Source organism: Streptomyces sp. Ag109_G2-15, from assembly GCF_900215565.1.
Lineage (GTDB): Bacteria > Actinomycetota > Actinomycetes > Streptomycetales > Streptomycetaceae > Streptomyces > Streptomyces diastatochromogenes.
Genome location: NZ_OCNI01000001.1, coordinates 4520596 through 4578266, shown reverse-complemented (window position 1 = coordinate 4578266; position 57671 = coordinate 4520596). Strand labels below are relative to the sequence as shown.

Annotated in this window: 44 protein-coding genes and 2 tRNA genes (1 of these 46 running past the window's edge); 15 read left to right on the top strand and 31 right to left on the bottom strand. The window is 70.3% G+C overall.

Annotated features, from left to right (window positions below; genetic code table 11):
* Positions 1 to 274 precede the first annotated feature (274 nt).
* Positions 275 to 1555, top strand: a complete 1281-nt coding sequence (locus CRP49_RS20535) for a diacylglycerol kinase family protein (RefSeq protein ID WP_097257459.1) — start codon at positions 275 to 277, stop codon at positions 1553 to 1555.
* Between the two features lie 2 nt (positions 1556 to 1557).
* Here the strand turns inward: CRP49_RS20535 and CRP49_RS20530 are convergent, their stop codons facing one another.
* The 3 genes from CRP49_RS20530 to CRP49_RS20520 all read right to left on the bottom strand — a co-directional run bounded on the left by CRP49_RS20530 (position 1558) and on the right by CRP49_RS20520 (position 7133).
* On the bottom strand, positions 1558 to 3297 hold the full coding sequence (locus CRP49_RS20530) for a SulP family inorganic anion transporter (RefSeq protein WP_097254688.1): 1740 nt from the start codon (positions 3295 to 3297) through the stop codon (positions 1558 to 1560).
* 64 nt (positions 3298 to 3361) lie between these two features.
* On the bottom strand, positions 3362 to 6079 hold the full coding sequence (locus CRP49_RS20525; protein WP_097254687.1) for an HAD-IC family P-type ATPase: 2718 nt from the start codon (positions 6077 to 6079) through the stop codon (positions 3362 to 3364).
* A 28-nt stretch (positions 6080 to 6107) separates the two neighbouring features.
* Entirely contained in the window at positions 6108 to 7133 is a 1026-nt protein-coding gene (locus CRP49_RS20520) for a polyphosphate kinase 2 family protein (RefSeq protein ID WP_097254686.1), read from the bottom strand.
* 216 nt (positions 7134 to 7349) lie between these two features.
* Between CRP49_RS20520 and CRP49_RS20515 the strand changes: the two genes are divergently transcribed.
* The 3 genes from CRP49_RS20515 to CRP49_RS20505 are packed head-to-tail and all read left to right on the top strand — an operon-like array spanning position 7350 to position 12418.
* Positions 7350 to 8489 (top strand): tetratricopeptide repeat protein, encoded by a 1140-nt coding sequence (locus tag CRP49_RS20515; protein WP_097254685.1) that lies wholly within the window; start codon positions 7350 to 7352, stop codon positions 8487 to 8489.
* Entirely contained in the window at positions 8479 to 11913 is a 3435-nt protein-coding gene (locus CRP49_RS20510; protein WP_143670016.1) for a CHAT domain-containing protein, read from the top strand. Before CRP49_RS20515 ends, CRP49_RS20510 begins: the two co-directional genes overlap by 11 nt.
* Before the next feature lies 1 nt (position 11914).
* Entirely contained in the window at positions 11915 to 12418 is a 504-nt protein-coding gene (locus tag CRP49_RS20505) for a hypothetical protein (RefSeq protein WP_097254683.1), read from the top strand.
* 16 nt (positions 12419 to 12434) lie between these two features.
* Here CRP49_RS20505 and CRP49_RS47965 read toward each other — a convergent pair whose 3' ends face one another.
* Positions 12435 to 15059: an amino acid permease gene (locus CRP49_RS47965; RefSeq protein ID WP_257033450.1), complete on the bottom strand. Its 2625-nt coding sequence runs from the start codon at positions 15057 to 15059 to the stop codon at positions 12435 to 12437.
* Between the two features lie 168 nt (positions 15060 to 15227).
* Between CRP49_RS47965 and CRP49_RS20495 the strand changes: the two genes are divergently transcribed.
* Positions 15228 to 15923, top strand: a complete 696-nt coding sequence (locus tag CRP49_RS20495; protein WP_097254681.1) for a DUF899 family protein — start codon at positions 15228 to 15230, stop codon at positions 15921 to 15923.
* 20 nt (positions 15924 to 15943) lie between these two features.
* On the opposite strand, the gene CRP49_RS20490 is transcribed toward CRP49_RS20495, so the two are convergent.
* Positions 15944 to 16666 carry a GAP family protein gene (locus CRP49_RS20490; protein WP_257033680.1) on the bottom strand — a complete coding sequence of 241 codons (723 nt, stop codon included), beginning with the start codon at positions 16664 to 16666 and terminating at the stop codon, positions 15944 to 15946.
* A 298-nt stretch (positions 16667 to 16964) separates the two neighbouring features.
* On the opposite strand from CRP49_RS20490, the gene CRP49_RS20485 reads away from it, so the two are divergent.
* From CRP49_RS20485 to CRP49_RS20465, 5 genes are all read left to right on the top strand, one after another.
* Entirely contained in the window at positions 16965 to 17192 is a 228-nt protein-coding gene (locus CRP49_RS20485; RefSeq protein WP_097254680.1) for a ferredoxin, read from the top strand.
* The gene (locus CRP49_RS20480; RefSeq protein ID WP_097254679.1) at positions 17189 to 18580 is read left to right on the top strand and encodes an NAD(P)/FAD-dependent oxidoreductase; all 1392 of its coding nucleotides are present in this window, start codon (positions 17189 to 17191) and stop codon (positions 18578 to 18580) included. Before CRP49_RS20485 ends, CRP49_RS20480 begins: the two co-directional genes overlap by 4 nt.
* A gap of 13 nt (positions 18581 to 18593) precedes the next feature.
* Positions 18594 to 19814 carry a cytochrome P450 gene (locus tag CRP49_RS20475; protein ID WP_097254678.1) on the top strand — a complete coding sequence of 407 codons (1221 nt, stop codon included), beginning with the start codon at positions 18594 to 18596 and terminating at the stop codon, positions 19812 to 19814.
* Between the two features lie 123 nt (positions 19815 to 19937).
* Complete coding sequence (locus CRP49_RS20470) at positions 19938 to 20936, top strand: DUF1259 domain-containing protein (RefSeq protein ID WP_097254677.1); 999 nt, start codon at positions 19938 to 19940, stop codon at positions 20934 to 20936.
* On the top strand, positions 20936 to 22141 hold the full coding sequence (locus CRP49_RS20465; RefSeq protein ID WP_097254676.1) for a cytochrome P450: 1206 nt from the start codon (positions 20936 to 20938) through the stop codon (positions 22139 to 22141). Before CRP49_RS20470 ends, CRP49_RS20465 begins: the two co-directional genes overlap by 1 nt.
* Before the next feature lie 166 nt (positions 22142 to 22307).
* Here the strand turns inward: CRP49_RS20465 and CRP49_RS20460 are convergent, their stop codons facing one another.
* Complete coding sequence (locus CRP49_RS20460; RefSeq protein ID WP_097257457.1) at positions 22308 to 22775, bottom strand: MarR family winged helix-turn-helix transcriptional regulator; 468 nt, start codon at positions 22773 to 22775, stop codon at positions 22308 to 22310.
* A 115-nt stretch (positions 22776 to 22890) separates the two neighbouring features.
* On the opposite strand from CRP49_RS20460, the gene CRP49_RS20455 reads away from it, so the two are divergent.
* Positions 22891 to 23274 carry a hypothetical protein gene (locus CRP49_RS20455; protein ID WP_097254675.1) on the top strand — a complete coding sequence of 128 codons (384 nt, stop codon included), beginning with the start codon at positions 22891 to 22893 and terminating at the stop codon, positions 23272 to 23274.
* 27 nt (positions 23275 to 23301) lie between these two features.
* On the opposite strand, the gene CRP49_RS46890 is transcribed toward CRP49_RS20455, so the two are convergent.
* The 13 genes from CRP49_RS46890 to CRP49_RS20395 form a co-directional block, all read right to left on the bottom strand.
* The gene (locus CRP49_RS46890; RefSeq protein WP_179851690.1) at positions 23302 to 23457 is read right to left on the bottom strand and encodes a hypothetical protein; all 156 of its coding nucleotides are present in this window, start codon (positions 23455 to 23457) and stop codon (positions 23302 to 23304) included.
* Positions 23458 to 23645: 188 nt separating this feature from the next.
* Positions 23646 to 24005, bottom strand: coding sequence for a hypothetical protein (locus CRP49_RS20450; RefSeq protein ID WP_257033449.1), 360 nt, complete (start codon positions 24003 to 24005; stop codon positions 23646 to 23648).
* Between the two features lie 369 nt (positions 24006 to 24374).
* Positions 24375 to 26336 carry a TIGR03960 family B12-binding radical SAM protein gene (locus CRP49_RS20445; RefSeq protein WP_097254673.1) on the bottom strand — a complete coding sequence of 654 codons (1962 nt, stop codon included), beginning with the start codon at positions 26334 to 26336 and terminating at the stop codon, positions 24375 to 24377.
* 73 nt (positions 26337 to 26409) lie between these two features.
* Positions 26410 to 27909, bottom strand: coding sequence for a CYTH and CHAD domain-containing protein (locus CRP49_RS20440; protein ID WP_097254672.1), 1500 nt, complete (start codon positions 27907 to 27909; stop codon positions 26410 to 26412).
* Positions 27910 to 28045: 136 nt separating this feature from the next.
* A complete protein-coding gene (rodA, locus tag CRP49_RS20435) occupies positions 28046 to 29242 on the bottom strand; it encodes a rod shape-determining protein RodA (protein ID WP_097254671.1) in 1197 nt (398 codons plus the stop codon).
* Positions 29239 to 31488: a penicillin-binding protein 2 gene (gene mrdA, locus CRP49_RS20430; protein ID WP_097254670.1), complete on the bottom strand. Its 2250-nt coding sequence runs from the start codon at positions 31486 to 31488 to the stop codon at positions 29239 to 29241. The genes rodA and mrdA overlap by 4 nt, the downstream gene beginning before the upstream one ends.
* An 80-nt stretch (positions 31489 to 31568) precedes the next feature.
* Positions 31569 to 32246, bottom strand: a complete 678-nt coding sequence (mreD, locus tag CRP49_RS20425) for a rod shape-determining protein MreD (protein WP_097254669.1) — start codon at positions 32244 to 32246, stop codon at positions 31569 to 31571.
* Positions 32247 to 32262: 16 nt separating this feature from the next.
* Positions 32263 to 33201 (bottom strand): rod shape-determining protein MreC, encoded by a 939-nt coding sequence (gene mreC, locus CRP49_RS20420; protein WP_097254668.1) that lies wholly within the window; start codon positions 33199 to 33201, stop codon positions 32263 to 32265.
* Between the two features lie 163 nt (positions 33202 to 33364).
* Positions 33365 to 34384, bottom strand: coding sequence for a rod shape-determining protein (locus tag CRP49_RS20415; RefSeq protein ID WP_031158632.1), 1020 nt, complete (start codon positions 34382 to 34384; stop codon positions 33365 to 33367).
* 311 nt (positions 34385 to 34695) lie between these two features.
* The gene (ndk, locus tag CRP49_RS20410) at positions 34696 to 35109 is read right to left on the bottom strand and encodes a nucleoside-diphosphate kinase (RefSeq protein WP_097254667.1); all 414 of its coding nucleotides are present in this window, start codon (positions 35107 to 35109) and stop codon (positions 34696 to 34698) included.
* Positions 35110 to 35172: 63 nt separating this feature from the next.
* On the bottom strand, positions 35173 to 35541 hold the full coding sequence (locus CRP49_RS20405; RefSeq protein WP_094221196.1) for a DUF4233 domain-containing protein: 369 nt from the start codon (positions 35539 to 35541) through the stop codon (positions 35173 to 35175).
* Between the two features lie 9 nt (positions 35542 to 35550).
* Positions 35551 to 37065 carry a folylpolyglutamate synthase/dihydrofolate synthase family protein gene (locus CRP49_RS20400; protein ID WP_097254666.1) on the bottom strand — a complete coding sequence of 505 codons (1515 nt, stop codon included), beginning with the start codon at positions 37063 to 37065 and terminating at the stop codon, positions 35551 to 35553.
* 267 nt (positions 37066 to 37332) lie between these two features.
* Complete coding sequence (locus CRP49_RS20395; protein ID WP_097254665.1) at positions 37333 to 39957, bottom strand: valine--tRNA ligase; 2625 nt, start codon at positions 39955 to 39957, stop codon at positions 37333 to 37335.
* 137 nt (positions 39958 to 40094) lie between these two features.
* Between CRP49_RS20395 and CRP49_RS20390 the strand changes: the two genes are divergently transcribed.
* Positions 40095 to 41054: a hypothetical protein gene (locus CRP49_RS20390; RefSeq protein ID WP_097254664.1), complete on the top strand. Its 960-nt coding sequence runs from the start codon at positions 40095 to 40097 to the stop codon at positions 41052 to 41054.
* 76 nt (positions 41055 to 41130) lie between these two features.
* Here CRP49_RS20390 and clpX read toward each other — a convergent pair whose 3' ends face one another.
* The 5 genes from clpX to CRP49_RS20365 all read right to left on the bottom strand — a co-directional run bounded on the left by clpX (position 41131) and on the right by CRP49_RS20365 (position 45904).
* Positions 41131 to 42417 (bottom strand): ATP-dependent Clp protease ATP-binding subunit ClpX, encoded by a 1287-nt coding sequence (clpX, locus tag CRP49_RS20385; protein WP_094221200.1) that lies wholly within the window; start codon positions 42415 to 42417, stop codon positions 41131 to 41133.
* Between the two features lie 183 nt (positions 42418 to 42600).
* Positions 42601 to 43266, bottom strand: a complete 666-nt coding sequence (locus tag CRP49_RS20380; RefSeq protein WP_094221201.1) for an ATP-dependent Clp protease proteolytic subunit — start codon at positions 43264 to 43266, stop codon at positions 42601 to 42603.
* A 67-nt stretch (positions 43267 to 43333) separates the two neighbouring features.
* Positions 43334 to 43939, bottom strand: a complete 606-nt coding sequence (locus tag CRP49_RS20375; RefSeq protein ID WP_094221271.1) for an ATP-dependent Clp protease proteolytic subunit — start codon at positions 43937 to 43939, stop codon at positions 43334 to 43336.
* 318 nt (positions 43940 to 44257) lie between these two features.
* Positions 44258 to 45649, bottom strand: a complete 1392-nt coding sequence (tig, locus tag CRP49_RS20370; protein ID WP_097254663.1) for a trigger factor — start codon at positions 45647 to 45649, stop codon at positions 44258 to 44260.
* Between the two features lie 178 nt (positions 45650 to 45827).
* Positions 45828 to 45904, bottom strand: a tRNA-Pro gene (locus tag CRP49_RS20365).
* Between the two features lie 164 nt (positions 45905 to 46068).
* Between CRP49_RS20365 and CRP49_RS20360 the strand changes: the two genes are divergently transcribed.
* Positions 46069 to 46139 (top strand) — tRNA-Gly (locus CRP49_RS20360).
* Positions 46140 to 46212: 73 nt separating this feature from the next.
* Here the strand turns inward: CRP49_RS20360 and CRP49_RS20355 are convergent.
* Both CRP49_RS20355 and CRP49_RS20350 read right to left on the bottom strand, forming a co-directional pair.
* On the bottom strand, positions 46213 to 48345 hold the full coding sequence (locus tag CRP49_RS20355; RefSeq protein ID WP_097254662.1) for a PQQ-binding-like beta-propeller repeat protein: 2133 nt from the start codon (positions 48343 to 48345) through the stop codon (positions 46213 to 46215).
* Between the two features lie 58 nt (positions 48346 to 48403).
* Complete coding sequence (locus CRP49_RS20350) at positions 48404 to 48598, bottom strand: hypothetical protein (RefSeq protein WP_094221203.1); 195 nt, start codon at positions 48596 to 48598, stop codon at positions 48404 to 48406.
* Between the two features lie 532 nt (positions 48599 to 49130).
* Here CRP49_RS20350 and CRP49_RS20345 point away from each other — a divergent pair.
* Positions 49131 to 50219: an acyltransferase family protein gene (locus CRP49_RS20345; protein ID WP_257033448.1), complete on the top strand. Its 1089-nt coding sequence runs from the start codon at positions 49131 to 49133 to the stop codon at positions 50217 to 50219.
* Positions 50220 to 50270: 51 nt separating this feature from the next.
* Here the strand turns inward: CRP49_RS20345 and CRP49_RS20340 are convergent, their stop codons facing one another.
* The 4 genes from CRP49_RS20340 to CRP49_RS20320 all read right to left on the bottom strand — a co-directional run bounded on the left by CRP49_RS20340 (position 50271) and on the right by CRP49_RS20320 (position 55541).
* Positions 50271 to 50729 carry an HD domain-containing protein gene (locus CRP49_RS20340; RefSeq protein ID WP_097254660.1) on the bottom strand — a complete coding sequence of 153 codons (459 nt, stop codon included), beginning with the start codon at positions 50727 to 50729 and terminating at the stop codon, positions 50271 to 50273.
* Positions 50726 to 53191 carry an ABC transporter permease gene (locus CRP49_RS20335; RefSeq protein WP_097254659.1) on the bottom strand — a complete coding sequence of 822 codons (2466 nt, stop codon included), beginning with the start codon at positions 53189 to 53191 and terminating at the stop codon, positions 50726 to 50728. Before CRP49_RS20335 ends, CRP49_RS20340 begins: the two co-directional genes overlap by 4 nt.
* Before the next feature lie 279 nt (positions 53192 to 53470).
* Complete coding sequence (locus CRP49_RS20325) at positions 53471 to 54220, bottom strand: ABC transporter ATP-binding protein (protein WP_097254657.1); 750 nt, start codon at positions 54218 to 54220, stop codon at positions 53471 to 53473.
* 145 nt (positions 54221 to 54365) lie between these two features.
* Positions 54366 to 55541, bottom strand: coding sequence for a PP2C family protein-serine/threonine phosphatase (locus CRP49_RS20320; RefSeq protein WP_097254656.1), 1176 nt, complete (start codon positions 55539 to 55541; stop codon positions 54366 to 54368).
* A 175-nt stretch (positions 55542 to 55716) separates the two neighbouring features.
* On the opposite strand from CRP49_RS20320, the gene CRP49_RS20310 reads away from it, so the two are divergent.
* The gene (locus CRP49_RS20310; protein WP_097254655.1) at positions 55717 to 56958 is read left to right on the top strand and encodes a GNAT family N-acetyltransferase; all 1242 of its coding nucleotides are present in this window, start codon (positions 55717 to 55719) and stop codon (positions 56956 to 56958) included.
* A gap of 10 nt (positions 56959 to 56968) precedes the next feature.
* Here the strand turns inward: CRP49_RS20310 and CRP49_RS20305 are convergent, their stop codons facing one another.
* A protein-coding gene (locus CRP49_RS20305) for an Fpg/Nei family DNA glycosylase (RefSeq protein WP_097254654.1) crosses the window boundary here: on the bottom strand, positions 56969 to 57671 show its 3' portion. The gene runs 107 nt beyond the window's last position; 703 of the gene's 810 nt are visible here — the last part of the coding sequence; its start codon lies off the right edge, out of view; it ends in the stop codon at positions 56969 to 56971.

Genomic DNA, 57671 nt, shown 5'->3' with positions numbered 1-57671 from the left:
ATAAATCGGCCTAGCCGACCGCGTGCCCCGGTGGCGTTGGAGAGGTGGTAGCCGACCGTGCGGGGGCTGATGAAACAGGCGGGCGCCGATGTCCCCGACAGACCCACCGGCTCACCGAAGCTGACACTGATCAACCTCGGCGATTCCGTTCACCCGCGTCGGGTGAAGCCGTCCGGCGCCTGCCGTGCCCATGCTGTAGGTGACGACGGCTCTGCGACTCCTCCCGAGGTGTGCCACGCGCACAGCGAGATCGGCTTCCAGCCGGGCTCCCGTCCTGTGGGCCCGTTCGGCGCTGCTCGCCCTGCTGGGCAGCGTGGCGGTTCCGCTTGTCGTCGCCGGGCTGCAGAGCGTGCTGTGGGTGCTGGTCGGGGTGGCGGGGCTGGTGCTCACCGCGGTCGGGGTGTGGTGGGCCCTCGCGCACACCGGAGCCGTCCGGGCCGTGGGGACGCTGGTGTCGGTGGCCGCGCCGCTGGCGGTCCTCGCGCTGTATGCCGGGCACGACCTGTTGTGGCCTGCTTGCCTCTCGCTGGGCCTGTGGGTGCTCGCGGTCGTGGCCGCTCGGATCGCCCTGACCCCGGCGGGCGCGGATTCCGGGCGCCGCCGTGCCCGGGGCCCCGTCCAGCCGCCGCGCCGGCCGTGGATCCTGATGAACCCGAACTCCGGCGGCGGCAAGGTGGCCCGCTTCCACCTGGCGGAGCGGGCACGGGCGGCGGGCGCCGGGGTCGTCCTGCTGGACCCGGCACGGCACCAGGACGTGGCGGAGCTGGCCCGGCGCGCGGTGGCGGACGGCGCCGACCTGCTGGGGGTGGCCGGCGGGGACGGCACGCAGGCCCTGGTCGCCGAGGTCGCGGCCCGGCACGGCCTGCCCTTCGTGGTGATTCCGGCCGGCACGCGCAATCACTTCGCCCTGGACCTCGGCCTGGACCGGGACGATCCGGCGGCCGCCCTGGAGGCGCTGACCGACGGTGACGAGTTCCGGGTCGACCTCGGGTTCGCCGCCGACCGGGTGTTCGTCAACAACGTCTCCTTCGGCACGTACGCGGCCGTGGTGGCCGATCCCGCCTACCGGGACCAGAAGGTCCGCACCACCCTGCGGGAGCTGCCCGATCTCCTCACCGGCGACAAGGCCCCCAGCCTGCGGATGCGGGCCGGCCGGACGCGGGCCGAGGGCCTGCAGGCGCTGCTCGTCAGCAACAACCCCTACCGGCGTGCCCTCGACGTCGACCGTCCGGGGCGCAGGGTCTGCCTGGACTCCGGGCGGCTCGGCGTGCTGTGCGTGCGCGTCGGCGGCACCGCGCAGGCGGCCCAGCTGGTACGTGGTCCGGGCGCGCCGGGGCTGCGACGGCTGACGGCGCGGGAGGTGGTCGTGGAGACGGACGCGGCGACCGTCCCGGCCGGGATCGACGGGGAGCACGTCATGCTGCCCGTCCCCGTCGTGTGCCGCATCGTCCCCGGCACCCTGCGGGTCCGCGTGCCGCGCCACCGTCCCGGTTCGCCCGTCGCCAGACCGGCGGCCGACTGGCCGAGGGTGGCACGGCTCGCGCTGGGGAGGTGACGTCACCCGGCGCCGGTGGTCCACTGCACGCCGGTGCGCAGGCGGTAGGCGGCGACGGCGGCCTCGACCGTGGGGAAGAAGTGGTCCGGGTCGAGGGTGCGGGTGAGCCCGTACCGTTCGATCTTCCGCCGCACGGGGTCCTTCAGCTCGGCGAACACCAGATGGACGTGGGCGGCGTTGAGGGTCTCGTCGAGGTCCTCCAGGACGTCGGCGGCGGTGGTGTCCACGTCGGTCATCGGCTCGGCCGCGACCACGATCCAGCTCGGCGGCGGGTCTCCTTTGGCGAGCCGGCGGATCTGGTCGCGGAAGGTCCTGGCGTTGGCGAAGAAGAGCGGGGCGTCGAATCGGTAGATCACCAGGCCGGGCAGCCGCTGCGCGCCGGGGTAGGAGCGGATGTCGTGGTAGCCCTCCAGTCCCGGCACCCGGCCCAGCACGGTGTCGTACGGCCACCAGGCGCGGCGGAAGACGTTGAGGACGGACAGCGCGACCGCGATCGCGATGCCGGGCAGCACGCCGAGGAACGCGACGCCGAGGAAGGCCGCGATCGACAGCAGGAACTCGACGCGGCGCTGCCGCCACAGCCGTACGGTCCCCAGGACGTCGGCGAGGGACAGGGACGCGACGATGACCACGGCGGCCAGGGCGGGCTGGGGCAGGTTCCGGAACAGCCCCGGGACCAGCACGAGCATGAGGACGATCAGGGCCGCGCCGACGACCCCGGTCAGCTGGGTCCTCGCGCCGGCCCGCTCCGCCACCGCCGTGCGCGAGCCGCTCGTGCTCACCGGGAAGCCCTGGAAGAAGCCCGCCGCCAGGTTGGCCGCCCCGATCCCGGCCATCTCCTGGTTGCCCCGGACCTCCTGCCCGGTGCGGGCCGCGAAGGCCGACGCGTTGGAGATGGTGTCGGCCAGGGAGACCACGGCGATGCCCAGGGCGCCCGCGGACAGCGGCCCGAGGTCGTCGAGCCGGACGTCGGGGACGGTGAACGGCGGGAAGCCCTTCGGCAGCACCCCGACCAGGCCGACCCCGTGCTCGTCCAGCTCGAACACGGCGGCGGCGCCGATCGCCAGCACCACCATCACCAGCACCGCGGGCACCTTCGGCAGCCGGCGCTGCAGCACCAGCAGCAGCACGACCCCGCCGATCCCCACCGCGGCCGCCGCCGGCACGACCGCCCCGGCGGCCAGCTTCTCGACCAGGCCGACGCACTCCCCGATCAGGGTGTCCGCCTCGACCTTGAATCCGAGCAGTTTGGGCAGCTGGCCGATCAGGATGGTCAGGGCCAGCCCGTTCATGTAGCCGATCATCGTGGGCCTGGAGATCAGGTCGGCGACGAAGCCGAGCCGCGCCACCCGGGCCAGGATCATCACCAGCGCGACCATCAGGGCAAGCATCGAGGCCAGGGCGACGGCCCGGTCGGGGTTCCCGCCCGCCCCGGCCAGCGGGAGCACGGTGGCGGCGATCATCGGCCCGAGCGAGGAGTCCGGGCCCAGCACCAGGATCCGGGACGGTCCGCACACCGCGTAGCCCAGCAGGCACAGGGTCGACGTGTACAGGCCGGTGATCGGCGGCAGGCCCGCGAGTTCGGCGTACGCCATGCCCTGCGGCACCAGCAGCGTGGTCAGGACGACTCCGGCGACCAGGTCCCTGGCCAGCCACTCGCGGCGGTACGAGGACACGGCGCGGACGCCGGGAACGGCCCGCAGCCGGGACAGTACCCGCGGGGTGGCGTGCCGGGTCGCCATCTACGGCCTTTCACGTCCTGTCGCCATCTACGGCCTTCCACGTCCCGTCGCCGTCCACGGCCTTTCAGTTCCTCGCGGCCCGCCTGGCGACGAGTTTGCCCAGCTCCCACAGGCCGAGCAGAACCAGCGCCGGCACCAGCGCCCAGCCGAACTGCCGCACATCGATCCGTGTCGTGCCCAGCAGCCGCCGGAACCCGTCCAACTGCGTGACCAGCACCGCGAGGACGAACTCCACGAGCATCGCCCAGTTCATCTGCTTGCTGTCGAAGCTGTCGGTGGTCAGGACGGTCGCCGTCTCGCTGCGGCATTCGAGCGCGGCCACGATCAGGCAGAGCGCGAAGGACGTGAACGCGATGGACCGGCCGACGGCGGTGCTGCCGTAGTGCGACTCGCCGAGCTTGATCAGGGTGAGCAGGCCGATGGTGATCACCAGCCCGGAGAGCCCGACCGTGATCATCACGCCCCTGGTCAGCACCGGTTCACCGCGCGGACGCGGCCGGCGCTCCATGAGTCCGGGGCTCTGCCGGTCGAAGCCGAGCGCGAAGCCGAAGGCCGCGTTGACGAAGAAGTGGATCCACAGCACCTGGGCCGGGGTGAAGGGTTCGCCCGCCGCGATGTTGAACAGGGTCGCGCCGAGGAAGGTCAGGACGAACACCACGAGGAGGACGAGGACGAAGCGGATGTACTTGGTGAGGTTGTCGTAGATCTTGCGGCCCTGCTCGACGGCGAAGACGATCGTCGCGAAGTTGTCGTCGGCCAGCACCATGCGCCCGGCGTTCTTGGCGACCTCCGTGCCGGAGCCCATGGCGATGCCGATGTCGGCCGCCTTGATGGCCGGGGCGTCGTTGACGCCGTCCCCGGTCATGGCCACCACGTGGCCCTTCTTCTTGAGCGTGTCGGCGAGCAGCACCTTGTGTTCGGGGGAGACGCGGCCGACCACCCCGATGTCGTCGATCCGGGCGAGCCGCTCGCTCTCCGGCAGCGCGGCGAAGTCGGCGCCGAGGAGCGCCTCGCCTTCGATGCCCAGCTGCCGGGCGATGGCGGCACCTGTGACGACGTCGTCCCCGGTCACCATCCGCACCCGGATGTGCGCGGCCTGCGCGTCGGCCACGGCGGCCCGCGACTCGGCGCGCGGCGGATCGACCATGCCGACCAGGCTCGTCATCTGCAGGTCGGTGACGTGGGCGAGCAGGTCCCCGTCCGGATCGAAGGCGGCGGGGTCGAGGTCGCGGCGCGCGGCGGCCATCACCCGCAGCCCCTCGCCGCCCATACGCTCGACATGGGTCTGGGCCCGCTCGCGCAGCTCCGCGTCCCAGGGGACGGTCGTACCGTCGCGCAGCGCGGTGGCCGCCCGGGCCATGACCGCGGGTGCCGCCCCCTTCACGAAGCACCGCACGACCGGGTGGCCGGCCGCGTCCGTGGCCGAGTGGAAGGTGGCCATCAGCTTGTACGAGGGGTCGAACGGCAGCGTGGCCAGCCGGGGCAGCCGCTCCCTGGTGGCGTCGATGTCCAGCCCGGCCTTGTGGCCGAGCACCAGCAGGGCGCCCTCGGTGGGGTCGCCGACCACGTTGCCGTCCACGAGCCCGGCGTCGCTGGCGACCAGGTAGGGCAGGATCGCGTCCTCGATGCCGGGCGTGCTGCCGACGGCGTGCTGGACCTGGCCCTCCAGGTGGTAACCGGTGCCGGAGACGGTGTAGCGGTCGCCGGGATCGATCACCTCCACGACGGTCATCTGGTTCATGGTGAGCGTGCCGGTCTTGTCGGAGTTGATCGCTGAGGTGAACCCCAGCGACTCCACCGACGGCAGGTCCTTCACGATCGCCTCGCGCCGGGCCAGGTCGACCCCGCCGATCGACAGGATGGTCTGGGTGACCGTGGGCAGGGCCTCCGGAATGGCGGCGATGGCGAGCGAGACGGCGCTCACGAACAGCGCGTCCCACGCCTCGCCGCGGCCGCGCCCCAGGACGAACATCACGATCATGGTCAGTCCGGCCGCCCCCGTGATCCACAGGGTGAGCCGGTTCAGCTCCTGGTCCAGCGGGGAGGCCTCGCGGGGCGTCGCCGACAGCATCCCGGAGATGCGGCCGAGTTCGGTGCCGGCGCCCGTGGCCGTGACGATCACCGTCGCGCTGCCGTGCGTGACCGGCGTGTTCATGAACGCCATGTTCGTCCGGTCCCCGGGGCCCAGGTCGCCGTCGGCCAGGGTCACCGTGTCCTTGACCGCGGGCACGCTCTCGCCGGTCAGCGCCGACTCGTCGATCTGCAGGGCGCTGGCCGCGATGATCCGGCCGTCGGCCGGGACCTCGTCCCCGGCGGCGAGGAGCACGACGTCACCGACGACGACCTCCTCGGCCGGAATCTCGGTCTCCGCCCCGCCCCTGCGCACCCGGGCGGTCGCCTTCAGCATCGACTTGAGCGCGTTCATCGCGCTCTCGGCCTTGCCCTCCTGCCGCATCCCGACAACCGCGTTGAGGACCGTCAGCACGACCAGGAGGATGCCCGTGCTCCACTCCGCGATCAGGAACGACACCACGGCGGCGGCGACCAGGACCAGCTGCATGTAGCTGCGGTACTGGGCCAGGTAGCGGCGCCAGCCCGGCAGGGGCTTCTCCTCCGGCAGCGCGTTCGGACCGTTCGCCCGCAGCAGCTCCGCCGCCCTTGCCGGGGACAGCCCCACGGCCGGATCCACCTCGAACGCGGCGGCGACCTCCGCCGCGGGACGCGCGTACCAGGCCCGGTCGTCCGTCGCCCCCTCGTGCGGGGCATCCGTCTGCGCGGTCATGGCGCGCGCCTCCTCTCAGCCCTTCCCGTCAGCCGTTCCCGCCGGAGTGCTTGCGCTTCTTGCCGGACTTCTCGTTGCCGGACTTCCCTTCGGCACCGTTGCCGGACTTCTCTTCGGCGATCGAGGCGGCGTACGGGTCGGCCTCCGCGCCCTTGGGTGCCTCACGCTCCAGCTCCCGCCTGACCTCGGCCAGCCCGCGCCGGGTCGCGTCGCTGACCTGCGGGTACTGGGGATCGATGTCGATCAGGGTGTGCGCCAGCACCGCGGCCGCGCAGACACGCGCGAACCACTTGTGGTCGGCCGGTACGACGTACCAGGGCGCCCATTCCGTGCTGGTGGCGGAGAGCATCTGCGAGAACGCGCGCTGGTAGTCGTCCCAGCGGGCCCGCTCCCGGACGTCGGCGGGCGAGAACTTCCAGTTGCGCTCGGGAACGTCGATGCGCTTGAGGAAGCGGATGCGCTGCTCCTCCTTCGACAGGTTCAGGAACAGCTTCACGATCCTGAACCCGTTGTCGTTCAGGTAGCGCTCCCAGTCGTTGATCTCCCGGTAGCGCCGGTCCCACACGTCCGGGCCGCGCGTCGAGTCCGGCAGCCGCTGCCGGTCGAGGTTCTCCGGGTGCACCCGTACGACCAGGACCTCTTCGTAGTGGGACCGGTTGAAGATGCCGATCTCGCCGCGCCCCGGCAGCCGGCAGGCGTAGCGCCACAGATAGTCGTGCCCGAGTTCCTCGGCCGAGGGCACCTTGAAGCTGTGCACCCGCACACCCTGCGGATTGATCCCGCTCATCACGTGGCGGATCGTCCCGTCCTTGCCGCCGGCGTCCAGCGCCTGCAGGCACACGAGCACTCCGTAGGTGTCCTGCGCCGCCAGCCGCCGCTGGTAGTCGGCGAGCAGCTCGACACCGGTGCGGAGCAGCTCGACACCCTCCTTCTTCTTGTGGATGCCCGCCTTGTAGCCGGGATCGAAGTCCTCCACCAGACGCACCTTCGCGCCGGGCTCGACCCGCAGCGGCCTGATGAACTTCGCTATGCGTTCGGCTGTGTCGTCGGCCATCGTCCGCCCGCCTTCCAGCCTGGCCCTCCCGACAGAGTCGACCCGATCGGTGCGGCGGGCCTCACCCTCCGCGGGTGGTTGCTCTGCTGCACGACGTACAGCTCTGCCATACGACGTACAGAACGTCCGTACAACCGTCCTCTAGCCCCTCAATACCCCTTCTGTCATAGTTGGGGCCCTCGACGCAGCCTGCCCGGGGGGAGCAAGGTGACGACGATGGACGGGGGGCCGGCCGGTGCGGACACCCGCCCGGTCGTGGACGGCGACGCCGAGGAACTGGCCGAGCTGGACGCGCTGGCGTCGATGACGGCGGCCGAGCAGAAGGCACGCGTGGCGCAGTGGCTGACCGCGGCGGCCGACGGTGACTCCCACGAAGCCCGGATGCTCGCGCTCGCCTTCTGGCAGCTGGGCGCCTACGAGCCGGCCATGTCCGTCCTGCGCGAGCTGCTCGCCGAGGATCCCGGACACGTCGCGGACCGGCTGAACCTGGCCTCCCTCCTCCTGCTGGTCGACCTGCCCGCGCTCGCGCTGGAGGAGCTGGAGGAGGCAGCGGCGGACGCCGTGGGAGGGCCCCTGCAGACCCTCACCGACCGGCGGCTGGGGCACCTGCGGGCGTGGCAGGCGGCCGAGTCGGAACGGATCGCGTTCCAGCAGGCCCGGCTGGCCGCCTACCGGGAGCAGGACGTGTACGGCGAGATCGGCCCGGCGGACCTGCGGGCCTGGGGCGGCCTGTCGTTCGCCCTCGCCGGCGACGCGGACAGCGATGTCACCCTCGACGAGGCGCTCGCGGTACTGGAACGGGCCCGTGCCGCCGCCCCCGAGGACCCGCAGGTGCTGGAGATGCTGACCAGGGCCTGCACCATCGCGGGCCGCGAACCTGAGGCGTTGGCCGCGATGCGGGCGCTGGAGGTGGCCGCTCCCCACTCGCCGGAACTGGCCCGGGCCCGGGAGGCCGGCGACGCGGCGGAGATGCGACGCGCGGTGCTGGGCCGCAGGCTCACGCTGCTCGACGAGGTGGCCCGGGAGGGCGGAGCTTCCGCCGGCGCGGTCGCGGAACTGCGGCAGCTCGTGAAGAAGCTGCCGGATCAGCCCGACTACAAGGCGATGCTGATGTTCGCGCTGATGACCCAGGGCGACCTGACGGAGGCGCTGCGGCTGGCCGACGAGCTGACCGCCGCCGAAGAGGTCTCGCACACCGTGCACTTCAACGTGGCGCAGGTCTACCGGGCCGCAGGGCAGCCGGAGCGGGCGGAGCGGCATCTGCGGGGTGCGGAGCAGACCGCCGAGAACGACGAGGACCGAGCCGACGCCGCCGCCTTACGACGCCTCCTGGAGGGTCAGGACCGTGCTGGATGATGTGGAACGGCGGCTGTTCGAGCGGTTGTTGTCCATCAGCCCCGAGACGTTCGGGGAGCGACTGGACCTCGATCCCGAGGGTGTCTTCCGGACGACGGTGGCGATGCAGGAGCGGTACGTCGCCAGTGTCTCCGGTCTGACGGCGGAGGACTTCGTCGACCGTCTGCTGGCCGCCGAGTCGCCGGCCCGGCTCAGGACGCTGATCGCGAGTGCCCGGCTCCCCTTCGTCGAGTGGGTGCTGCTGGGCCTGCACCGACGCGCGCTGGCCTGCGTCGCCGCCGGCCGTCCCGCACAGGCGCGGCTCGCCCGGCTGGCCCTGGACATCGCCTGGGAGGCGAGAGGCACGCACGACGACCGGCTCAGGCCCGAGGACCCGGAACCCCCGAGCGGCGAGGGACCGACGGCCGACCTCAGCGCCGTGCTGGCCGTCACGAACGAAGAGTGCGGTCTGGTGGAGAAGTTCCTCCGTCTGCGATCGATGATCACGGCCGGCGACCGTGCCGTGGTCACCCTCGTGCAGAAGCTCTTCGTCATGGGCAGGGAGCACAGGGGTGCCATGGATCCCGTGAAGCTCGCCGGGCATGTCGCCCTGTCCTTCGCCGACGGGCTGCCGGAGAGCCGCGTCTTCGGCCGGCTGGAATGGATGGCCCACCTGCACGCCCACGGGCGGAGCGCCCGCGTCGCACACCATCTCGACCGGCTGACCCAGGACCTGGAAAGGGCCCAGCCCACGGAACCGCCGCACGAGTTCATGGAACGGATCGGCCAGCGGTGCCTGGAGATCGATCTGGTGGAGCTGGCCGTCTCGGCCTTCCGCGCCGCGACCAGTGCGGTCACGGATCCCGGGTCGGCGGCCGACGGGGTCCTCTGGTACGCGCGTACGAAGCTGAAGACGGCCCGGGGCCTGCACCGTCTCGCTCTGGCGGCCGAAGCACTGGCCGAACTCGAACCGGCCCTCGCTCTCGCCTGGGATGAGGCCCTGGCCTCCGACACCGCGTCTGCCCATGGGCTCAGGGCCGAGATCCGGACGTCGCTCGGCCTGCTCCACGAGGAGCTGGGCCGCTATCCGGAGGGCCGCAGGTGCTACCTGGAAGCCGCCGAGGACGCGGAGGCGGCGGGAGACACCCAGGAGCTGGTCACCGCCCTCACCTATGCCATGGCGTCGCTGTCCAAGGCCGGACGCCACCGCAGCGCCGCCCACGAGGGCTACCGCTTGCTGGACTGGGCCAGGGAGGCTCTGCTGCCGGGCTACCTGCCCGCCGTGCTCAACAACGTGGGCCATGTTCTGAGGATGGCCGGGCGGGACGACGAGGCGACGGCGCTGTACCGGGAAGCGCTCGCCGTGCACCGCGGCCTGGGTGCGCGAAGCCCACAGGAGATGCACAGCCTGTTCGCACTCGGTGACGAGGCCGAGCGCCGCGGGGACATCGAGGAGGCGCTGCAACGCTACGGGGAGGCCTACCAGGCGGGCGAGTCGGCGGGCCAGGCCTACCGGGCGAGGATGTTCCTGTACCGCAGGATGGCCGCCCTCCCCCAGGCCCTGTTCCGCGGACTGCTGGAGGCCGCCGAGGACTCCGCGCAACAGGCCGCCGTCCAGGGCGACCTGACGATGCTGGAGTCCGCCCTCCTGCCCCGCGTGGCGGTGGCGCGCGTGGTGGAGGACCACGGCGTCCTCATCGACACCGCCCGTTTCCTCTACGAGTTCGCGGTCGAAACGGACTCCAGGAACCGGACGGTCCTGCGGCTGACCATGGACTACGCGGACACACTCCGGCGGTACGGCACCGCCGACGACAGGGCCCGGGCGTTCTCCCTGCTCTGGTCGGCCCGGACGCATCTGGTCGACAGCGTGCGCCACACCGGCCGGGGCACGGTCGAGGCGGCCGACACACGGGATCTGAGGGCGTTGTGCTCCCGGCTCCTCGTCCTGCTCTTCGACCATGCCGCGGAGATCGCCCTCCCCGACGACCGCGACGCCATGGAACTCGCCTTCGATCTGCACGAGGAGGCCAAGTCGCTGCATGTCCTGGCCCGGTACGCCCGAGCCAGGCTCGGCATGCCGCCCGAGGTCCCGCGCGAACTCGCGGACCGCGAGGAGACCTTGCTGGCCGAACTCCGCACGCTCGTGCACCGGCCCGACGACCTGCTGGGGCGGACACCGAACCGGGGAAGGCGCGTCCACCGGATCCAGCGGGAACTGGCCGAGCTGCACGAACAGATACGCCCCTTCGCCCCGTCGTACGTCAGCCTGCGGGAGTCGGCCCCGGCGACCTTGGCCCAGACGCGGCGCGTGCTCCGGCAGCGCGGCGCGGACGCCCCCTCGCTCGTCTCGTACTACTGCGGCTGGGAGACCACCTGGGTGTTCGAGGTCGCCCCGGACGGCACGCTCGCCGCGAGCGCCGTCCCGCTGGGACGCGAGCAGCTCTCCTCGACCGTGGCACGGCTGCAACGCACCTTCGACGGCGACCGGCGCTCCTTCCCGCAGCTGCCGCCGTTGAACGGCGCCCGGCCGTGGCGCCGCTCCCTCGACTTCCTCGACACGCTGGCGCCGCTGGCCGGTTTCGCCGACCGGTGCCCCGACGACGGTCTGGTGTGCGTGTCCCCGGACGGCCCGCTGCGCGGCCTCCCCTTCCATGCGCTCACCTGCCCCGACAGCGGGGGCTACGTCGTCGCGCGTACGGCCGTGACCTACACCCCGAGCATCAGCTCACTGCTCTACATCACCACGCGCGCGGCACGGTCGGCGCCCGGCCGGGTGCCGAGCGCGTTCGTGGCGGGTGTGCCGACCCGAAGCGACGGCGACGGCACGTGCGACGAGGAGCCGGCCGAGTTCGACGACGCACACCTGCTCGCGGACGCGGGCTGGGAGGTGCGCGGACTGCCGGCCGTCGAGCTGACCCCCGCGGAGGTCCTCGACCGGCTCGGCCGCGAGCGGGTCATGCACCTGACGTGCCACGGCTACTACGATCCCGACAACCCTCTGGACTCGGGCCTGTTGCTCTCCGACGGACGTGACCTCCCGCCCGCCGGGTTCCGTGAAGAGGCACTGCGCAGAAGGCTCGGCCACGTTCTCTCGGTACGGCAGATCCTCGCCGCCCCCACCGAACTGGACCTGCTGACCCTGCGGGCCTGTTCCACGGCCCGCGTCACCGAGAGCGCCGACCCCGACGAACGCGACGGTTTCGCCACGGCCCTGATGCTCTCCGGCGCCAACGCCGTCGTGGCCACGCTGTGGGACGTGGACAAGGACAGCAGCCGGGCCCTGCTCGTCGCGTTCTACCGCCGCCTCGCCGAGAACCCGCCCGCACCGGCCTGGAAGGCCTTCCGGGACGCTCAGCGTCTGCTCCTCTCGGACCCCGCGCACCCGCACTGGGCCCACCCCTACCACTGGGCCGGACTCACCCTGTCCGGCGACTGGAGATGACATGCCGAAGCCGCCGAGGGACCTGACCGACCAGAGCGTCGTACGGAGCCTGCAGGAGTTCACCGAGGACCTCGCGGGCGACGGACCGCGGGACGTCGACGACTACGAGACCGCTGTGGCCGCCCTCGACGCCCTGCTCGCGCACGTCTCGGACCAGGGCGTGGAGGAACTCCTGCGGACCCAGGAGCAGGCCCTGGCGACCGGCCGGAACCTGCTCGACGGTCTCGCCCGGGACCCGGCCACCGCGGACGCCGTCGGCGCCATCCTGGAGACCCCGCCGGAGGACAACCGGCTGGTGACGGACTCCCTGTACGTGTCGGTGGCGGTGGTCGCCGCCGCCCTGACCTGGTTGCAGACGAAGTTCGATCTCCAGGTGCGCCGCAAGAACGGCAGGACGGACGTGGAACTGAGGGTGGAGAAGCAGCCGGCGAGCGACAGCCTGCTCAAGCAGGTCGCGACCGCTCTGTGGTCCATGCTGACCAAGGGAGGCGGCCCGGATCAATGAGGGTGCGCGGGAGGCGCTACGGGCCGTTCCCCGGCTGCAGGTCCTGCTCGGTCCAGATCGTCTTGCCGGTCGGGGTGTAACGCGTGCCCCAGTGGTGGGTCATCTGGGCGATGATGAACAGGCCCCGGCCGCCCTCGTCGTCGCTCGCCGCGTGCCGGAGGTTGGGCGTGGTGTGGCCGGTGTCGGAGACCTCGCAGATCAGGGTCCGGTCGCGGATCAGACGTACCTGGATCGGGCCGCCGCCGGCGTAGCGGATGGCGTTGGTGGCCAGTTCGCTGACGATCAGCTCGGTGGTGAACGCCAGGTCGTCCAGTCCCCAGTCGCCGAGCTGCTTGCCGACGGCGGAGCGGATCGTGGCCACCGCCGCCGGGTCCGGGGCCAGTGCCCACTGGGCGAACTGGTTCCGGTCGAGCAGGCGGGTGCGCGCCACGAGCAGGGTGGCGTCCACGTCCACCGCCCCCGGGAGCAGGGTGGCCACCACGCTGTCGCACAGCTCTTCCAGGGACGTGCGGTCGCCGGCGAGTACCTGGGACAGCTGCGCGAGCCCCGCCTCACGGCTGTCGGCCGTCTGGAGGAGGCCGCCCGTGAAGAGGGCGACGAGACTGCCCGGCGGAAGCTCCAGATCCGCGCTCTGGTAGGGAGGGCCGCCGATTCCCAGCGGCGGCCCGGGCGGCAGCTCGGGACGCTCGACGACGCCCTTGTGCGGTACGACGACCGTCAGCACGGACTCCCCGGCCCGCGCCAGTCTGCACCTCCCGGAGACGGGGTCGTACACCGCGTACAGGCAGGACACGCCCAGCCCCGGCCTCGGGTCGCCCGGACCGGGTCCGGTCCCGCCCTCGTGCGCGCTCTGCTCGACCAGGTCGTCCAGGCGCGACAGCAGCTCGTCCGGGGCCAGGTCCAGCCGGGCCAGGACGCGTACCCCCGTGCGCAGCTGCCCCATGGTCGCCGCGGCGCGCAGGCCGTGCCCGCGCACGTCCCCGACGACCAGGCCGACCCGGGTGCCCGACAGGGGGATGACGTCGTACCAGTCGCCGCCCACCCCGGACCCGTTGTCGGCGGGCAGATAGCGGCTCGCCGAGTCGACCGCGGCGTGCGACGGCAGACGGCGCGGGAGCAGGTTCCGCTGGAGTCTGAGGGCCACCGCGTGGCCACGGGTGACCACCGGCATCAGCAGGAAACCGATCAGCAGGGCGCCAAGGCCCAGGACGGTGACCCCGCCGGTCGGTCCGATCAGCGGCAGGTCGACGCTGGTCGTGCCGTACTCGGGGCTCGCGTAGACGACGAAGGTGGCGTAGACGAACAGCAGGAGCATGATCAGCCCGCCGAGCCCTGGGAACACGCCTTTGAAGACCAGGTCCCTGGCGCTGCGGGTGAGGTTCTTGCGGTGGTACCAGAGGCAGGCGAAGCCGGTCAGTCCGTACTGGAACGCGATCGCGAGCCCGACCGAGTCGATCGAGTCGGCCACGATGTTCTGGCTGAACGACGTCAGCAGGACCAACAGGGCGATCGAGGCCGCTCCCATCCCGATGGTCCCCCAGGTCGGGGTGAGAAACCTGCGGTGGATCCGGGCGAACCGGGCGGGGACGGCCTTGTGGACCGCCATGGAGAAGACGGTCCTGGCCAGGGGCAGGATGGTGGTCTGGGCGGAGGCCAGCGCCGAGGTCAGCACCATCAGGATGAGCAGTCTCGACAGGAACAGCCCCGTGTCGTTGCTCCCGAACACCGCGTGGCCGAGGTGGGAGAACACATCGGCCGAGTTGGCCGGGTTGCCGAGCCCGATGCCCGAGGTGCCGACTCCCGCGAACGCCTGCGCCGACGTGGACACCAGCCCGTACGTGATCAGAAGCAGCACGACGGACATGACCGCGGCGCGCCCGGGGATGCGCGTGCTGTCGACGGTCTCCTCGTTGACCGAGAAGGCGGTGTCCCATCCCCAGTAGATGAAGACGCCCGCGAGGACGCCCGAGGTCAGGGCCTTTGCCGAGGACACCTCGAAGGGGTTGAACCAGGAGGCGGACACGTGGATCGCCGTCGCGGGCGGGCTGGTGTAGACCCTGACCAGCGCGGCCACGGCGAACAGGATCAGCATCAGCACTTCCAGGCACAGCAGCCAGCGCTGGACGGCCACCGAGACCTCGATGCCGACGTAGCAGATCGCGGTCATCACGGCGAGCCAGACGATGCCGGCCACGGTGGTCCACAGCCGGTTGTTCCCCAGTTCGTCCAGGCCCACCAGGCGGAAGCTGTAGACACCGGCGATCTCGGCGAGGTTCACCATGACGACGATGTTGGCGACGATCAGGCCCCAGCCGCCCATCCAGCCGGTGCGCGGTCCGAAGGCGCGGGTGGCCCAGGTGAAGGTGGTCCCGCAGTCGGCGTTGCTCGCGTTCAGCTCCCGGAAGGCGTACGCGACCAGCAGCATCGGGATGAAGGCCAGCATGGTGACGATCGGGGCCTGCAGTCCGACCCCGGCCACGATGATGCCCAGCGTGGCGGCGAGGCTGTAGGCCGGGCCGGTGGAGGCCAGGCCCACGGCCACCGAGGAGAACAAGCCCAGCGCGTTCTTCTTGAGCCCCTTCCGGCCGACCCCCGTCCCGGGAGCGGGGCCGGCGGACTCGGCGCCGCCAAAGTGCCTCACACTTGATTGCAACGCGGGGCCACTGCCCTCCGCAACAGCGGGCCGCGTGCCTGTCCGGTGACGTCCGGCCGTTCAGGCAGCCATGGGCACCGCGACCGATGAGTTCTGGAGCTCGGTGGGGTCTGCCTCTGCAGAAGCGAAAACTGCGCACGAGCCAGGTGAGGGACCATGACCACCCACGCACTACCGCCCGTCGTCGACACCGCAACCTGGGAGCGCCGGCTCGAGGCACTGCGCGCCCGGGAAAAGGCCGCGACGCGGGAGCTTGACGCCATCGCCGCCGAGCGTCGTCGTCTGCCGATGGTCGAGATGCCCGACTACATCCTCGAGGGCGAGGACGGCCCCGTTCGGCTGGCGGACATCTTCGAGGGCAAGAGGCAACTGATCGTCTACAACCACATGTGGTTCGCCGGCCAGGAATGGCAGTGCCCGGGCTGCACGGGGTTCACCTCGCAGTACACCCGCCTGGAGTTCCTGGACAACTACGATGCGCGATTCGTCGTCGTCACCCAGGGCCCGATCGAAGAGGCACTCGCCTACCGGCAGCGGGTCGGCAACCGGATGGCGTGGTACTCGACGGCCAACAGCTCGTTCGGGGCCGACGTCGGCGCACCGCCCGGCGGAGGATTCGCGGTCAACGTGTTCCTGCGCGACGGCGACACCGTCTACCGCACCTGGCACACGAACGGCCGGGGTACCGAGCAGCTCAGTCACTCCTTCGCTCTGATCGATGTCCTCCCGTACGGGCGGCAGGAGGAATGGCAGGACTCGCCCGAGGGCTGGCCTCAGTCACCCACCTACAGCCGGTGGGCGAGGTCCGAGGACATCGCCGCGCTCTATGGCCCGGGCTCCGGCGGCTGCTGAACCGATCACGGCCGACACGGTCAGGAACTCACCACGTCGATGCCGTCTCCCAGCAGCTTCAGCCCGAACACGAAGAACAGAACCGCCATGACGGCGATGTTGTGCCGTGCCGCCCATTCCTTCCAGTTGCCCAGCATGTTCTTCGCCCGCTCACCCATGACCAGGAAGACCCCGAGCGGAGTGAGCAGCCCGACGGAAGCGACGACGACGAAGATGGCCAGCGCGGCGATCTGCTCCCCCACGGGCAGTCCCGACGAGCTGATGGACGCTGCCGCCGCAATGGTCAGCGGGGCGTTCTTCAGGTTCCCGGCCGACAGCAGGAGGGCAAGAAGGAAGATCTTCACCGGCGTGAAGCGGTCGATCGCGGCCATCCATTGCGGCAACTGCGCCTGCGTGGCATCGGCGGGTCGATGACGCCACAGCCGCACAGCGAGGAGAACCAGTGCCACCCCCAACACGATCTTGAGAGCCCCCACCCAGTCGGCCGGCTGCCCGTGGGAGCCGCTCCCCTGGCCGCCGATGACCAGCATCACCGCGCCCAACGCCGACAGACCCACCACCCAGCCCGTGGCGAACACCAATCCGTTCACACGCCCCCGAGGCGTTGCCAGCACGATGATGATGGCGATGATCGGAAGAGGGCTGACGGCGACACCGGCCGCCAAGCCCAGCACATCACCCAGCACTTCGCCCATGCGTGCCTCCGGCATATCGAAGAACTCCAGCCACGTCCAAAGAATCATCGACAGCACACGGTCCTTGCCGCATGGGGACGCGGCGCGCGAGTGAACGGCGCTCAGGGGTGCTCTGGTTCCTCGGGTGCGGGTGATGTGCGTGCGGTATAGGCTTTTTTGGCAACAAGGTCAGGTTCTCTTGGCGGTTTTACGGGCGCCCATCGCCTTATCCGCGATGTTCAGTTCTTTCTGTCGAGACCCGACGAGCACGGTGTATCCCCTCGCGTTTTCCGAGGGTGGGCAACGGCCGAATCCCTTCTCTCGAAGCCTGTTGGGTCCGCAGCTTGCAGTCCCTGTGGAGGTCGGGATGAGAATTGTCGTGGACCTTTCCCGATGCGAGGGGTATGCGCAGTGCGCGTTCCTGGCTCCGGACGCATTCCGGATGCACGGCGAGGAAGCACTGATGTACGACCCGAACCCCGACGACGCCCGGCGCGACCAGGTGCTGCGGGCCGCGGCGGCCTGCCCGGTCCAGGCGATTCTGGTCGACCAGCTGGAGGGACGGGACGTACCGGCGGAGGCGTCGAAGTCATGACCAGCGCCGACAACCTGCGTGCGTTCAAGCGCGACGGCCACATCGTGATCGTCGGGGCGTCACTGGCGGGACTGCGGGCCGCGGAGGCGCTGCGCGGCGAGGGTTTCAGCGGATCGTTGACCATGATCGGTGACGAGTTGGGCGAGCCCTACGACCGGCCTCCCCTGTCCAAGCAGGTACTGACCGGGTGGGTGCCGGCCGACGGCACCAAGCTGCCGCGGCGTCGTGACATCAATGCGGAGTGGCTGCTGGGCGTGCCCGCCAGCGGGCTCGACCTGGCGACCGACCACGTGCGGCTCGCCGACGGACGCGAAATTCCCTTCGACCGGGTGCTGATCGCCACCGGGGTGCGGGCCCGGCCCTGGTTCGTCGAGAGCGAGGCGGCCCTGGACGGAGTGTTCGTCGTACGAACGCGCGAGCACGCCGAGGGCCTGCAGCGAGCCCTTGCCGCCGGGCCCTCCCGCGTACTGGTCATCGGAGCGGGATTCACCGGCTCCGAGATCGCCTCCATCTGCCGAGAGCGGGACATCCCCGTGACCGTCGCCGAACTCGCGCCGGCTCCACTGGTCGGGGCGCTCGGTGCCATGATCGGTGAGATCGCGTCGGACATGCAGCGCGCACACGGCGTCGACCTGCGCTGCGGCGTCAAGGTCACCCGGCTGGAAGGCGACGCGCAGGGGCACTTCCGCCGTGCTCACTTCGACGACGGCACCACGCTCGACGCCGACGTGGCGGTGGTGGCACTCGGGGGCATCCGCAACACCGAGTGGCTGCGGGACTCGGGCCTGGCGGCGGGTGTCTGGGGAATCGCCTGCGACACGGGCTGCCGCGCCCTCGACCTCAACGGCCTGATCACCGACGACGTCTTCGTCGCGGGAGACGTGGCACGCTGCCCGAACCCGGTCTACGAGTACCGGCTCATCTCGCTGGAGCACTGGGCCAACGCCGTGGAGCAGGCCGAGGTCGCGGCGCACAACATGGTCAGTGGACAGGCGGACCGCTGGCCCCACCTGTCCATCCCGGTGTTCTGGTCGATCCAGTTCGGCGTCAACATCAAGTCCGTCGGCGTGCCGACCTTCGCCGACGAGGTGGTCGTCGCCCAGGGGTCGGTGTCCGACCACCGCTTCGTCGCCGCGTACGGCTACCGGGGCCGCGTCACCGCGGCCGTGAGCTTCAACAACGCCAAGTGGCTGGACCACTACCGACAGCTGATCGAGACGGCCGCGCCCTTCCCGCCGCCCTGCCCCACGCCCGACCAGCCCGCCGACATGAAGCCGGTGCCCGTCGACTTCCCCGGCCCCACCCTGCTCGCCCAGGGCGCCACCGTGGTCGTCACCGGCCACGACCCGAGCGAGCGGCGCGTGACGTCGGTGCAGCAGCACCGGTAGGAGGGAGAGCGAGATGACCACGACCGAGACGCCCGACACGCTGCTCCGGATCCTCGACTACTCCTCCCGGGCCGACCCGTACCCGCTGTACGCGGAGCTGCGCGAGACGCCGGTGGCTCTGCAGGAGGACGGCAGCTACGTCATCAGCACCTACCGCGAGCTCGCGGACATCCTGCACAACCCGCACCTGAGCTCCGACGTCCGCAATCTGTCGCATCCGATGGAGGCGTTCGAGAGACCCGGCACGCCGGCGTTCATCAACCTCGACCCGCCCGAGCACGACCGCCTGCGGCGCATGGCGATGCGCCACTTCGGCCCCCCGCACACCCCGGGGCTGGTGGCCGGCCTGGAACCCGACCTGATCGCCACCGTCGGCAGCCTCATCGACGACTTCGCGGGCAAGGAGCAGATCGACATCGTCGACGACTTCGCCTACCCGTTCCCCGTCACCGTGATCTGCCACCTGCTCGGCGTGCCACGCGAGGACGAACCGAGGTTCCACCTGTGGGTGAACGACTTCATCGAGTCGATCGACTACAACCCCAAGACCGACCCGAAGGAGAAACTGACGAACGGCCAGCAGGCCTCCAAGGACTTGCGCGAGTACCTCGGCGCGCTGGTGGAGCAACGCCACGGCCGGCCGGGTGACGACCTGCTGTCACGGCTGGCCAACGATGACGGGCCGGACGGGCGGATGACCGACGACGAGATCGTCGCCACCGCCAACCTGCTGCTGATCGCCGGCCACGAGACCACGGTCAACCTCATCACCAACGGCATGCTGACCCTGCTGCGCCACCCGCAGGTGCTGCGGCGACTGCGCGACGAACCGGGCCTGGTCGTCCCGCTGGTCGAAGAACTGCTGCGCTACGAGCCTCCCGTGCACATCATTCCGTGGCGGGCGGCCTACAGCGACATCACCGTCGCGGACACGGTCATCCCCAAGGGCGCGCGGATCCTGCTCATGCTGGCCTCGGGCAGCCGCGATCCGAACCGCTTCCACGAGCCCGACCGCTTCGACCCCGACCGGCGTGACAACCAGCACCTCGGCTTCGGCAGCGGCATCCACCTGTGCTTCGGCGGCCCCATGGCCCGGCGGGAAACCCAGATCGCGCTGAACGAGCTGGTACGCCACCTCGACCGACCCCGGCTGGTCGCCGACCCGCCGCCGTACCGGCGCAGCCCCGTTCTCCGCGGTCCGATCCATCTGCACATCGAGCAGGGCGACGGTTGAGTCCCCGTCTGTTTCGACCAGTGCGGGACCACCCCCGGCATTAGCCCACCTGGACGGGTGAACTGTGCCGATCAGCCGTTGACGCGGTCTCTCATGCTTGCATCCTGCGTGGAGGCCGATGACATGACTGACGAGAGACAGCAAGACACCCGCTCCCGACTCACCTCGTCCCGGCGTCGTTTGCTGGCGGCGACCGCCCTGGCGCCCATAGCTGCCGGTGTGCCGGCCCGGGCCCACGCCCTGTCCGCCGGACCGACGAGCCGCGCCCTGGTCGAACCGGTGATGACCAAGCTGACGGACTGGGCGGACGTGGGCAAGTCTCTCGGCCGCCCCGGTGACATGAAGCGATTCATGTACCACACGGGCTTGCCACGCCGGGACCTCAGGGTCTACTCGCGCGGCATTCTGATCGACCCCGCGCTCGCCCTCGGCACGCACGTGTCCTTCGTCCGATACGCGGACCACAGCACGCTCCTGATGGGTGACGCCGTGGTCACCGAACGCGAACTGCAGCACTTCTGCGACGTCCTGCAGGAGCACGGGATCATGCAGACCGCCATCCACAAGCACCTGCTCGCCCACGAACCGGATGTCTGGTGGGTCCATCTGCACGCCCACGGCCACGATCCGGTCGCCGTCGCTCGCGGTCTGCGCGCCGCGTTCGACTGCACCGGTACCCCACCCGCCCAACCCGCCACCCCTTCGCGGCCGGTCGGCCTGGACACCACCGCCATCGACGCCGCGATGGGCGTCAAGGGAAGCGCTGACGGCAAGATCTACAAGTCCGTCTATGTCCGCCGCGAGACCGTCGCCGACGGCCACATGGCCCTGCCTCCGGGACTGGGCTCCACCACCTCCGTCAACTTCCAGCCGCTCGGCGGCGGAAGGGCCGCCGTCAGCGGCGACCTGGTCATGATCGCCAACGAGGTACAGCCCGCCCTCACGGCCCTGCGACGCGGTGGGGTCGAACTCGTCGAGGTGCACCACCACAACCTCACCGACGAACCGCGCCTGTTCTTCGTCCACTACTGGGCTGTCGGCGATGCCGTCAGGCTCGCCAAGGCCATTCGCCGGGCCGTGGACGTCACCAACGTCGTACCCATGCCTGGAGGAGCCGGTTGATGGCCGCGGACCACGAGACAGTCACCTGCCCGTTCGACTTCAGCGAAGCACTCGACTTCGACCCCGCGCTCGCGGACCTGATGCAGCGTCGTTCCCCCGCGCGCATCCGGCTTCCCTACGGCGATGCGGACGCCTGGCTGATCACCGGCTTCGACTCCGTCAAGCAGGTGACCACCGACCCACGGTTCAGCAGGGCGGGCATCATCGGTCACGACTACCCCCGGATGACGCCGGAGCCCATCGTCTCGCCGGAATCGATCAACGTGATGGACCCACCGCAGAGCAGCCGCGTCCGCCACCTGGCCTCGCAGGCCTTCACACAGCAGCGGGTCGAGGGCATGCGGCAGCGGATCATCTGGCTCACGGACCGCCTGCTGGACATCATGGAGGAACAGGGACCGCCGGCGGACGTGGTCCAGCACCTCTCCAACAAGCTCCCCCAGCAGACCGTCCTGGACCTCCTCGGTATCGAGCGGGAGGAATGGCCCCGGGTCGAGGAGTCCCTGCAGCAACTGCTCGTCGTCGGCGCGGGCAACAAGGAGGCCGCCGCGACAGCCAAGGCCGATCTGACGGCCTACTTCGCCAAACTCGTCGGACAGCGCCGGAACTCACCCGGCCCCGACCTCATCAGCGCGATGGCCGCGGCGCGGGAGGGCGAGGAACAGCTCGACGACAGGGAACTGGCGGTCATGGCACTGACGCTGGCGCTCAGCGGCCAGGACACGGCGACCTGCCAGATCAGCGACATCACCTACCTGCTCCTGACACGTCCCGAGCTGATGCAGCACCTCAGGCGCCGGCCCGAGACCGTGACCGACGTCGTGCACGAGATGCTCCGCTGCATCCCGTTCCGCAAAGGGGTCGGGATCCCCCGCGTGGCTCTCGAGGACGTGGAACTGGACGGTGCGCGGATCAAGGCGGGCGACTTCGTGCACGTGTCGTACCTGACGGCCAACCGTGACCCGGAGCGCTACCCGGCCCCCCACGACATCGACCTCGACCGCCCCATCGCTCCGCACATGACCTTCGGCTGGGGCGGACACCGGTGCATCGCCATGCCGTTGGCCATGGCGGAGCTCGAAGTGGCCATCGGCCGCCTGGTGCAGAGATTCCCCGGCCTCCGGCTCGCAGTGCCGCCGGAGGAGCTGCGCTGGGACACGGAAACGATCAGGCGGTTCCCGCTGGAGCTGCCGGTGGCTTGGTAGGAAGGCCACCCAGAGGCCGAAGAGCCCCCTCCCGATCCGGGAAGGGGCTCAAGGCCACGCCGTCACTCACAGGCTTGAAACGGGGCCCTCAACCCACTCCACCTCGGAGCGGATCTCAGGGGCGCTTCCAGGGCTCAGTAGCGGCGTCCGAGAGGAGGGGTGAATCTCAGCGATCACGTTCTTCTTCCACGGCCGCCTCATAGGCGCGCAGGGTGTCGACGAAAAGGCGCCGCTCCGCCGGGGCCAGCGGGGTGAGTACGCGGCGCCAGGCCTTGGCGCCGGGGGCGAGCCATGCGGCGATCGCGTCGTGCTGGTCGGGGGCGATGGCCACGATCCGGCGCCGCCGGTCCGACGGGTCCTCGCGCCGGTCCAGAATGCCCTTCCCGCTCAGGTCCCCGACCATCAGGCTGACCGTGGTGGGCGCCACCTCCAGACGCGCGGCCAGTTCGTTGACCGTCATAGGGCCGTCGAACAACAGGCAGGACAGCAACGAGAGGTGACGGGGCGCCAGCGACTGCGACTGCAGCACCGAAGGCACGGGAATGCGCTTCACCCGGCCGGCCATCCGCGGCATGAGCAACAGCAGCTCACGCACTGCGGCGTCCACGTCACCCGCCCCGGCCTCGCGCCGCATGGATCCGGCCATTACACACCCCCAGCATTTACCTTTGAAGGCAAAGATGCTTTGCTCACAAAGGCATCAGCAGTCGCTCCGCCCGCCGCACGCGGGCACGAACGGAGATTCCACCATGCCTCACTTCACCGTGCACATCAGCGAGGCCGCCCTGGATGAGACGGCCGAAGAAGGCCTGATCCGCGGACTCGCAGACGCGGTCGGATCCGTCTACGGCAAGCAGTTCAGCCACCTGGTGGCAGTCGATCTCATTGGCATCCCCCAGCGTCGGCGCGGCATCGGCGGGAAACCGACCGACCACATTGCCCCGAACATCACACTGAGCCTGCGCGAGGCGGCCTACCGGCACCCCGACGTACCGAACGCACCCGCGCGTCTGATCACCTCGATCACCGACGCAGTGGTCGACGTGCTCGGCGAACAGGCCCGCGAGCAGGTGACGGTCGGCCTGCTGGCCGTCCCTGAAGGGCGGTCCGGCACCGGGGGCCGAGTCGCCTGACCACCGATACCGAACGCCCCGCCCGCCTCAGTGCCCGCCGGGAGCGACCGCAGCGTTCTTGACCGTCAGCGGCAGCAACTTCTCGCCCGTCGGGTCGATTTGGATGTGCGTGTCCAGCTGCGGGCAAGCAGACACCACAACGAGCATGGCAATCGCCTGCCCGATGCACCAGGTGAGCGCCATACGGCGTAACTCGGAGACGGAGGACGGAGTCCTACGGGCAGAGTGGGGGGGATGAGAGATGCCGCAGAGAGGCCGATGAGGTCTCGCAGAAGGCGACGATTCGATGCCGTGCAGGATTGACGCACGTCTCCGGCAGCGCCCTGACACAGGCCACCCGTGGGTGGCACTGGACGTCTGTCCATGTGGAGTCAGCCGAGGGCAACGCCAGGAATGAAGGCCACAAGCCCTGACAGGAAACTCCCAATCGCAGCCAGCGTGACGAGGGTGGCCTTGCCGTCCGAGAAAAGGCCGGAGCAGAACTCACGTACTTGTCGCCGAAGGATCAACATCTTCAGCTTCTGCCAGCGGTGTTGGCGAATGTGGCAGCCCATGAGGAGGCCGGTTGCGTTGTTCCGGCAGCCGTCCTCCCGGCCTCTCACCGCAGCCCCGCAAGTCACGGGTGCTTGGAAGAAGCACCAGACGAGGACCAGTGCTGAGAGTGTTGCAACGATCGCCGGTCCTGCGGCCTTGTTGATCCACGCGGCAATCAGCAACGCGGCGGCGATCACGCCCCACCACTGTCCCAAGCCCCCGAGCCGACCATTTCTTGATCTTGCCCCCGATGTCGCCATGTCCGTCATGTTGGCGGGACGCGCGACGTTACGTGCCGGGTCCTGATCTGTTGACTGAAAAGGGTCTCAGGACGGCTGGTGTCTGACGCGAACGCGTGTGGTGCCTAGACAGATAGCCAGGGAGCAGACAGAGATGGGGGCACCGAACCGTGTGAGCGGCTAGGGCCCGGCAGCGGCGTCCAGCAGGGCGCCGACGGCGCCGACGAGCGAGGACGCGAAGCGCCGACCGCGGCCAACGAAGCGACCACCTCGTCCTCGCTCACCCCGGCCAGCGCCTCAACCACCCGATCGAGTGCCCCACTCACCTCAGTGCGAGTGGCCACTCGCAGCGGGCGTCGGCCCAGCGTTCTTGACCGTCAGAGGAAGCAACTTCTTGCCGGTCGGGCCGATTTGGATGTGCGTGTCCATCTGCGGGCAGACACCGCAGTCGAAGCACGGAGTCCAGCGGCAGTCCTCGACCTCCGTCTCGTCGAGGGCGTCCTGCCAGTCCTCCCAGAGCCAGTCCTTGTCCAGGCCGGAGTCGAGGTGGTCCCAGGGGAGGACCTCCTCGTACGTGCGCTCGCGGGTGGTGTACCAGTCGACGTCGACGCCGAAGGGGGCCAGCGCCTTGTCCGCGCAGGCCATCCAGCGGTCGTAGGAGAAGTGCTCGCGCCAGCCGTCGAAGCGGCCGCCGTCCTCGTAGACCGCGCGGATGACCGCGCCGATACGGCGGTCACCGCGGGAGAGCAGGCCCTCGACGATGCCGGGCTTGCCGTCGTGGTAGCGGAAGCCGATCGAGCGGCCGTACTTCTTGTCGCCGCGGATCTTGTCGCGGAGCTTCTCCAGGCGGGCGTCCGTCTCCTCGGCGGAGAGCTGGGGCGCCCACTGGAAGGGGGTGTGGGGCTTGGGGACGAAGCCGCCGATCGAGACCGTGCAGCGGATGTCGTTCGACCGGGAGACCTCGCGGCCCTTCTGGATCACGTGCATCGCCATGTCGGCGATCTGGAGGACGTCCTCGTCCGTCTCCGTCGGCAGGCCGCACATGAAGTACAGCTTCACCTGGCGCCAGCCGTTGCCGTAGGCCGTCGCGACCGTCCGGATCAGGTCCTCTTCCGAGACCATCTTGTTGATGACCTTGCGCATGCGCTCGGAGCCGCCCTCGGGGGCGAAGGTCAGACCGGAGCGGCGGCCGTTGCGGGTCAGCTCGTTCGCCAGGTCGACGTTGAAGGCGTCCACGCGGGTGGAGGGGAGCGAGAGGCCGATCTTGTCTTCCTCGTAGCGGTCCGCCAGGCCCTTGGCGATGTCGCCGATCTCCGAGTGGTCCGCGGAGGAGAGGGAGAGCAGGCCGACCTCCTCGAAGCCGGTCGCCTTCAGGCCCTTGTCGACCATCTCGCCGATGCCCGTGATCGAACGCTCACGCACCGGGCGCGTGATCATGCCCGCCTGGCAGAAGCGGCAGCCGCGGGTGCAGCCGCGGAAGATCTCGACCGACATGCGCTCGTGGACCGTCTCGGCGAGCGGCACGAGGGGCTGCTTGGGGTACGGCCACTCGTCCAGGTCCATCACCGTGTGCTTGGAGACGCGCCACGGGACGCCGGACTTGTTGGGGACGACGCGGCCGATGCGGCCGTCGGCGAGGTACTCGACGTCGTAGAACGCCGGGATGTACACCGAGCCCGTCTTCGCCAGGCGGAAGAGGACTTCCTCGCGGCCGCCGGGGCGGCCCTCCGCCTTCCACTCGCGGATGATCTTCGTCATGTCCAGCACGGCCTGCTCGCCGTCGCCGATGATCGCCGCGTCGATGAAGTCCGCGATCGGCTCGGGGTTGAAGGCCGCGTGGCCGCCGGCCAGGACGATCGGGTCGTCCAGCCCGCGGTCCTTCGACTCCAGGGGGATGCCCGCCAGGTCCAGGGCCGTCAGCATGTTCGTGTAGCCCAGCTCCGTGGAGAAGGACAGGCCGAACACGTCGAAGGCCTTCACCGGGCGGTGGCTGTCCACCGTGAACTGCGGGACGGCGTGCTCCCGCATCAGGGCTTCCAGGTCCGGCCACACGCTGTAGGTGCGCTCGGCGAGGACGCCCTCCTGCTCGTTGAGCACCTCGTAGAGGATCATGACGCCCTGGTTGGGCAGACCGACCTCGTACGCGTCCGGGTACATGAGCGCCCAGCGGACGTCGCAGCTGTCCCACTCCTTGACGGTGGAGTTCAGCTCGCCGCCCACGTACTGGATCGGCTTCTGCACATGCGGGAGCAGAGCTTCGAGCTGTGGGAAGACCGACTCGACAGACATCGCGGGGATTACCTTCGTGAGCTGGCAGGGGTGACCATCAAGCCTAACCCGACCGCGGGCCTCCCCCGTACGCTCAGACGGCCGCCCCCGCCGTGATCTCCTTCCACAGCCCCGGCAGCTCGGCCTCCACCGTCGCCGCGGCCGTCTCCTCCCTGCCGTACAGCAGGCCGTACGTGAACGCGCTCTCCCCGGCCGCGTGGGCCACCGCGGACAGCTCGCGCAGGGTCTGGCGGGCCATGACGCTGTCCTGGTGTTCGCCGAGCAGGCTGGTCAGGGACTTCATGGACTTGGCCAGGGAGCCGGCGGGGCCGCCCAGGGCGGGGGTGGCCGCCTCGGCCGCGTACCGGGTGCGCTTGGCCTTCTTGCGGGCCTCGTGGATGGCGAGGTCGCGCTGCTCGCCGGGCGGCTGGTCCAGGGCGTCGGTGACCAGGCGGGTCACCTTCGCGAGGTCCTTGCGTACGGCCTCGGCGATGACCTTCTCCGGATTCCCCGCCGCCTTCTTCTTCAGCGGCGGGTCGGCGAGCAGGGAGTCCAGGGTGTCGAGCAGGGCCAGATAGCGGGCGGAGTCCAGGATCCCGATGAGATGGCTGCGGGCGCTGCCGTGCTTGGCGCTCGCCCAGGTGGTGAGCCGTTGGTGCACGGGACCGGAGACCAGGGCGGGCGGGATGCCATCGAGGACGGTGAGCAGGCGCTCGGCCAGCACCTCCTGGTCGCGGCCCACGCCCAGCTCGCCGGCCAGCCACTTCAGCTCGGCGGCGACCGGGTCGGTGACGGCGCGGTCGAGGACCGTGCCGAAGCTGCGGAAGGTGCTGCGCATCCGGCGGGTGGCCACCCGCATCTGGTGGACGGAGTCGGGTACGTCCCGGCGGACGCCCGGGTCGTAGCCGAGGATCGCCTCGCGCTGTTCGCGTACGTAGGCGAGGACGTGGTCGCCGGCGGTCACGGGCTTGGCGCGCCGTCCGGAGCCGGGCCGCCGGCCTCCGGTCTGCTCCAGTGCCCGGGCCAGCTTCGACGGCGCCTTCGAGGGCCGTACGCCCGCCTTGCGCAGACGTTTCTCCACCCGGTCGAGGAAGGCCGGGTCGCCGTCGTCCGCCAGCTCCACCTCGATCTCGGTCCACTGGGCGCTCCCGCCCTTGCCGGTGAGCCGCTCGGCGGTCACGGAGTCCACGCTCGCCTCGGCCAGCAGCGCGCCGTGGGCGTCCACGAGGTGGCGTACGTCGCGGGCGGAGCGGAGCCGGACGAGGGGGATCAGTTCGGCGCAGCGGACCCGGGAGCGGACCAGTGCGGCGATCTCGTCGGGGACGGTGTCGGAGAGGGGCGCTCTGATCTCGTCGCGGACGCCGGGGGCGACCGGGAACTTCAGGTGCCAGCCCGCGTCCGAGCCTCCGGTGCGGCGGCGCAGGGTGAGGGCGGCGGCGGCCAGGCGCTCGTCCGCGGTGTCGTAGTAGGTGGCGTCCAGTTCGACCAGGCCTTTGTCGAGGACGTCCGCCACCCCGCCGACGCCGGTCAGGTCGGGCAGCCCACTGTCGTCGGATTCGTACTTGCGCTCGATCTCGCGTTTCGCATCCGCCATGAATTGAATCTAGTGGCAGAACGGCCGGGAGGGCAGAGGCCATCCAGGGTGAATGGCGGGAAAACTCCCGTCGTCCACCCGGTGAACAGCCCTGCATCCGCCCGGCGAACACACCCCTACGCCCCGGTGAACACCCCTACGCCGACATCGGCCGCTGCACCTTGATCGACTGCAGCAGTCCGATCGCCACCCACACCGCGAACATCGACGATCCGCCGTACGACACGAACGGCAGGGGCAGGCCGGTGACCGGCATGATGCCGAGGGTCATGCCGATGTTCTCGAAGGCCTGGAAGGCGAACCAGGCGACGATGCCGGCGGCGACGATCGTGCCGTACAGCTCGGTCGAGTCGCGGGCGATGCGGCAGGCGCGCCACAGGATCACGCCGAGCAGGAGGATGATCAGGCCCGCTCCGACGAAGCCCAGTTCCTCCCCCGCGACCGTGAAGACGAAGTCCGTCTGCTGCTCGGGGACGAACTGGCCGGTGGTCTGCGAGCCGTGGAACAGGCCCGCGCCGGTCAGCCCGCCGGAGCCGATGGCGATGCGGGCCTGGTTGGTGTTGTAGCCGACGCCGGCCGGGTCGAGGTCGGGGTTGGCGAAGGCGGCGAAGCGGTTGATCTGGTACTCGTCCAGGATGTGCAGCTGCCAGATGGCGACGCAGCCGACCACGCCGGCGGTGAGCAGGCCGAAGATCCAGCGGTTGGAGGCGCCGGAGGCGAGGAGCACACCCAGGATGATCGCCACCATGGCCAGGACCGTCCCGAGGTCGGGCATGAGCAGCACGATCAGGATCGGCACGGTGGCCAGGCCCAGCGACTGCAGGACCGTGCGATGGTCGGGGTACGGCTTGTCACCGGCGTCGACCCGGGCCGCCAGTATCATCGCCATGCCCAGGATGATCGTGATCTTCACGAACTCGGCGGGCTGGAGCGAGAAGCCGCCGCCGAAGACGATCCAGTTGCGGCTGCCGTTGATGGTGGCGCCGAGCGGGGTGAGCACCAGCAGCACCCCGAGCAGCGAGGTGCCGTAGAGGATCGGCACGGCGTTGCGCAGGGCCCGGTGGCCGAGCCAGAGCGTGCCGACCATCAGGGCGAGGCCGATGCCGAGGTTCATCAGGTGCCGGATCAGGAAGTAGTACGGGTCGCCCTGGTTGATCTCGGTGCGGTTGCGGGTCGCCGAGTACACCAGCAGGGAGCCGATCAGCGACAGCGCGGTGGCCGCGAACAGTATCGGCCAGTCGAGCCGGCGGGCCAGCGAGTCGCGGGCGAGGATCCTGGTCCAGCCGGCCCGCGCGGGGCCGTACCCCGAGACGGAGAAGCTGTTGCCGGTCATGTGAGCATCCTCCGGCTCCCCCTCCGGCGCGGCCGCCTGCGGGTGTTGCTGTTGCCCGTGCTGGGCGAGGGGCTGGTGGCGGGCTGCTGGGTGTCGTCGTTGGTGGGGTTGTCCTGCTGGGAGGCCTCGACGTCCTTCGCCGGGTCGCCGGTGACCTTGGGGGCGGTGATGGTGCCGTCCGTGCGGACCTTCGGCAGGCCCTTCTGGGGCTCGGGCAGCAGGGCCTTCTTGTTGTCGATCGAGCCGTCGCCCTGGACGCCGTAGAGCGCGCTGTAGATGTTGCGCACGGCCTCACCGGAGGAACCGGAACCCGTACCCGCCTGGGCGATCGTCATGATCACCGAGTAGTCCTTGGTGTACGTGGCCAGCCAGCCAGTGGTCTGCTTGCCGTATACCTCCGCGGTACCGGTCTTGGCGTGCAGCGGGATCTTGTCCTGCGGCCAGCCGCCGAACTTCCAGGCGGCGGTACCGCGGGTGATGACGCCCGCGAAGGCGTCGTTCATGCCCTTGAGGGTGGCCTGGCTGACGGGCAGCTTCCCGGACTTCCGCGGCTTGATCGGCGTGACGGTCTTGCCGTCCGCGCTGATGACCGCCTTGCCGATGGTCGGGTGGTACATGGTGCCGCCGTTGGCGACGGCGCCGTAGATCACGGCCTCCTGGATCGGCGTGACGAGGGTGTCGCCCTGGCCGATGGAGTAGTTGATCTCGTCACCCTCGCGCATCTTGTTGCCTTCGAGACAGTTCTCGTACGCGATCTTCTCGACGTAGGAGCCGTCCTTCTTGCCGGACTTGCACCAGGCGTCCTTGTTGGCCTTCCAGTAGTCGAGCTTCCACTGGCGGTCGGGGACGCGGCCGGTGACCTCGTTGGGCAGGTCGACGCCGGTCTCCTTGCCGAGGCCGAACTGGTGGGCGGTCTTGAAGAAGTAGTCCTTGGGCTGGCCCTTCTTGGGGTTGATGCCGCCGTCCTTCTTCCACTCCCGGTCGGCGAGGCCGTAGAAGACCGTGTCGCAGGAGACCTCCAGGGCGCGGCCGAGGGAGATGGGTCCGAAGCTCTCCCCCTCGAAGTTCTTGAAGACCTGGCCACCCACCGAGTAGGAACTGGTGCACGGGTAACCGCCGTCCCACTCGTAGCCCGCCTGAACCGCGGCGGCCGTGGAGACCACCTTGAAGGTCGAGCCGGGCGCCGCCTGACCCTGTATGGCCCTGTTGAGCAGCGGGTAGTCGCTGTCCTTGCCGGTGAGAGCCTTGTAGTCCTTGCCGGAGATGCCGCCGACCCACACGTTCGGGTCGTAGGTCGGGGCGGAGGCCATGGCGACGATCCGGCCGGTCCTGGCCTCCATCACCACGACGGCGCCGGAGTCGGCCTTGTAGTTCTCGCCGGTGATCTTGTCGAACTGCTGACGGGCCTTCTTCATGGCCTTGTCCAGCTCGTACTCGGCGACCCGCTGCACCCGGGAGTCGATGCTGGTGACCAGGTTGGCACCGGACTCGGCGGCGTCCGACTTGGCCTTGCCGATGACCCGGCCGAGGTTGTCCACCTCGTACCGCGTCACGCCGGCCTTGCCGCGCAGCACCTTGTCGTACTGGCGCTCGAGGCCGGAGCGGCCGACCATGTCGGAGCGCAGGTAGGGCGAGTCGGTGTCCTTGGCCTTCTGGATCTCGTCGTCGGTGACCGGCGAGAGATAGCCGAGAACCTGGGCGGTGTTGGACTTGCCCGGGCCCGCGTAACGGCGCACGGCCTCCGGCTCGGCGGTGATGCCGGGGAAGTCCTCGGCGCGCTCACGGATCTGCAGGGCCTGCTTGGGCGTTGCCTCGTCGGTGATCGGGATCGGCTGGTACGGCGAGCCGTTCCAGCAGGGCTGCGGGGTCTTGCTGTCGCACAGCCGGACCTTCTGGCTGACCTCCTCGGGCTTCATGCCGAGGACGCCGGCCAGCTTGGCGAGGACGGCCTTCCCGTCGTCCTTCTGCTTGAGCAGGTCGGTGCGGGAGGCGGAGACGACCAGGCGGGTCTCGTTGTCGGCGAGCGGCACGCCCCGGGCGTCGAGGATGTCGCCGCGCACGGCGGGGTCGACGACCTGCTGGACGTGGTTGCCGGAGGCCTCCTTCTGGTACTCGGCGCCCTCCCGGATCTGGAGGTACCACAGACGGCCGCCGAGCGTGCCGAGCAGGGAGAGGACGAGGATCTGGATCACGACCAGCCGGGTCTGGACCCGTGGGGTCCGTCCGGTCTCGGGAATATTGGTCACTGCGGCTGCCTCCCCCTCTCAGTGCGTGTATGTGTCATATACGACGAAGCTGTGCGCGCCCCTGCGCAACTCCCGTGTGCTCACAACCGCTTGACCCCCTTGATCCGGCCGACCCGGGTCGAGCGGGTGCGGGCCTTGGCCTTCAGGGAGCCGAGGCCGCCGCGCTGGCTGCCGATGCGCAGGCCGGTGCCGGAGGAGAGCCAGCCGGAGGAGATGTCGCCGGCCTTGGCGGCGGGGCCGGTCTCGGCGAGCGGGTCGTTGTCGGAGCGGCGGGCCAGCCACATGACCCCGGGGACCACGAAGGGCGCGAGCAGCAGGTCGTACAGGGCGGCCGAGAACAGCAGGCCGGTCAGGCCGACATGGCGGGCGGCGGTGTCGCCGACCAGGGCGCCGACGCCCGCGTACAGCAGGGTGGAGCCGACGGCGGCGGCGACCACGACCGCCATCGGGCCGGTCGCCGACTTCAGGCGGCCGTTCTCCGGCTTGATCAGTCCGGCGCCGTAGCCGATGACGCACAGCACCAGGGCGTAGCGGCCGGCCGCGTGGTCGGCGGGCGGGGCGAGGTCGGCGAGCAGGCCGGCGCCGAAGCCGACGAGGGCGCCGCCCACATGGCCGTACACCATGGCGAGGCCCAGGACGGTGAGCAGCAGCAGGTCCGGGACGGCGCCCGGCAGGTGCAGGCGGGCGAGGACGCTGACCTGGATCACCAGGGCGACGACGACCAGTGCGCTGGAGAGCAGGATCCGGTTGACACGCATGGGTAAAACTCAGCTCCTACTGCTGCTGGCCGTCTGCGGGTGCGTCCGCCGAGGGGGTGACCGTGACGGTCACCGTCGGCGTCGGGGTCGGCTTGGGCTTGGCCGGCAGGACCTCGTCGCGCGGGTCCTTCTTCGGCGCCTCGACGACCACGCCGACGACGTCGAGCTGGGTGAAGCTGACGTACGGCGTGACGTAGAGCGTGCGGGTGAGGCCGCCGCCGGAGGGGTCGACGCGGGAGACCACGCCGACCGGCACGCCCGGCACGAAGGGCTTGTCGGCCTGGGAGCCGAAGGTGACGAGCCGGTCGCCCTTCTTCACCTCGGCCTTGCCGTTGAGGAGTTCCACGCGCAGCGGGCGGTCACCCTGCCCGGAGGCGAAGCCGAGTTCGTCGCTGCCCTCCATGCGGGTGCCGACGGTGAAGTCGGGGTCGTTGGCGAGGAGCACGGTGGAGGTGTCCGGGCCGACGGTGGTGACCCGGCCGACCAGGCCGTCCCCGTTGAGGACGGTCATGTCCCGTTTGATGCCGTCGTTCGCGCCGACGTCGACGGTGATGGTCCAGGAGAAGCCCTGCGCGGACCCTATGGCGATGACCTGGGCGCCCTTGATGCCGTACTGGCCCTCGCCGGCGATCTTCAGCATCTTGTCGAGCTGCTTGAGGCGGCTGCGGTTGCGGTCGTCGCTGCCGAGCTTCGCCTTGAGCGCCGCGTTCTCCTTCTCCAGCGCGGCGAGCCGGTCGTGGCGGCTGCCGGAGTCACGGACGGCGGAGACGGCGTCGCCGACGGGGTCGACCGCCGAGGACAGCCCGTTCTCGATCGGGCCGAACACCGCGGCCGCGGCCTGCCGGGCACCGTCGACCGGCGAGTTCCGGCCTCCGCGGATGTCCACCGTGATCAACGCGAACGCGATGGCGATCAGCAGGACCAGGAGCAGCCGGCTCTCTTTCGTGTCCCTCACGTGCGGCGGCCGTGCCCTTCCTCAGTCGGAATTCGGGAACCCCTCAAGGCGCCACTGGCGAAGCGCAAACCCAAGGGGTCCATTTGTGGGAGCTTATGCCTCGATATCAACGATCCGCCGTACGAGAGGAGATCATCTCGTACGGCGGAATCGAAGAGTTACGTCATCTGCGCGGCTGGGCGTCCAGGACCTGCTGGAGCGCCTCGAACTCCTCGACGCACTTGCCGGAGCCGAGCGCCACGCTGTCCAGCGGGTCCTCGGCGATGTGGATCGGCATGCCGGTCTCCCGGCGCAGCCGCTCGTCCAGACCGCGCAGCAGCGCTCCGCCGCCGGTCAGAACGATTCCCCTGTCCATGATGTCGCCGGACAGCTCCGGCGGGCACTTGTCGAGAGTCGTCTTGACCGCGTCGACGATCGCGTTGACCGGCTCCTCGATCGCCTTGCGCACCTCGGCGGCCGAGATGACGACGGTCTTCGGCAGCCCGGAGACCAGGTCCCGGCCGCGGACCTCGGTGTGCTCGTCGGCGTCGAGGTCGTACGCCGAGCCGATCGTGATCTTGATCTGCTCGGCCGTCCGCTCCCCCAGCAGAAGGCTGTACTCCTTCTTGATGTACTGGATGATCGCGTTGTCCAGCTCGTCGCCCGCGACGCGGATGGACTGGGCGGTGACGATGCCGCCGAGCGAGATGACGGCGACCTCCGTGGTGCCGCCGCCGATGTCCACCACCATGTTGCCGGTGGCCTCGTGGACCGGCAGGCCGGAGCCGATGGCGGCGGCCATGGGCTCCTCGATGATGTGCACCTGGCGGGCGCCGGCCTGGGAGGACGCCTCGATGACCGCGCGGCGCTCGACGCCCGTGATGCCCGAGGGCACACAGACGACGACCCGCGGCCGGGCGAGATACCGCCGCTTGTGGATCTTCAGGATGAAGTAGCGGAGCATCCGCTCGGTGATCTCGAAGTCGGCGATGACGCCGTCCTTGAGCGGACGCACCGCGACGATGTTGCCCGGCGTCCGGCCGATCATCTTCTTCGCCTCGGCACCGACCGCGAGGATGCCACCGGTGTTGGTGTTGATCGCGACGACGGACGGCTCGTTGAGCACGATTCCGCGACCCCTGACGTACACCAGCGTGTTGGCGGTCCCGAGGTCGACAGCCATGTCACGGCCGATGAACGACATTGAGTTCCCCATCCGGATTCATCTGGCCTTCCCGGGCTTTTGAGGGCATATCAGGTCGGCGAGGCGGGTGCTGTGACGTGAAGGCTTCCATCGTAAACGCGCCTGCACGAACACTGCGCGAGGGTCTTCGCCATTGTCAGCAGATGGCGTGTCGCCTCGCTTGTGGAGACGGGCCATCGGGGGCACACGTTCCCCCGATCGGCAACGCATATGCCAAAGGACGGCCGAAAACGTACGGCCGCCCTGGTCAGGCCTCCAAGTGGAGCTGACGCTCCCTCAGAAAAATTCGCGGAAAATCCGCCGGATGGCGCTCAGGCGTGCGCCGGGAAGAAGATCTTCACCTCGCGCTCGGCGGACTCCTCCGAGTCGGAGGCGTGGATCAGGTTCTCCCGGACGATCACGCCGTAGTCGCCCCGGATGGAGCCGGGCGCGGCGGCGATCGGGTCGGTCGGGCCGGCCAGCGCGCGCAGGCCCTCGATGACCCGCTCGCCCTCGACGATCAGCGCGACGACCGGGCCGGAGGCCATGAACTCCACCAGCGGCTCGTAGAAGGGCTTGCCCTTGTGCTCGCCGTAGTGCTGCTCCAGCGTGTCCTGGTCCAGGGTGCGCAGCTCCAGCGCCGTGATCCGCCAGCCGGCCTTGCGCTCGATACGGCTGATGATCTCGCCGGTCAGGCCGCGACGGACGGCGTCGGGCTTGAGCAGGACGAGGGTGCGCTGGGTCACGGGGGGCTCCTTACGACTGACGTGTGCGGTGGGACGAGGTTACAGGGCGTGTCCGTGTTGCTGTCACGCAGCGTCAGGTGTAGTGGGGGACGACGTGGACTCGGTCCGCGCCGCGAAACGGGCCTTGGCCTCGTCGACCTTTCTGCCGTAGTGCACCGACGCCCACCACAGCGCCGCGAAGACCGCGCCCATGAAGTACATCGTCGGGACGAAGACACCGGAGGCGACCAGGGCGAGCTGCAGGGCCCAGCCGAGGGCGACGCCGCCCGGCCGGGTCACCATGCCGCACAGCAGCACGCACAGGACCATGGCGATACCGCTGACCAGCCACACCGTCGTCGTGGACAGGTCCGGGTCCTTCATGGCCACGAGACCGGCGAACCCGATGATGAAGAACTCGCCGATCAGCGTCGACGAACAGAGCGTACGCACTACGGAACCTCAGCCCTTCCCCAGCAGCAGGCGGGCCTCGCCCACCGTGATGACCGAGCCGGTGACCAGCACCCCGCCGCCGGCGAACTCGCCCTCCTCCTCGGCCAGCGTGATCGCGGCCTCCAGCGCCTCGGGCAGCCGCGGCTCGACCTGGACCCGGTCCTCGCCGAACACCTCGACGGCGATCGCGGCCAGCTCGTCCGCGTCCATGGCGCGGTGCGTGGAGTTCTGCGTGACGACGACCTCGGCGAAGATCGGCTCGAAGGCCTCCAGCAGCCCCCGTACGTTCTTGTCCGCGCTCGCCCCGACCACACCGATCAGCCGGCTGAAGTCGAACGCCTCGCGCACGGCCTCGGCGGTGACCTCGGCGCCCGCCGGGTTGTGGGCGGCGTCCAGGACGATGGTCGGAGACCGCCGTACGACCTCCAGCCGGCCCGGCGAGGACACGGCCGCGAAGGCCTTGCGCACGGTGTCGATGTCCAGCGGATCCGCGCGCAGCGCGCCGACGCCGAAGAACGCCTCCACGGCCGCGAGCGCCACGGCCGCGTTGTGCGCCTGATGGGCGCCGTGCAGCGGCAGGTACACCTCGGGGTACTCACCGCCCAGACCGCGCAGGGTGACCAGCTGCCCGCCGACCGCGACCTGCCGGGCCACGACGCCGAACTCCAGCCCCTCCCGGGCCACCGTCGCGTCCACCTCGACGGCCTTCTTCAGCAGCACCTGCGCCGCGTCCACCGGCTGCTGCGCCAGGATCACGGTCGCGTCCTGCTTGATGATGCCGCCCTTCTCACCGGCGATCTCGCCCGGCGTCGCGCCGAGCCGGTCGGTGTGATCGAGCGAGATCGGGGTGATCACCGCGACATCGCCGTCGATCACGTTCGTCGCGTCCCAGCTGCCGCCCATGCCGACCTCGACGACGGCGACGTCGACGGGGGCGTCCGCGAAGGCGGCGTACGCCATGCCGGTGAGGACCTCGAAGAACGACAGCCGGTACTCCTGCCGGCCGTCCACCATCTCGATGTACGGCTTGATGTCCTGGTACGTCTCGATGAACCGCTCGGCGGAGATCGGGGCCCCGTCCAGGCTGATCCGCTCGGTGACCGACTGCACGTGCGGGCTGGTGTACCGGCCGGTGCGCAGCTCGAAGGCGCCGAGCAGGGCCTCGATCATGCGGGCGGTGGAGGTCTTGCCGTTCGTGCCCGTGATGTGGATCGAGGGGTACGACCGCTGCGGCTCGCCCAGCACGTCCATCAGCGCGGCGATACGGCTGACGGAGGGCTCCAGCTTGGTCTCGCCCCAGCGGGAGGCCAGCTCCGTCTCGACCTCACGCAGGGCCTTGTCGACCTCGGGGTCCTCGGGCCGCGCGGGTACGTCGCCCTGCGGCGCGCCGCCCTGGGTGCGCAGGGTGCGGCTGCCGGCCTCGATCACCGCGAGGTCGGGGTCGCGGTCGGTCTCTTCGGCGATGAGTTCTTCGAAGGCATCGAGGGGGTCGGGCTGGTCGTTTTCGTGCGGGAGGTCGCTCACAGGGCCAGTCTACGGAGCGGGCGGTGGCTTCGCGGCGCCGGTATGGGGTGGCTTGTCTTGTCGACCGGCTGCGGGTGCGTGGGGGCTGGTCGCGCAGTTCCCCGCGCCCCTTTGGGGCGCGCTCAGCTGCGGGCAGTCGTGCCGCTTGGGGCGGCACGGGTGGGCGCAGCGGCACCCCGCAAGCGCGGGTGAGCGGAACCTGCCCCCGGGTACGCGAAGGCCCCCGGAACCTCGCAGCTCCGGGGGCCTTCAGTGCCGTACGAAGGCTTACGCCTGCGGCAACCGCTCCAGCTGGGCCTGGATCCGGGCGATGTCCTCGTCCGCCTTGGAAAGCCGCGTGCGGATCTTGTCGACCACGTGGTCCGGGGCCTTCGCCAGGAACGCCTCGTTGCCGAGCTTGGCGTTGGCCTGGGCCTTCTCCTTCTCTGCGGCGGCCAGATCCTTCGCGAGCCGCTTGCGCTCGGCGGCCACGTCGATCGTGCCGGAGAGGTCGAGGGCGACCTCGGCACCCGCGACCGGCAGCGTGGCCGTGGCCGTGAAGGACTCACCCTCCGGCTGGAGGCGCAGGAGCTGACGGATGGCGGCCTCGTGCGGGGCCAGCGCCGTACCGTCCAGCGTCAGGCGGGCCGGAACCCGCTGGCCCGGCTGCAGACCCTGGTCGGCGCGGAAGCGGCGGACCTCGGTGATGACCGACTGGAGCGACTCGATCTCGCCCTCGGCGGCCGCGTCACGGAAGCCGCTGTCGGTCGGCCACTCCGCGATGACGACCGACTCGCCGCCGGTCAGCGTCGTCCAGAGGGTCTCCGTCACGAACGGGACGATCGGGTGCAGCAGCTTGAGGGTGACGTCGAGGACCTCGCCGAGGACCCGCTTCGACACCTCGGCCGCCGCGCCGCCCGCCTGGAACGTCGTCTTGGACAGCTCGACGTACCAGTCGAAGACCTCGTCCCACGCGAAGTGGAAGAGGGCGTCGGACAGCTTGGCGAACTGGAAGTCGTCGTAGAGCGCGTCGACTTCGGCGATGACGGAGTTGAGGCGGGAGAGGATCCAGCGGTCCGTCGCCGACATCGCGGAGGCGTCCGGCAGCGGGCCGTCCACCGTCGCGCCGTTCATCAGCGCGAAGCGCGTCGCGTTCCAGATCTTGTTGGCGAAGTTGCGGGAGCCCTGGACCCAGTCCTCGCCGATCGGGACGTCGACACCCGGGTTGGCGCCGCGGGCGAGGGTGAAGCGCAGGGCGTCACTGCCGTACTTGTCCATCCAGTCCAGCGGGTTGACCGCGTTGCCGAAGGACTTCGACATCTTCTTGCCGAACTGGTCGCGGACCATGCCGTGCAGGGCGATGGTGTGGAACGGCGGGGTGCCGTCCATCGCGTACAGGCCGAACATCATCATCCGGGCGACCCAGAAGAAGAGGATGTCGTAGCCGGTGACCAGGACGGAGTTCGGGTAGAACTTCGCGAGCGACTCGGTCTGCTCGGGCCAGCCCAGGGTGGAGAAGGGCCACAGGCCGGAGGAGAACCAGGTGTCGAGGACGTCGGTGTCCTGGTGCCAGCCCTCGCCGGTGGGCGGCTCCTCGTCCGGGCCGACGCAGACGACTTCACCGTTCGGCCCGTACCAGACGGGAATCCGGTGACCCCACCACAACTGCCGCGAGATGCACCAGTCGTGGAGGTTGTCGACCCAGTCGAAGTAGCGCTTCTCCATCTCCTGGGGGTGGATCTTGACCTTGCCGTCGCGGACCGCGTCACCGGCGGCCTTCGCCAGCGGCCCGACCTTGACCCACCACTGCATGGACAGGCGGGGCTCGATGGTGGTCTTGCAGCGCGAGCAGTGGCCGACGCTGTGGACGTACGGCCGCTTCTCGGCGACGATCCGGCCCTCGGCGCGCAGCGCGGCGACGATGGCGGACCGGGCCTCCAGGCGGTCCAGGCCCTGGAAGGGGCCGTGGGCGGTGATGACGGCGTGCTCGTCCATGATCGTGATGGACGGCAGGTCGTGCCGCTGGCCGATCTCGAAGTCGTTCGGGTCGTGGGCCGGGGTGACCTTGACGGCGCCGGTGCCGAACGCGGGGTCGACGTGCGTGTCCGCGACGACCGGGATGGAGCGGTCGGTCAGCGGGAGCCTGATGAGCTTGCCGACGAGGTGCTTGTACCGCTCGTCGTCGGGGTGAACGGCGACGGCGGTGTCACCGAGCATGGTCTCGGCACGGGTGGTGGCGACGACGATGGTGTCGTCCCCCTCGCCGTACTTCATGGAGACCAGCTCGCCGTCGTCGTCCTGGTACTCGACCTCGATGTCGGAGATCGCCGTCAGACAGCGGGGGCACCAGTTGATGATGCGCTCGGCGCGGTAGATCAGCTCGTCGTCGTAGAGCCGCTTGAAGATGGTCTGGACGGCCTGGGACAGGCCCTCGTCCATCGTGAAGCGCTCACGGGACCAGGCGACGCCGTCGCCGAGGCGGCGCATCTGGCCGCTGATCTGGCCGCCGGACTCGGCCTTCCACTGCCAGACACGCTCGACGAAGGCCTCACGGCCGAGGTCGTGGCGGGACTTGCCCTCCTTGCCCAGCTCGCGCTCGACGACGTTCTGCGTCGCGATGCCGGCGTGGTCCATGCCCGGCTGCCACAGGGTCTCGTAGCCCTGCATGCGCTTACGACGGGTCAGGGCGTCGATGAGGGTGTGCTCGAAGGCGTGGCCCAGGTGGAGGCTGCCGGTGACGTTCGGCGGCGGGATGACGATCGTGTACGGCGGCTTGTCGCTCTTCGCGTCCGCCTCGAAGTAACCCCGCTCTACCCAGCGCTCGTACAGCGGCCCCTCTACATCGGCCGGCGCGTACTGGGTCGGCAGTTCGGTGTCGGGCGCGGGTGGCTGCTGCTGAGCGTTCTCGGTCACGGGGGTCAGTTTAGAGGTGTCACGGGGTGGTCCCGAAACGCGTTTGTTGTGTAACGGTGCGGCCCCCGGTGCCGTGAGCTTCCTGCGCCTGGTCCAGGATGTCAGGAACACATAAGCATCTGGAGGGGAACCCAGAAATGAGCAACAACCAGCCGGGCCCGTACGGCCAGCAGCCGCCCTACGGCCAGCCGGGGCAGCCTGGTCCCTACGGCCAGCCGGGCCCCTACGGCCAGCCGCCGCAGGCGCCCCAGCCCGGCTACGGCTATCCGCAGCAGGCCCCTCCGGCCCCGCCGCAGCCCGGGTACGGCTACCCGCAGCAGGGCGCGCCGCAGCAGGGCATGCCGCAGCAGCCGAACCCGTACGGTCAGCAGCCGCCCTACGGCCAGCAGCCCTACGGCGTCCCGCAGCCGCCCGCCCCGGGCGGCGGCAAGAAGAAGACGGGCCTGATCATCGGCGCGGTGGCGGTCGTCGCGGCGGTCGCCGTGGGCGCGGCCTTCATGCTCAACGGTGGCGGGGGCGGCGGCGACGTCGCGGACGACGGCCCGCACAAGCTGACGGCCCCGTCGTCGGTGATCAACGGGACGTACGCGAAGTCGACGGACTCGAGCGACGCGGACAGCGTCAGCGACTCCGACCTCCAGGACTTCGAGAAGGCCGGCGTGAAGGACCCCAAGGGCGTCAGCGGCACCTACCAGAACGGCAAGGGGCTCACCATGAAGAGCCTCTCCTTCAGCGGCGTGTACGGCACGATCGACGACCCCGAGGGGCTCATCGACGCCGCCTTCGCGAAGGCCAAGACGGAGTCCGAGAAGGACGACAAGGGCAAGCTGATCGGCAGCCCCGAGACGGTCAACCCGTCGGGCTTCTCCAACGGCGTCATGAAGTGCCAGGTGGCCGAGTTCGACAACAGCAGCTCGGCCTCGTCCACCGGGGTGAAGACGGTCAAGGTACCGGTCTGCATCTGGGCCGACCACAGCACGACCGCCCGGGTCACGGCGTTCAGCCTCGCCGGCCTCACCTCCGGTGAGGGTGGCACGATCGCCGACACCGCGGAGCTGGCCGCCAAGCTCCGCAACGACGTGCGCGTCAAGTCCTGATGAGGTAGAGCACGACGGCGAAGGGGCCCCGGTCGGCTGACCGGGGCCCCTTCTTCGTATGCGTCGCCGGGTGCGATTACGCCGTCTTCTGCTCCCCCGCGCCCCGCCCGCGGGCGTCCCGCGGGATCAGGGTCGGGTTGACGTTGGAGTGCACCACGTCCGCGGTGATGACCACGCGGGCCACGTCCTTGCGGGACGGGACCTCGTACATCACCGACATGAGGACCTCCTCCATGATGGCGCGCAGGCCTCGGGCGCCGGTCTGGCGGAGGATGGCCTGGTCGGCGATGGCCTCCAGGGCCTCGCGCTCGAAGTCCAGCTCCACGCCGTCGAGTTCGAAGAGGCGCTGGTACTGCTTGACGAGCGCGTTGCGGGGCTCGACCAGGATCTGGAGCAGGGCCTCACGGTCCAGGTTGTGGACGCTCGTGATGACGGGCAGACGGCCGATGAACTCCGGGATCATGCCGAACTTGACCAGGTCCTCGGGCATGACGTCCTCGAACTGGTCCTTGGCCTCCAGCTCGCGCTTGGAGCGGATCGTCGCGCCGAAGCCGATGCCCTTGGCGCCGGCCCGGGACTCGATGATCTTCTCCAGGCCCGCGAAGGCACCGCCCACGATGAACAGGACGTTCGTCGTGTCGATCTGGATGAACTCCTGGTGGGGGTGCTTACGGCCGCCCTGGGGCGGGACGGAGGCCGTGGTGCCCTCGAGGATCTTCAGCAGGGCCTGCTGGACGCCCTCGCCCGACACGTCGCGGGTGATGGAAGGGTTTTCACTCTTCCTCGCGACCTTGTCGATCTCGTCGATGTAGATGATCCCCGTCTCGGCCTTCTTGACGTCGTAGTCCGCCGCCTGGATGAGCTTCAGCAGGATGTTCTCGACGTCCTCGCCCACGTAGCCCGCCTCCGTCAGCGCCGTCGCGTCGGCGATGGCGAACGGGACGTTCAGCATGCGGGCCAGGGTCTGCGCGAGGAGGGTCTTGCCCGAACCCGTGGGGCCCAGCAGAAGGATGTTGGACTTCGCCAACTCGATGGCGTCGTCACGGCCTTGGGCACCGCCGTTCTCGCCGGCCTGGACCCGCTTGTAGTGGTTGTACACCGCGACGGAGAGCGCCTTCTTCGCGGCCTCCTGGCCGACTACATAGCCCTCCAGGAACTCGTAGATCTCGCGGGGCTTGGGGAGTTCCTCCCAGCGCACCTCGCTCGTCTCGGCGAGCTCCTCCTCGATGATCTCGTTGCAGAGATCGATGCACTCGTCGCAGATGTACACACCGGGCCCTGCGATGAGCTTCTTGACCTGCTTCTGGCTCTTGCCGCAGAACGAGCACTTGAGCAGATCGCCGCCGTCACCGATGCGTGCCACGGTGTGCTTCCCCTTCGCCTGGGAGACGCCTGGACGCTTTCGAATCCAGCGGCTCCTGGTGCTGCCTTATGTCCGACGGTACCTTGCCGGGCCCCGTGTTCGGGCCCCCCTTGGCAGGGTTCACTTTGACGTGCACCGTGCCAAGAGGGGGAGAGACTACGTCGACGGATGCGTCGATCCGCGTCAGCGAACGTCGGCGTTGTTCATCTTCCGGGTGGAGATGATCTGGTCGACGATGCCGTACTCGAGCGCCTCCTCGGCCGTGAGGATCTTGTCGCGCTCGATGTCCTCGCGAACCTGCTCGATCGGCCGGTTGGAGTGCTTGGCCAGCATGGACTCCAGCTGGTCACGCATCCGGGTGAACTCGTTGGCGATGATCTCCAGGTCGGAGAGCTGACCGCGGCCGGTGGAGCCGGCCGGCTGGTGGATCAGCACGCGCGAGTTCGGCAGCGCCATGCGCTTGCCCGGCGTACCGGCGGCGAGCAGGATGGCCGCGGCGGAGGCCGCCTGGCCCATGCACACCGTCTGGATGTCGGGCTTCACGAACTGCATGGTGTCGTAGATGGCCGTGAGGGCCGTCATGTCACCACCGGGGCTGTTGATGTAGATCGAGATGTCCCGGTCCGGGTCCATCGACTCCAGGCACAGCAGCTGCGCCATGACGTCGTTGGCGGAGGCGTCGTCGATCTGGACGCCCAGGAAGATCACGCGCTCCTCGAAGAGCTTCGCGTACGGGTCGTACTCGCGGATGCCCTGGGAGGTGCGCTCGACGAAGCGCGGGATGACGTAGCGGCTGTCGGGGCGGGGCCCTTCGTACATGCCGCTGGCGGCGCCGGGGAAGTTGCTCATGGGGTTCACCGTCCTGGTGGCGTTCGGGGGGCTGGGGTCTCGGCGGTGCGTGGCGTGGCCGGGCCGGTCAGGCACCGGTGCCGCCGCCTCCCGGAACACCCGAGGCGTGCGTGATGATCTCGTCAATGAGACCGTACTCCTTGGCCTCTTCCGGGGTGAACCAGCGGTCGCGGTCGCCGTCGCGGACGATCGTCTCGACGGTCTGGCCGGAGTGCAGCGCGGTCAGCTCGGACATGGTCTTCTTGGTGCGCAGCAGGTACTGGGCCTGGATCTTGATGTCCGAGACCGTACCGCCCAGGCCCGCGGAGCCCTGGTGCATCATGATGTCCGTGTGCGGCAGGGCGAAGCGCTTGCCGGCGGTGCCGCCGGTGAGCAGGAACTGGCCCATCGAGGCCGCCATGCCCATGCCGATCGTGACCACATCGTTCGGGATGTACTGCATGGTGTCGTAGATCGCCATGCCGGCCGTCACCGAGCCGCCGGGGCTGTTGATGTAGAGGTAGATGTCCTTGTCGGGGTCGGCCGCAAGGAGCAGCAGCTGCGCGGTGATCTTGTTGGCGATGTCATCGTCGACCTGCTGGCCGAGGAAGATGATCCGCTCGCCGAGCAGCCGGTTGTAGACCTGGTCGCCGAGGCCACCACCGATGGAAGGCTCGCCGGCGGCGGAGGGCATCAGATTCGTCACGTATCCACCTGCTCGTCTGGCGACGGCGCCGGGCCGTCTCATTGTTCTGCCTTTCATGGACCCTAACGCGATGGTCCCTTCGGGGAATCCCGGAGAAGCCAGTGTTCGCCGGGGGCGTAGCGCCGTGGTGCCAACCCGTCATGGTCGGTTGCGGGTGCGTGGTGGCTTGTCGCGCCCCGCGGCGGAGCCGCACATCGATACAGCCCCGCGCCCCTTGGGCCGGCAATCGCTCCCCGTACTACAAACGGGCCCTGGGGAAAGTCCCCAGGGCCCGCTGTACGTGCCTCAAAGGCGCCGTAGGGCCGCTCAGCCCTCGGTGGTCTCCTCGGTGGCCTCGGAGGCGGCCTCGGCGGCCTCCACGGTCTCGATGGCGGCCTCGGTCTCGTCCTCGTCGTCCAGGTCGATGACCTCGCCGTTGGTGTCCTTCACCGTGGCGGACTCGACCACGACGGCCAGGGCCTTGCCGCGGGCGACCTCGCCGACCAGGAGCGGCACCTGGCCGCCCTCGACGACGGCCTGGGCGAACTGGTCGGGGGACATGCCGGAGGAGGCCGCACGCCGCATGAGGTGCTCGGTGAGCTCCTCCTGGTTGACGTTGAGGTTCTCCTTCTTGACCAGCTCGTCGAGGACGAACTGGGTCTTGATGCCCTTGACCGCGGCCTCGCGGGTCTCGGTCTCGAACTCCTCGACGGTCTTGCCCTGGATCTCCAGGTACTTCTCGAGGGTGAGACCCATCTGGCCGAGCTGGTGGTGCTCCAGGTTGTGCTTGCGGGTGTTGATCTCGTCCTCGAGCAGCTTCTCGGGGACCGGGACCTCGACCAGCTCGAGGAGCTTCTCCAGGACGCGCTCCTGGGCCTGGGTGGCCTGGTCGTACTGCTTCATGTTGGCCAGGCGCTTGCGGCTGTCGGCCTTCAGCTCGTCCAGGGTGTCGAACTCGGAGGCGAGCTGCGCGAACTCGTCGTCCAGCTCGGGCAGTTCGCGGGCGGCGACCTGGGTGACCTTGACGGTGACCTCGGCCTCCTTGCCCGCGGCCGAGCCGCCCTTCAGCTCGGAGGTGAAGGTGGCCTCGCCACCGGCCTCCAGGCCCTTCACGGCGTCGTCGATGCCGTCGAGCAGCTCGCCGGAGCCGATGGTGTAGGAGACGCCGTTGGCGATGCCGTCCTCGAGGACCTCGCCGTCGACCTTGGCCTCCAGGTCGATGGTGACCACGTCGCCGTCCTCGGCGGCGCGCTCGACCGGGGAGGTGGAGGCGAAGCGCTCACGGAGCTGCTCGACCGACTTCTCGATGTCCTCGTCGGTCACCTCGACGGCGTCGACCTCGACCTCGATGCCGGAGTAGTCCGGGATCTCCAGGGTCGGGCGGATGTCGACCTCGGCGGTGAAGTTCAGCGTCTCGCCGTCCTTCAGCTCGGTGATGTCGACGTCGGGCTGGCCCAGCGGGCTCAGCTCGGCCTCGTTGACCGCCTCGGTGTAGAACTTCGGCAGCGCGTCGTTGACGGCCTCCTCCAGCACCGCACCGCGGCCGAAGCGCTGGTCGATGACGCGGGCCGGGATCTTGCCCTTGCGGAAGCCCTTCACCGTGACCTGCTGGTTGATCTTCTTGTACGCCGCGTCGAGGCTGTCCTTGAGCTCCTCGAAGGGCACCTCGACAGTGAGCCGAACCCGGGTCGGGTTCAGGGTCTCCACGGCGCTCTTCACGGTTCGGTCTCCTTGTGGCTGACTGCTTGGTTTCTGCCGGAGCCAGACTGGTCCGGCGGATTTCGCCGCCCGGAGGAGTTCGTAGGCCGAGTGGGCCGGGACACACGGGCGCGCAGCTTGCATAGTAACCGCAGCGGGTCAGCGCCCCAAAAGGCGATCACACGGTCACGTGTGCCGGTGGTCGGGGTGGCGGGATTTGAACCCACGGCCTTCCGCTCCCAAAGCGGACGCGCTACCAAGCTGCGCCACACCCCGTCTGGTGCGACACGTAGGGTACATGCCCCGGCCGGATCCGTCGGCCGCTTTATCCACTGCCCGCGCGCGTGGCATCGCCGCAGTCCAAACAGGTTGGCCTCCGCGCCGGACGACCCGCTACGATGCTCTGCAGTGCTGCGGTCACCGACCTGCGGCGCGTTGTTGCGGGCGTAGCTCAATGGTAGAGCCCTAGTCTTCCAAACTAGCTACGCGGGTTCGATTCCCGTCGCCCGCTCTCTACGGTCCAGGGGCCCGGTTTCCGTTTCGGCGGAGCCGGGCCCCTGGCGTGTTTCCGGGGGCGTCCGGGGTCACAGGGCCCGGAGGTTCACCGAGTAGACCGAACGGGTGCCGTAGGGGACGTAGACGGCGTCTCCGTGGACGACCGGGGGTGCGCCGGCGTAGCCGGTGAAGGGTTCGAGGCCGGTGCCGCGGCCGGGGACGCTGTGGACCTCCTTGCCGTTGCTGCGGTCCAGGGCGGCGAGGCGGCCGCCCGGGGAGGCGAGGAGGACGTAGGCGTCGGAGACGACGGGCGTGCCGGGGCGTTCGACGGAGGAGGCAGTGTCCCACAGGGTGTGGCCGGTGGCCGGGGCGACCGCGCGGACCGCGCCGCTGTCCTGGACGAAGTAGAGGGTGCCGCCGACCAGGGTGGGCGTGGCGGCCCAGGGCACGGGCCAGTCCAGCGGTACGACGTGCGGGGAGCGGTCGGCGAGGTCCAGCAGGGTGATGCGGCGGTAGGGGGGAATCGTGGTCTCCTGCGGCCCCACGGGGGAGTCCGGGGAGGTGACGAGGACCAGGCGGCCGCCGGTCCGGCCGGCCAGGGTGAGGGCGCCGTCCACGGTGGCGGTCCAGCGGGCCGCGCCGTGGGCGGGGTCGATCCGGACGATCGTGGTGTGCGCGCTGTTGCCGTCGACGCACACGAGGTAGCCGGTCCCGGCCGCGGTGCGGATTCCGCAGGTGTCGTTCGCGGGCATGGTGCGCTTCCAGCGGGGGGTGCCGTGGGCGGGGTCCAGCAGGGAGTAGGTCCTGCCGTCCGTGCCGTAGGTGACGATCGGCCCGTCGTCCGTGACCGCCACGGTGCCCTCCACCGCGGTGGGCTTCTCCTGGCCGAGCGGCTTGTCCCAGCGGACCTTTCCGGTGCGGGCGTCGAGGGCCTGGAAGACGTAGTGGCTGTCCTGGGCCGAGCGGGCCTTGCTGTCGGCGACGGTGTAGACGTCGTGTCCGTGCGTGCCGATCACTCCGCTGTCGGGGTAGCCACTGCCGCTGGTGCTCGGGTCGGGGTGGTCGGCCTCCGGGAGACTCCACGCGATCTTGCCGGTGGCCAGCGAGAAACGGACCGCCTTGAGGCCGTCGCCTGCGCAGACCAGCCCGCCGTCGAGCGCGGCGCAGGAGGTGAACGACCCGCCGGCGGTGGTCGCCTTGTCGGACTCCTGGGTCTGCCAGGCGTACCACCCCTTGGGCAGGTCGCCGGGCGGGCCGTGCTCGCCCCCGGTCAGGCGCAGTGCGGTCGCGGAGGCCGCCGCCGCGAGCACCAGGGCGCCCGCGGTCGCGGCCAGCCAGAGTTTCCGGCGCCGCGCGCGCGGTCGTACGGGCTCGGTGTCCGGCTCCTCGGGCTCCGGGCGCGGGTCCGGCAGGCGGCCCTCGCGCAGCAGGGTCAGGAGTTCGTCGGGGGTCGGCCGGGACTTGGGGTGCTTTTCCAGGCAGAGGCTGACGAAGGGGAGCAGATCGTCGGGGAGGCCGTCGAGTTCGGGCTCGCTCTCGACGACCTTCGTGGCCGTCTCCCAGGGGCTCGCGCTGTCGAAGGGGCCGTGCCCGGTGGCGGCGTACACCAGGATCGCGCCGAGGGAGAAGATGTCGCTGGCCGAGCCGACCTCGTGCGGGGAGGAGAACTGCTCGGGGGACATGAAGGGCGGGGTGCCCATCACCCGGCCGGTCTGGGTGAGGGCGTCGGCGGCGGTGGACTCGGTGGCCCGGGATATGCCGAAGTCGATGACCCGGGGGCCGTCGTCGGCGAGCATCACGTTGGCCGGTTTCAGGTCCCGGTGGACGACTCCGGCGCGGTGGATGTCCCGCAGGGCCTCGGTGAGGCCGCCGGCCAGAGCGCGCAGGCGCTCGGGCGGCAGGGGCCCGTGGCGGCGGACGTGGGTGCCCAGGTCCTCGCCGGGGATGTAGAGCGTGGCCATCCAGGGGCGCGGCGCGTCGGCGTCCGCGTCCACCACGGGTGCCGTGAAGGCGCCGCTGACCTGACGGGCGGAGGCCACCTCACGGCGGAAGCGGATGCGGAACTCGTCGTCGTCGGCGTACTGGCCGTGGACGACCTTCACGGCGAGCCGGCGGCCGGAGGCGGAGCGGGCCAGGTAGACCACGCCCATGCCGCCGCTGCCGAGACGGTCCTCGATCCGGTAACCGCCCACTTCCGGCGGATCCGAGTCGCGCAGCGCCATCCCCGTACGTCCCCCCGTTGTTTCAGTTGTCCAGCTCTGCCGGCCCGCCCCGCCGGAGTCAGAACCTGATCGAGTTGATGGTCTCCGCTATCGAGTTCAGGAAGCGGTTGATGGACGGCGCCATGCCGGTCGAGGCGAGGAAGAAACCGAAGAGGACGGCGACGATCGCCGGACCCGGCTTGATGTTCCCCCCTCGGATCAGCACCACCAGGATGATCGCCAACAGCAGCACCACAGACAGTGAAATGGCCACAACTGATCACACCCTCGGTCGGTCCGCTCTCCCGGCCCGGGGGTACGACCCCGCACCCCCGCCAGAACCATCGTGCCACCAACCCGGCCGCCGTATGCGGCTCGTGACGCAACGTTGGACAAGCACCCGCGGCGGGCGATGCCCCGCACGGTAATTCGACCGGCCGGCCGCGCCTGACACCACTAGGAATTGCGCAGCTTCGTTTCGGTGTCCACACATCACGTGCGCAGGGAATTCGAATTCATGACACAGGGGCGAGATATGCCCCAATTAGTCGGGATGAATCGGGACATCAGGGTTGAATGGAGGGGATCGATGTGCCCACCGTCACGTGGACACGGGAGACAAGTCATGTAAATCAGCGGGTACTCGAAGGCAATAACCAGGAATGACCACGGGGGTTTTACGAAATCGCACAGTCGACGCTAGGGTGCCTGAGATGTTTGACGCCGCCTCGTCCCCCGGCCACAGCCGCAGGCCGCTCCCCCCGGCACAGTCGCCGGTGGACGGAGTGCCCAGTCCGCGTACCCCGATGAGTGCGCAGAAGCGGCGGCCGCCCGCGGACAGACCGGGCAAACAGCGCGATTCGTTCTTCGACAACGCCAAGTACCTGGCCATCGTGCTCGTCGCGATCGGGCACGCCTGGGAACCGCTGAAGGGCGACAGCCGGATCCTGGAGGGCGTGTACACCGTCGTGTACACCTTCCACATGCCGGCGTTCATCATCATCTCCGGCTTCTTCTCGCGCAGTTTCGACATGCGCCCGGACCGGCTGAAGCGGCTGATCACCGGTGTCGCGGTGCCGTACGTCCTGTTCGAGACCGCGTACCCGCTCTTCAAGAACGCCGTCGACGGCTCCCACGAGGAGATCAGCCTCCTCGATCCCTGGTACCTGACCTGGTTCCTGGTCGCGCTGTTCGTCTGGCGGTTGACGACACCGATCTGGAAGCTGGTGCGCTGGCCGCTGCCGCTGGCCGTCGGCATCGCCATGCTGGCCAGCGTCACCCCGAACATCGGTGACGACCTCGACCTCCAGCGCGTCCTGCAGTTCCTGCCGTACTTCGTGCTCGGCCTGTGCATGAAGCCCGAGCACTTCCAGCTGGTGCGCCGCCGCTCGGTGCGGATCGCCTCGGTGCCGGTGTTCGCCGCCGCCCTCGCGGTCGGCTGGTGGGCGGTGCCGCGGATGAACACCGCGTGGTTCTACCACCGTGACTCCGCGCAGGAGCTGGGCGCGCCGTGGTGGTGCGGCCCGGTGATGGTGCTCGCGATGCTGGGCTGCTCGCTGCTGCTGACGGCCTGCTTCTTCGCCTGGGTGCCGCGCCGGAACATGTGGTTCACGGCGCTCGGCGCGGGCACGCTGTACGGCTATCTGCTGCACGGCTTCCTGGTGAAGTTCGCCGACTACCGCGGCTGGTTCGACCACGCCTGGCTGCACCATCCGCTCGGCGAGATCGCGGTGACCGTCGTCGCGGCCGCCGTCGTCACGGTGCTGTGCACCCGGCCGGTGCAGCGGGTGTTCCGCTTCGCGATGGAGCCGAAGATGGAGTGGGCGTTCAAGCAGGACGCGGCCGAACTGGCCCGCGAGCGGCAGAAGAAGGAGCGCGAGAAGGTCGGCGTCTGACTCCCTGGTCCAGCTCCCCTGGCCTGACTCCCCTGGTCCAGCTCCCCTGGTCTAGCTCCCCTGTTCAAGACCGAGAAGTGCGCGCATCCGTGCGTACTTCTCGGTCAGTCGTTTCCGGGTCGGCTCGTCCAGGACCGCGAGCCGCTGCGGGTCGGCGTTGTGCGCCAGGTCGGCCTGCTTCACCAGCAGTGCGCCCGGGGTGGCGAGGATCCGGCGCGCGTACGTCTCCTGCTCCTCCCCCGTCCGCTTGGTGACGGCGCGCACGATGGCCTTGGTGCGCGGGGTCAGGGCGGCCGCCGTCAGCCACTGTTCGCTCAGCGCGTCATCCTCGACGGAGTCGTGCAGCCAGGCCGCCGCGATCTGGTCGGCGTCCCCGCCACGGGCGCGCACCCCGTCGGCGACGGCCGCGAGGTGTTCCGCGTACGGCCGTCCCGCCTTGTCGGTCTGCCCCGCGTGGGCGGTTCGGGCGAGGCTCTCGACCTCGGCCAGGGTGAGTGGTGTCCCGGTCATTCGTCCAGTGTCTCCCGGCGCAGCGCCGCCCGGGCCGGGACGGTGACCGCGGTGAGCCCGAGCAGCAGGATGCCGCCGGCGAAGGCGCCGTAGACCACGGGCGGGATGTACGGGCCCTGCCCGGTCAGCCCGTTCGTCATCGGCACCAGCGTGGCCACGGCGATGGCGGTGCCGAGCGCGATGCCGGCGAGGGCGACCAGCAGGGCCTCCCAGCGGATCATCCGCAGGATCTGCTGCCGGGTGGAGCCGATCAGCCGCAGGGTGCCGAGTTCGCGGCGCCGGGCGAGGACGGTCATCACCAGCGTGTTGCCGGCGGCGACGGCCGCGAACCCGCCGAGTACGGCAGCCATCACGGCGTTGGCCCAGGCGTTCAGCTCCCGGTCCAGGGACTGGGCGGCGGAGTAGCCGTCGCGGTCCAGCACCGTGCCGAGGGCGGCGAGACCGGCCGTCGTACCGCCCTTCGTCCACAGCTCCGTGTCGAAGGCGGAGGTGACGTGGGTGGCGAGGTCGGCGCGGCTCATCGTCAGCTCGGACAGGCCCATGCCGCGGCCGTACGTCGCCACGACCAGCGGGGCGGCCTTCGTGCCGTCGGGCAGGTACAGGTGCAGGCGTTGGCCGACGCTCACATGGGCGTTGCGGGCGAGGCCGGCGTCCACGGCGATCTCGCCGGGCCGCAGGGTCAGGCGCCCGTCCCGGACGTCCAGGTCCTGGACGGCGGCCAGGTCGCGTACGGAGCCGGTGACGCCCTGCGCGGAGGCGGACTCCAGCGAGCCGACGACCGGTACGAGGACCGAGGTGCGCAACAGGCCGACGGCCGCGGTGACATGGGGAGTGCGCCGGGCCTGTCGTACGGCGTCGGGGGCGAGCCCCGGCCGGGCGGTGACGATGTGGTCGGCCCTCACGCCGGCGCGCTGCTGGTCGGCGGTGACCTTGTCCTGACTGGTCTGCAGGAACACCAGGACCGAGGCGAAGGCCATGGCGAGCACGATCGGAGTGATCGCGGAGGCGAGCCGGCGGGCGTGGGTACGGGAGTTGGCGGCGGCGAGCGCGGCCGGGGCGCCGGCACCGCGCAGCGGCAGCCCGAACAGGGCGGCGCAGGCGTGGGCGACGAGCGGGCCGAGCAGGGCGACCGCGAGCATGAACAGGAACACGATGCCGAGGGCCGCGTTGGCCGCGTCCTCGCCTTGCAGGGAGGAGGAGAGGCCCGCGCAGACGCAGCCGCCCACGACGGCGGCCAGGCCGAGGGGGGTGCGGATCCAGCCGATGCGCAGCCGCTCCACGGACGCCTCGCCGAGCGCCTGGCCCGGCTTGATGCGGGAGCTGCGGCGGGCGGCCAGGTAGCCGGCGCACAGGGCGGTGACCAGGACGGTGCCGGCGGCGGTGAGCAGCGGGATCCAGGAGACGGAGAGCCGTACGGCGTGCGGGATCGCCCCCTTGTCCTGGAGCTGGCCGAACCACCAGTGGGCCAGCGCGATGCCGGGCAGGCAGCCGGCCGCGCCGGCCAGGGGGGCGACGAGGAGGGCCTCGGTGGCGATGGTGCGGCGGATCTGGCGCGGGGTGGTGCCGATGGCCCGCAACAGGGCGAACTCGCGGGCGCGTTGGCCGACGCCGAGGGCGACGGTGCCGGCGGCGGTGAACACGGCGACCAGCGTGGCGATGCCGCCGAAGGAGCCGCCGAGTCCGGTGAGCAGTTCGCGGGCCTGGGCGAGGGAGGGGTCCTCCACGGCACCGCGGTCGTCGCCGGTGTGCACCAGGGCGTGGCTGCCGAGGGCGCCGGACACCTGGGACTTGAGGGTGTCGGTGCCTACTCCTTCTTCCGGGAGTACGGCGATGGCGTCGATTCGGCCGGGGTGACCGGAGCGGCGTACGGCGTCGGAGTCGGCGAACCAGGCGGTGGGGGTGGGGGCTTGGGTGAGGCCTGAGATGCGGTAGGTGGTGCGGGTGCCGTCGGGGGTGGTGAGGGTGATGCGGTCGCCGACGGTGCCGGTGGTGTCTGCGGTGCCTGCGGTTTCGGCGGATTCGTGGGAGAGCACGACTTCGCCGGGGGCGGGTGGGTGGCCGGTGGTGAGTCGCTCGCCGGTGAAGGTGGTGGAGGCCCAGTTGTGGGCGGTGTACGGGGTGCCGTGCGGGCCGCGTACCGGGAAGGTGACGTCGGCCACGGCGGTACGGGCGCCGGGGGCGGCGGCCGCCTTGGCGATCAGGGAGGCGTCGAGGCGGGCGCGGTCCGGGACGGGCTGGTTGTCGCCGTCGTCGGCATGGGCGAGGCGGGCGCGTTGGTCGGCGGCGGCGATGATCGGGGCGTGGGCGTAGCGCTGGGGTGGGACCTTGGCGCGGACGCCGGTCTCCAGGAGGATCCCGCAGGCCGCCACGATCACCGCGGCGAGGGCGAGGGCGATGAAGGTGCCGACGAAGGTGGAGGGCTTGAAGCGGAGGGCTGCGCGGGCCAGGCCGTTGGGGTACATCCGGGAGCCGTTCTGGGTCGGTCCGCCTCGGCTTCGCCGTCGGCGTCCGTCGTGTTCCCACCCGCACCACCCGTACAGCTTTCGTCGTCGGGTGCGGGTGGCCCTTGTGGGGGCGGATTCGCCGTTGGCGAGGGCGGGACGTGCGGGTTTCGTAGTCGGGTGCGGGTGGTCGCTGTGGGGCGGGATCGCCGTCGTCGGCCGGCGGCTGACAAGGACGTCCGCAACCCATCGACGCCGGTTCCGCCCCGCGAGGTCGACCGTGCCCGGCGGCGGTGTGGGTCAGGCGGCGGGGCGGGCGTGGGTGGTGAGGGTTGTCATGCGGGAGGCGATGTGGGCTGCGGGGGCGCGGTCCAGGTGGTCGACGATCGTGCCGTCGGCCAGGAACAGGACGCGGTCCGCCCAGGCGGCGGCCGACGGGTCGTGGGTGACCATGACGATCGTGGCGCGCTGGGTGTCCACGGCGTCGCGGAGCAGGGCGAGGATCTCGGCGGCGGTGGTGGTGTCCAGGGCGCCGGTGGGCTCGTCCGCGAAGACGACGTCGGGGTGGGTGACCAGGGCCCGGGCGATGGCCACGCGCTGCTGCTGACCGCCGGAGAGTTCGCTCGGGCGGCGGCGGGCCTTGTCGGCGAGGCCGACCTGGGCGAGCACCTCGGCCGAGCGGCGGCGGTCGGGACGGTGGCCGGCCAGCCGCATGGGCAGGACGATGTTCTGTTCGACGGTGAGGGAGGGGAGGAGGTTGAAGGCCTGGAAGACGAAGCCGAGGCGGGTGCGGCGCAGGGCGGTCAGCTTGTTCTCGCTCAGGCCGGTGAGGTCCGTGCCGCCGAGCACGACCCGGCCCGCGGTGGGGCGGTCCAGGCCCGCCGCGCACTGCAGGAACGTGGACTTGCCGGAGCCGGAGGGCCCCATCACGGCGGTGAAGGTGCCTGGGGGGAGGGCGAGGTCGATGCCGCGCAGGGCGTGCACGGCGGAGCCTCCGCGGCCGTAGCGGCGCGTGACTCCGTGCAGTTCTACGGCCCAGTCGCTTGGCATGGGGGTCCTTCCGGTCCGTGGGTGTTCGGTGACGTGTGCGGTGACGTGTCTCGAACGTACGGATACGGAGGGTGGCCTGACCATGCGGACGGCTGGCGGATCCGGGCGGGGGAAAACCCCACCCAGGCATTGCGCAGGGGATGGCTCAGCGGGCCGTCGCCGGTGCTGGCTGGCGGCAGATCAGGAGCAGGGCCCGGTCGTCGTTGACGTCCTTCGCGACCGCCTCGATGAGGTGCCAGGCGGCGCCGTGGAAGCCGCCGGCGACATAGCGGTCGGCCTCTCCGGTGAGGCGGTCGATGCCCTCCACGATGTCGCGGTCGGAGGTTTCCACCAGTCCGTCCGTGAACAGCATCAACACGTCCCCGGGCCGCAGCGAGCCCTTCACGGGGTCGAACTGGGCGCCGTCGTACACACCCAGCAGCGGGCCCTCGGCCGCCTTCTCCTCCCAGCGGCCGCTGCCCGCGCTCAGCTGCAGCCCCGGCGGATGGCCGGCCGAGTACAGCTCGTAGTCCCCGGAGTCCAGGTCCAGGACCAGGTGGATGGAGGTGGCGAAGCCCTCGTCCCAGTCCTGGCGGAGGAGGTAGCCGTTGGCTGCCGGGAGGAAGGCGTGGGGGGACAGGGAGCCGAGCAGGCCACCGAATGCGCCCGACAGCAGCAGGGCGCGCGACCCGGCGTCCATTCCCTTGCCGGACACGTCCGTGAGCACGACCTCCAGGGTGCGGCCGCCGTTCGTACGGGACGCTACGACGAAGTCACCCGAGAAGGACTGGCCGCCCGCCGGGCGCAGCGCCATCTCGTGGTGCCAGCCCTGCGGCAGCTTCGGCAGCTTGCTCTGTACCCGGATCCGCTCGCGCAGGTCGAAGAGCATGGTGCCGCCGCGCCGCCAGGGCACGCCGACCCGGCTGCGGAACTGCGCGGTCAGCAGCCCGAAGAAGCCGCACGCGGCGACCACCAGGACCACACCGGGGGTGACCCGCGAGGGCCCCTCGGTGTACGGGCCGAGCCGCACCGACTCCACGATCAGCGCGGTGGCCCCCGCCGCGTACAGGCCGAGCAGGCTCGCCGGGCGCAGCAGCAGGCCGCCCGCGACGATCGGCAGCACCAGGGTGGCCGGGGAGCACCACACCGAGTTGGCGAGGGTCATGGCCGCGAGGACGGGGATGGTGAGCAGCAGACCGGCGAGCGCGATCCAGTCCGAACCGTCGCCGCGGAAGTAGTCCACGGCGCTTCTGCGCAGGCCGACGCGGGCCCGGTGCCACTGCATCTTCCACCGGGCCGTGAACGTCTCGGCCTTCGCGCGCCGCTCTCGTCCTGCTGCCATTAGTTCGGGACCCTATCGATCGGACCAGCCGCTTGGCACGGGAGGTCCCACTTGTCCCCCGTGAGAGGCTCAACTTCGCGGTTCAACTTCACAGTGAACGGCACGGAGGGCCATCGCGCCGCCGCCCGGGAGAAAATCGCTGGCTCGTCCCGCAATGCCCTGATAGGCATGGCTCATGGCGACTGACCGTGCGACCGAGTTGAAGGTGCTGCGCCCCGAGGAGTGGGACGGGTGGTGGGACAACCTGGTCCGTGCCTTCGGCGCGGGCGCGGCGTCGACCGAAGAACGCGAACTGGACAAATCACTCACCGAGTTCGACCGTTCGCTGGCCGCCTGGGACGGTGACCAGCTGGTGGGGACGGCGGGAGCGTTCAGCTTCCGGATGACCGTGCCGGGCGGGGCCCTGGTGCCCGCCGCAGGCGTCACCATGGTGAGCGTGGCCGCCACGCACCGGCGGCGCGGGGTGCTGACCTCGATGATGCGGCGCCAGCTGGACGACGTGCGCGCGTGGGGCGAGCCGCTGGCGGTGCTGACCGCCTCCGAGCCGGCGATCTACGGCCGGTTCGGGTACGGCGCCGGAACGTTCCAACTGCACGCCGAGATCGACACGGGCCGGGTGACGCTGGCACTGCCCGCCGGCACCGAGGACGTACGACTGCGGTACGCGCCGCCCGCCGACGTCCTCGCCGAGTGCGAGGCGGTGTACGCGGCGCTGGTGCCGCGCCGGCCCGGGATGCTGGCCCGGCAGCCCGGCTGGGAGCGGGTGGGGCTGCTCGACCCGGAGAGCGATCGGGGCGGTGCGTCCGCGCTGCAGTGCGTGGTGGCCGAGCGGGACGGCGGGGTCACCGGGTACGCCCGCTTCCGCACCAAGCTGGGCTGGGGGCCGAGCGGGCACGACGGCACGGTGTCGCTGGAGGACCTCGCCGCGCTGGACCCGGCGACCGACGCGGCGCTGTGGCGCTTCCTGTTCGACATCGACCTGATGACGACCCTGACCGTGCGGGGGCGGCCGCTCGACGACGCCTGGCAGCACATGGTCTCCGACATCCGGCGGTGCAGGCCACGGTTCCGGGACTCGTGCCACGTCCGGCTCGTCGACGTCGGTACGGCGCTGACGGCGCGTACGTATCAGGCGCCGGTGGACGTCGTGTTCGAGGTGGAGGACGCCTTCTGCCCCTGGAACGCGGGGCGTTGGCGGCTGACCGGCGACAGCAAGGGCGCGTCCTGCGAGCGTACGACCGACGCGGCCGATCTCAGCCTGTCCGTACGGGAGTTGGGCGCGGCCTACCTCGGCGGGGTGACCCTGCTGTCGCTGGCGGCGGCCGGGCGGGTACGGGAGCTGCGGCAGGGGGCGCTGGCGGAGGCGTCGGTGGCGTTCGGTTCACCGGTGGCCCCGTGGCTGCCGCACGGCTTCTGACGGCCCCGGTTCAGGGTTTCTGGCAGGTCGGGCACCAGAAGAGGTTGCGGGCGGCGAGGTCGGCGGTGCGGATCTCGGTGCCGCAGATGTGACAGGGCAGGGTGGCCCGGCGGTAGACGTATACCTCGCCGCCGTGGTCGTCCACGCGGGGCGGGCGGCCCATCGCCTCCGGGGTGTGCTCGGGGCGGACGGTGTCGATGCGGTTGTTGCGCACGCCCTCGCGCATGAGCGCGACGAGGTCGGCCCAGATGGCGTCCCACTGGGCGGGGGTGATGTCCCGGCCCGCACGGTACGGGTCGACGCGGTGCCGGAAGAGGACCTCGGCGCGGTAGACGTTGCCGACGCCGGCGATGATCTTCTGGTCCATCAGCAGTGCGGCGATGGTCGTACGGCTGCGGGAGATCCTCCGGTGTGCCGCGCTCGGGTCGGCGTCCTCGCGGAGGGGGTCGGGGCCGAGGCGGTCGTGTATCGCCTGCTTCTCGTCGTCCGTGATGAGCGCGCAGGTGGTCGGGCCGCGGAGGTCCACGTACGACGTGTCGTTCGCGAGGCGGAGCCGGACGGTGTCCGTGGGCGGGGGTGCGGGGGTGGGGCCGAAGTCGACCTTGCCGAAGAGGCCGAGGTGGATGTGGACCCAGTCGGTGTCGCGGAACCGGAGGAAGAGGTGCTTGCCGTGGGCCTCTGTGCCGGTGAGGTGGGCGCCGTTCAGGAGGTCG

Bases quoted from the DNA above. Each gene is read 5' to 3' on its own strand.
- CRP49_RS20345 (WP_257033448.1), top strand. From the start codon at position 49,131: ATGAGTGCGCAGAAGCGGCGGCCGCCCGCGGACAGACCGGGCAAACAG.
- CRP49_RS20480 (WP_097254679.1), top strand. From the start codon at position 17,189: ATGACCAGCGCCGACAACCTGCGTGCGTTCAAGCGCGACGGCCACATC.
- CRP49_RS20520 (WP_097254686.1), bottom strand. From the start codon at position 7,133: ATGGCCGACGACACAGCCGAACGCATAGCGAAGTTCATCAGGCCGCTG.
- CRP49_RS20320 (WP_097254656.1), bottom strand. From the start codon at position 55,541: ATGGCAGCAGGACGAGAGCGGCGCGCGAAGGCCGAGACGTTCACGGCC.
- CRP49_RS20505 (WP_097254683.1), top strand. From the start codon at position 11,915: ATGCCGAAGCCGCCGAGGGACCTGACCGACCAGAGCGTCGTACGGAGC.
- CRP49_RS20475 (WP_097254678.1), top strand. From the start codon at position 18,594: ATGACCACGACCGAGACGCCCGACACGCTGCTCCGGATCCTCGACTAC.
- CRP49_RS20325 (WP_097254657.1), bottom strand. From the start codon at position 54,220: ATGCCAAGCGACTGGGCCGTAGAACTGCACGGAGTCACGCGCCGCTAC.
- CRP49_RS20355 (WP_097254662.1), bottom strand. From the start codon at position 48,345: ATGGCGCTGCGCGACTCGGATCCGCCGGAAGTGGGCGGTTACCGGATC.
- CRP49_RS20460 (WP_097257457.1), bottom strand. From the start codon at position 22,775: ATGCGGCGCGAGGCCGGGGCGGGTGACGTGGACGCCGCAGTGCGTGAG.
- CRP49_RS46890 (WP_179851690.1), bottom strand. From the start codon at position 23,457: ATGGCGCTCACCTGGTGCATCGGGCAGGCGATTGCCATGCTCGTTGTG.
- CRP49_RS20440 (WP_097254672.1), bottom strand. From the start codon at position 27,909: ATGGCGGATGCGAAACGCGAGATCGAGCGCAAGTACGAATCCGACGAC.
- CRP49_RS20525 (WP_097254687.1), bottom strand. From the start codon at position 6,079: ATGACCGCGCAGACGGATGCCCCGCACGAGGGGGCGACGGACGACCGG.
- CRP49_RS20495 (WP_097254681.1), top strand. From the start codon at position 15,228: ATGACCACCCACGCACTACCGCCCGTCGTCGACACCGCAACCTGGGAG.
- CRP49_RS20310 (WP_097254655.1), top strand. From the start codon at position 55,717: ATGGCGACTGACCGTGCGACCGAGTTGAAGGTGCTGCGCCCCGAGGAG.
- CRP49_RS20380 (WP_094221201.1), bottom strand. From the start codon at position 43,266: ATGAGCAACTTCCCCGGCGCCGCCAGCGGCATGTACGAAGGGCCCCGC.
- rodA (WP_097254671.1), bottom strand. From the start codon at position 29,242: ATGACCGGCAACAGCTTCTCCGTCTCGGGGTACGGCCCCGCGCGGGCC.
- CRP49_RS20390 (WP_097254664.1), top strand. From the start codon at position 40,095: ATGAGCAACAACCAGCCGGGCCCGTACGGCCAGCAGCCGCCCTACGGC.
- CRP49_RS20465 (WP_097254676.1), top strand. From the start codon at position 20,936: ATGGCCGCGGACCACGAGACAGTCACCTGCCCGTTCGACTTCAGCGAA.
- CRP49_RS20415 (WP_031158632.1), bottom strand. From the start codon at position 34,384: ATGTCGTTCATCGGCCGTGACATGGCTGTCGACCTCGGGACCGCCAAC.
- CRP49_RS20455 (WP_097254675.1), top strand. From the start codon at position 22,891: ATGCCTCACTTCACCGTGCACATCAGCGAGGCCGCCCTGGATGAGACG.
- CRP49_RS20470 (WP_097254677.1), top strand. From the start codon at position 19,938: ATGACTGACGAGAGACAGCAAGACACCCGCTCCCGACTCACCTCGTCC.
- CRP49_RS20445 (WP_097254673.1), bottom strand. From the start codon at position 26,336: ATGTCTGTCGAGTCGGTCTTCCCACAGCTCGAAGCTCTGCTCCCGCAT.
- CRP49_RS20485 (WP_097254680.1), top strand. From the start codon at position 16,965: ATGAGAATTGTCGTGGACCTTTCCCGATGCGAGGGGTATGCGCAGTGC.
- CRP49_RS20530 (WP_097254688.1), bottom strand. From the start codon at position 3,297: ATGGCGACCCGGCACGCCACCCCGCGGGTACTGTCCCGGCTGCGGGCC.
- CRP49_RS20490 (WP_257033680.1), bottom strand. From the start codon at position 16,666: ATGATTCTTTGGACGTGGCTGGAGTTCTTCGATATGCCGGAGGCACGC.
- CRP49_RS20340 (WP_097254660.1), bottom strand. From the start codon at position 50,729: ATGACCGGGACACCACTCACCCTGGCCGAGGTCGAGAGCCTCGCCCGA.
- mreD (WP_097254669.1), bottom strand. From the start codon at position 32,246: ATGCGTGTCAACCGGATCCTGCTCTCCAGCGCACTGGTCGTCGTCGCC.
- CRP49_RS20375 (WP_094221271.1), bottom strand. From the start codon at position 43,939: ATGCCCTCCGCCGCCGGCGAGCCTTCCATCGGTGGTGGCCTCGGCGAC.
- CRP49_RS20335 (WP_097254659.1), bottom strand. From the start codon at position 53,191: ATGTACCCCAACGGCCTGGCCCGCGCAGCCCTCCGCTTCAAGCCCTCC.
- CRP49_RS20515 (WP_097254685.1), top strand. From the start codon at position 7,350: ATGGACGGGGGGCCGGCCGGTGCGGACACCCGCCCGGTCGTGGACGGC.